Raw genomic sequence first — 57,671 nt, 5'->3', positions numbered from 1 at the left:
ACCCGGTTCGGGTGCGGCGGGCGGCACCGGATTCGGCGCATTGGCGGTGCTCGGCGCCCGGGTGCGCAGTGGTATCGAGGAAGTATTGGAACTTCTGGATTTTCGCGCTCGGCTGTCCCGGGCGGCGCTGGTGGTCACCGGTGAGGGGTCGATGGACGAGCAGACCCTGCACGGGAAAGCTCCGATGGGGGTTTGCGCGGCCGCGACCGGCGCGGATGTCCCGGTGGTCGCGGTGGCGGGCCGCCTGGCACTGTCGGAGGGCCGATTGCGGGCGGCCGGATTCCACGCGGCCTACGCGCTCACCGAGCTCGAGCCGGATCCGGGTCGCTGTATAACCGAGGCCGCGCCCCTGTTGGAGCGTGTGGGCGCGCGCATTGCCGGCGACCTGCCGAAAACGACACCGGTTCCGCGGTGAGTCGCGGCGCGTCGGTTCGTCAGGCGGTGGTCATGAGTTCATCGCGGTGTCGTTCGCCCCATTCCTCCAGCGGGCGCAGGGCCACGCGCAGCTCCTCGCCCAGTGGGGTGAGCGAATACTCCACTCGCGGCGGGACTTCCGGATAGACCGTGCGGGAGATGATCCCGGCGGCCTCCAGCTGCCGCAGGTTCTCGGTGAGTACCTTCTCGCTCACACCGTCGAGGATGCGGCGGATTTGGCCGAAACGCTGCGGTCCCTCGCCGAGTACCCACATCAGGTGGAGTTTCCACTTGCCGCCCACCACGTCGATTGCCAGCGACATACCGCAGACTTGGTGATCCATATCACTTTCGACACTCACCGCATCCTCCTGACCTCATTACGAACCTCGAGGTGAGCAACCACCCCCAAAGGTGCGTTCTTGTCGACTCTACCTGCGCCGACGAGCATCGAGCCGGCGCCGAAAAATATCCGAACCGACGACCGAAGGGCGTTTTCGATGTCGCAGCAGCATCCCCGTTCCATCAGTGTCATCGGCCTGGGGCCGATGGGGCAGGCCATGGTCAAGGAGTTCCTCGCCGCCGGAACCGAGGTCACCGTCTGGAACCGCACCGCGGCCAAGGTCGAGGCGATGGTCGAGCTGGGCGCGCGTCGAGCGTCGACCGTGGCCGAGGTGCTCGATGCCAACGAGGTGATCGTCGTCAGTCTCACCCACTACGCCGCCATGTACGACGTGCTGGGCCAGGCCGTCGACCATCTGCCCGGCAAGGTGATAGCCAACCTGTCCTCCGATTCGCCCGAGAATGCCCGCAAAGGAGCACAGTGGGTTCGCTCGCACGGAGCGGAGTTCATCTCGGGTGGTTTCATGTCGGCGGGCGACAACATCACCCATCCCGCTTCGTACATCTTCTACAGCGGGCCGCGTGCGATCTTCGACGCGCATGCCGAGCTGCTGCGTCCATTGAGCCCGCCGGAGTACCTGGGCGACGACGACGGTCTCGCGCAGGTCTACTACCAGGCGCTGTTGATCACATTCCACCCCTGGATGCTGTCCTATCAGCAGGCGCTCGCCGTCCTCGACCGATCCGGGGTCGATCTCGGCCGTTTCCTGCCGTACGCGAAACGGTTCAGCGAGGCCATCCCGTTCTTCATGGAGCAGTACGCCGAGGATGCCATGAACGGCGGCTGGGGCGATATCGCCTCGTTCGCGATGATGGACGCCGCCGCCCAGCACATCATCGACGCGAGCGAGGAGGTCGGCGTGGACGCCACTCTCTCGCGCACCGCACAGGGGTTCTGGCGTAAGGCCCGGCGGGTGAGTGAGCAGCGGGGACGGGCGGTATCGATCTTCGAGTTGATGCGTTCTCCCACCGCGTGACCGGTTTCCGAACGGCTAAGGCGAGGCCTCCATCTCGATGATGGCCCGGCCGACGATCTCCCCTCGGGCCAGCGCCCGATAGGCCTCGTCGGCCCGGTCGAGGGGATAGCGACGGGTGATGACCTCCTCGGGTCGTACGATATCCGCGGCCACCATCCGCAGCAGCGCGGGCATATCGGTGCGGGCCTTGGCGCCGTAGGAGCCGCGGATCTGGAGTTTGCGCCGCACCAGCCGGGCCAGGTCGATCGAACCGGTGGAACCGGCGGGCGCGATGCCGACGATCACCGCGCGACCGCCGTCGTCCAGGATGTCGAGCGCGGTCGCGAAGGTCGCCGCGCTGCCGAGCGCTTCGAAGGCGATATCCACGCCGTGACCGTCGGTGAGTTCGCGTACTCGCTCCACGACATCCTCGGTACGGGAGTTGATCGTATGGGTGGCGCCGAGTTCTGCTACCGCGGAGAGTTTTTCATCGGCGATATCAATGGCGATGATCTGGGCGACGCCCGCCGCGACGGCGAACTGCACGATCGACGATCCCACCCCGCCGGCGGCGATCACCGCGATTCGGTCGCCCAACGATGGCTCGGCCGTATTGATCGCGCCGAGCGCCGTGAACGAACTGCATCCCAGGATCGATACCGCTTCCAGCCCGATCTCGGGCGGCACGACGAACACATCCGAGGCGGGTACCACGCAGTATTCGGCCAGTCCGCCCATCGAGTACATCGCCAGCGGTGTCCCGTCGGCCCGGAACAGCCGGCTCGTACCGTCGTAGAGGGTGCCGCCCAGGCGGTTGTAGGCGAAGAACTTCTCGCACAGATCCTCCATGCCGCGCACGCAATGTCGGCAATCCCCGCACGGCATGATGAAACTGCATACGACCTCGTCGCCCACCTCGACACTGCGCACCCCCTCGCCGATCTGCTCGACGACCCCGGAGACCTCGTGGCCGAGTACCGCCGGCGTCGGGAATGCGACCTCGGATTCGAGCACATGCAGGTCGGTATGACAGACACCGCAGGCCGAGACCCGCAGTAACACTTCCCCCCGTCGCGGGACCGGCACCGGAATATCCTCGATCACCAGGTGGGGGCCGTTGCCCTCGAATATCGCGGCCTTCACGCGCCACTCCTCTGCGATCTCTCGGAAACCACTCGCGGGTATCGCATCGATCGTCCGGCCAGGGCCGCGACCAGCGATGCGATCGCCTGAGCTCACCGTTCCAGAAATGCCCCGCGCGGGTGCGGTATTCGCCGTAATCAGGCCGCAAGTCCCAGTCCCGAGGCGACCACCACGGGGGTCAGGTACAGCAGTGGATACGGGATGTGCGAATACGCGCGGGCCCGTAGGACGGTGAGTACCGCGCCGGCGAAGTACAGCACCAATCCGATGGTCGCTGGTGCCCCGACGATCGGGACGAACAGCCCGACGATGAGCCCAACGGCGCCGAGTGCCTTGGCTGTTCCCAGCCACGGCCACCACGATTCCGGGATTCCGTAGTCGCGCAGGGCGTCCACGACCCACCCGGCATGGGCGAACACCGCCCCGGCCGAGAATCCCACCCAGGCCGCCGCGAGCACCGTCACAACCGTATATGCGATCGACATCGCCAACTCCTCGGAACGAAATGGTTCGGATGTCGGATAGACGACCTGGCTTCCCCGAGTGTGACAGGTGCCAAAAGCGAGAGCACTGCTCTTGACAAAAGCGGGGGTAAATGCGATCGTTGTTCACAACAGAGAGCATCGCTCACAAGGAGAAGGAAATGGCTGCCGAAACCCGATACGTCGCCCCCAACCGCTTCGACCCGATCCTGAACGGCCTGTTCCGTCGGCTGTCGAAGTGGGGAATCAGTGTGGCGGGGTCGTGCCTGCTGGCCGTGCGGGGCCGCACCAGCGGGGAGTGGCGGACAACCCCGGTGAACGTGCTGACGGCCGAGGATGGGCAGCGCTATCTCGTGGCGCCGCGGGGCCACACCCAGTGGGTGCGCAACCTTCGGGTGGCCGGTACGGGTGAATTGCGCCGAGGGCGCAAGGTCGAGGCCTTCACCGCGGTGGAGGTGCCGGATGCCGACAAGGTGCCGTTACTGCGCCTGTACCTGCAGCGGTGGGGTTGGGAGGTGGGCCGGTTCTTCGAGGGGGTCACCAAGGACGCCACCGACGACGAACTCGCCGCCATCGCACCGGGTTTTCCGGTCTTTCGGATCAGCTGACCGTCGGTCCGCGAAGGCGCCCGCCGATCGGTGGCGCTCCGGTGGGTGGGGAGCGCATCAGGCCGGCGATGAGCGGCGGGTCAGGAACTCGATGGCGGCGGCATATCCGTAGATGCCCATACCGGCGACGACGGCCGTGGCGATCGGCGAGATGTAGGAGTGATGTCGAAATTCCTCGCGCGCGTGCACATTGCTGATGTGCACCTCCACAATCGGCACTTCGGGGATCACCAGTGCATCCCGGAGTGCCACCGAGGTGTGGGTGAGTCCGCCGGGGTTGATCACAATGGCCGATTCCGCGCCGCGGGCACGATGGATGCGATCGATCAGCTCGCCTTCGGAGTTCGATTGGAAGTCGGTGATCTCGCGACCGTGCGCGGCGGCGGTTCGACGACACAATTCGATTACATCGGTCAAGGTTTCCGAGCCGTACACCTGAGGTTGGCGTGTGCCGAGCATATTGAGATTGGGTCCGTTGAGCACCAGGATCGGGCCGCTCGGGATCTGCCGGCCGTCGTTTTCGGGCATGCCGGCAACCCTACCGACAACGGTGGGTCACCCGAAGGGTTCCCCACCGGCACCACGGGGTATTCCGAAAGGAGAACCGACAGCCGGGGTAACGGTATGCGTATTCGGGGCGACCGGTAGCGTAGCCTCGCCGAGCGTCGACAGGCGGCCGGGTAAATGATCATGGTCCGTGCCGGCGCCGGTTGGCGGTGGGGCACAATTGGGAAGGTTGCGTGACGCTGTGGGCTCGGGTTAGCGGGGCGTCGCAAACAGGCATTTTTCAGGTAACGTGGTCTTGTTACTGGAGTGACAAGAGTGAAGAGTGGGCGACATGGATTTGTGGGGATCCCGCCGCTTTCGCTTCCGGGGCGCACTGGCACTCGCGGGGGTGGCGGCTCTGGCAATCGCTATGGGGTCGTGCGGGACCGGCGCGGAGGAAGCCGGTCCCCGAGCTGTCGTCGAGCGCTTCACCGACCTGCTGGACGAGCATGATCACGCTGCCGCCGCCGAGCTGACCTCTTACCCTTCGGCCGCCTCCGCAACTCTCGAGCAAATGTTCGACGGTCTCGGCTCGGGCGAGGTCGACTACGAAATGTCGCAATTCATCGAACTCGGCTCCGATGCGGGACTGTTCACCCTGGATGCCGAGTGGAATTTCGGTGAGAACAAGAACTGGAGTTATAGCCTCGAGGGGACCATTCGAAAACTCGCCATCGGTTGGCGCATCTCTTGGGATCCGGGCATTGTCATGCCGAAACTCGAACACGACCGCACTGTCCAACTGGTGCGCACCACCCCCGAACCGCCGCCCAAGGTGGTGGACAATGTAGGGCAGCCATTGATGACCAGACAGGTCATCAATGTCGTCAAACTCGATCCGGCGCGGATGCCCGACCCGGTGGCCTCCACGGACGCGCTGGCCGCTGCCATCGAGCCGGTCGCCCCACTGATCACCGGCGAGACACTGCGGGAAGAACTGGCGCAATCGGGTGGTAAGCCGATTACCGCGGTGAGCCTGCGCGAGGGCGATTTCGTGATCCTGGAACCGCGGATGGCGCCCATCCCCGGGGTGGTGATGGAAAAGGAGCCGCGACTCATCGTCTCCGACCGGCGCATCTTCTCACCACTGCTGGATGCCATGCAGAACGTCTGGGAGGAAAGCCAGGAACGGCATTCCGGTTGGGGTGTGCAGCTGTTCGAGAACGGCAAGTTCCTCACCCAACTCGCCGGCGAGCAGGGGCCGGCCGGTCCCGATATCGCGGGCACCATGGACCAGAAGCTGCAGCGTGCCGCCGAGGAAGCGGTGGTCAGTGTGGGGACACCGGCTTCCATCGTGGCCATCCAGCCCTCCACGGGTGCGGTTGTGGCGGCGGCACAGAACAATTACTCCAGCGCGCAGGGGCCGGTCGCCTTCACCGGCCTCTACCCGGTGGGCGGCGGTATCGAACTGTTCCGCGCCGCCGCGGCGGCCGCCAAAGGTAAAGACCCCAAAGATATTTCGGCGCAGGAAGCTGCAGAGGCCGCGACCATGCTCGGGGTCGGCGTCGATTTCCGGGTCCCCGGACTCGATGAGGTCACCGGTCAGGCGGCGCTCGCGGGACGCAGCGCCGAACCGGTGCGTCAGGGCAGCGGACCCGATGCCATGCTGGCCAGCCCGTTCGGAATGGCCATCGCGGCCGCCGCCATCGCCCACGGCCAGGCATTGCCGCCGATGATCGAACGCGGCCGTCCCGGGACGACGGATGCCCAGTTGGAGCCCCTGCCCGCACCGGTCACCGACCGGCTGCGCACCATGCTGCGGGATACGATGAACGCCCCGCATTTCGCCCGTCTGCGCACCTACCGGGACGTCAGCGGATTCTCGGCCAGGGCCGGTGACGACGGATGGCTCATCGCCACCATGGGCGATCTGGCCTTCGCCATCCACATCGCGGACGTCGACAGCGACGATATGGTGGTGCGGATGGCGGCGAAACTGCTGCAGTCGTTGACCGATCCGGAGATCTGAGGCCCATCGCTCGAAACGGTCTCCGGCCGACGAACCGTCAGTTCTCGATCGCTCGGATGGCGCCACGCCATCCGAGTAGGAAGAAGGCCAGCACCGTGCTCGCCACCAGGATGAAGCTCGCCGCGGTGCCCTGACCGCTCACGACCCGCAGCAGCATGCCGATCACCAGCGTGCACCCCCACACCGCGATACCGGTGGGCCACACCATGGTGCCATCGAAGGGTTCGTCGCCGGTCCGTCGCCGACTCACCGCCGCGGCCAGCACCCAGCCCACCGCGAGCCCGATGCCGAATGGCCAGACGGTATGCAGCAGTCCACTGAGCACCGCCTCGTCGTGGCTGCGCCGGCCGAGCATACAGAACAGCACCACCAACAGCACATCCACAGCGATCGGCCCGAACTTCTTCACGACTGGCAGCCTAATACCCGTGGCTCGGGCGTCCGGTCACGCAACGCAGCCGTAGGGGATACCGGCGCGGCTCACGGTTCGGCACGGGTTCGGTCCACCCCTTCCGCTCGATCCGTTTCCCGCTGCCCGGTGTCCTTCCGCTCATCCGCGACCCGGCCCGTCTGCTCGGGCACCGTCCCGCCCCGGCGCGGTCCGCGCGCCGCGGAAGTATCCGAACCCAGGGACCCACGGACCCGCCGGGCCGCCAGTCGCGGCAATTCGGGTATCGCGACCTCTTTCTCGTACTCGGCATCGTCGTCATGCGGGGTGCGGAACAGGAAGAGGAACACGATCCAACCGATGACTGCGACCAGCACGAAGCTGACCAGCCGGTAGACGAACGCCGCCGCGACGGCCTGAGCCGCGGTCAGGCCCGCGGCGGCGGTCAGGCCGTAGATCAGCGTCGCGTCGACGTACACGATGCCGCCGGGGGCGAACGGAATGGAACCGACGGCCTTACCCGCCGCGAATGCGATCAACAGGCCCGCCCACCGGGGATCACCGCCGATGGCGTAGCAGGCGGCGCCCAAACAGGCCACATCGGCCATACGGTGCACCACCGCCCACCAGCCCACCCAGATACCGTCCCGGCTGCCCAGCTCAACCGATTCCAGCTGGTCCAGCAGTTCGGCGATCTTGTTCATCCCGTGCTCGGCCGGCCGTCGGCGCACCCGGTTGACCAGGGCGAGCAGCCGCAGCAGTAGGGATTCCAGGGTGCCCGGATGTCGCGACGCGTAATTGCCCGCCCAGATCAGGGCCACCATGGCGGTCACCGACAGGATCAATTCGACGGGACCCACCCGGCCTCCGGCCAACAGTGTGCCGCCCACACCGAGCAATGCCAGACCCACGGCGGAGACCACACCCGAGAACATCAGTTGCCACGACGCCACCACCGGGCTGGCCCCCCACCGCCGGGTCTGCCGGTAGGTGAACGCGGTGGAGAACACCTGGCCGGCCGGCAGGGTCACCGACATGGCCGTGGCCCCGTAGACCACCGCGACGGATTTGAGCCGGCTCACCGCCACACCACCCGCGTGCAGCAGCTGTTTCTGTATCCGGCCGAAACCGCTCATCGACACCATTTGCCATGCGATACAGCCGGCCACCCAACCCCAATGGATTTCGGTGAGCTTGCGCCACGATTCATGCAATCGCGGCCACAGATAGACACCTTCCCCCACCAGTAGCGCCAGCAGGATCGCTCCGGCGAGCCATTTGATCCACCGAAATCTTCGTCGGGGTTCGGCCGATGCGGGGAGCGTCGTGGGCTCCCCCGCCGGGACTCCGTCGGCCGTCATCCGCTCAGCCTAACGAATGGTCCTGCAGGCCTTCGGTACCGTCTTCCTCGACAACCGCCTCGCGTGGTCGAACCAGTCTGGTTTTCCGGGGACGACCGCGTAACTGCACCTCTTCGCCGGAAACCCAGCACTGCTGTTCGCTTTCCTCGGCGAAATACAGTGCCGAGCCCGAGGCGAGGACTCGACCCGGCTCCTCTTTGGCGAGTTCGGTCAGCCGGGACGCCTCGTTCACCGGGTCACCGATAACGGTGTATTCGAAGCGATTGGCCGCACCGATATTGCCTGCAACGGCCAGTCCGGCCGACACGCCGATGCCGATATCGAGACCGGGTATTTCCCGTAACTCCTCGCGTAGCTCCCGGGCCGCGGCCAGCGCGGCGGTCGGCGCGTCGGGCCGGTCCAGCGGCGCGCCGAAAATCGCGAGTGCGGCGTCGCCGACGAATTTGTTCACGAATCCGTGGTGCCGGTCGAGCACATCGACCACCACGCGGAAGAATTCGTTGAGCAGGCTGACCACCTCGGTGGGTGGGCGTTCCGCCGCGGTGGCGGTCGAGCCGACCATATCCACGAACAGCACCGCCACGAACCGTGTCTCACCACCCAGTTCGGTGCCGTAGTCGAGGGCCCGCTGGGCGACCTCGGCGCCGACGTGCTGGCCGAAGAGCTCCTGCAACCGTTGGCGGGTGACGGCCTCTTCCATCATCCGGTTGAAGCCCACCTGCAACAACCCGATCTCACTGCCGTCGAACACCTCGACCTGGACATCGCGCTCCCCGGCCTGCACCTGGTTGATCGCCTGGCTGAGCTGGCGTATCGGATCGGAGATACTGGACGCGGTGAGCATGGACAACGCCAGTGCCTGCATGATCACCAGCCCACACAGCAGCAGGATGGACACGGCCAGCGATTGCGCCGAGAACTTCACATCCGACGAGATCTGGGTGACGCACAGCAGCACGATGCCGATGGTCGGGGCGAAGGTGCCCATACCCCAGGTCATGGCCATGCGGGTGCCGACCCCTGGGGTGAGGGTGTGATCGAAGGTGCCCTCGGTCAGTGCCTGGGCGGCGACAGGCCGCAGAATGCGCTCGCCGAGCATATAGGTGAAACCGAAGACGACGGTCGCGGACATACACAGGGTGACGATCACCGTCCCGGCGAGCGCCGGGGTTCGCACAATGATCGCCGACGCCAGGACCGCGCCGCCGACGAGCCACAGCCCCAGATGCAGAATGGCCTGCCGCAGCGGGGCGTGCAGCGCGGCCATCTGCTCCTGGCGGCTCGGCGGTCCGCCGCGCACCTGCCAGCGCATCACCGGTCGCAACATCAGCGCCGAGGCCAGCACACTGAGCACGCCGCCGAAAACGAAGACCAGACCGGGTATCAGCAGACCGATCTGCCGGGTGCCGGGAACCTCGCCCTCGGGCACCGGCAGGCCGTATTGGATGTACGCCCACACCAACACTGCGCCGAAGGCGTTCGCCAACAGCATGGACGTCAGATACAACGGCCAGCGCGTGTGCATGGTCTGTTTGACCGCTTCCAGAGGCACTGACACGATCACCAATCTAGCGTTCGGCGTTTATGCGCTGTCCAACACCTGAGCCGACAATTACCGAGTACCCGTTTCAGGGAACGCCCTGATGCGGGAAATCGTGTGCTCTGGGTAATCTCGGTCGCATGGGCGGCCCCGATCCGGTTTTCGACAAATGGGGTTCCGGCGGACCAGTAGGTGACCGGGACCTGCGGGTTTCCGATGCCGAACGGGAACATGTCGGGGAACTACTGCAACGCGCGGTGGGACTGGGCATGCTGTCGCTGGGCGAGTTCACCGAACGGATGGACACCGCTTTGGCCGCCAAGACCCGAGGGGAATTGAATTCCGTGCTCGTGGACCTTCCCGGTGTGCGGCTCGTCGGCGAACCACCGGCGGCCCGGCACGGTTACGGCTTCGGACCAGGTCGATATTCCGAACCCGGCGGAACCGTCGCCGCGGCGATGGCGGCCCCCGGACCCACCGCAGTGATCCGCGGCCGGATGTCGGGTGTCACCCGGCGCGGTCCCTGGCAGGTCGCGCCCGTACTGCATCTCAACAGCTGGCTTTCCTCGGTGACCCTGGATTTCACCGAGGCCGTCATGACCACACAGGCGGTCGAACTACAGGTCGACGACTATGGCAGTTCACTCACCCTCATCGTGCCGCCGGAGGCAACCGTCGACCTCAACGGTTTGGACCTGCTCGGCGCCGGAGTCAACAACAAGGTCCGTACCGGCCCGCCCATGGGCCCGCTGCACCTGATCGTCCACGGCCGGGTCCGGTTCGGTTCCGTCACCGCCAAGCATCCGTTCATGACCCACTGGCGTCGCCTGTTCGGCCACTGAACCAACGGGATCGCACAAGCGGGTCGGACCGAGTCGCCACCCGGCCCGACCCGGCTACTCCTCTTCGCGGCGGCGCAGCAGCTCGTTGACGCTGACCGTGCGACCGTCACCGGAATGGTGTCGGCCCTCGTCGTCGACCGGGGGGTAGAGGCGACGACGCGAGGAACGCAGTTCGGCCATCCAGTCCTCGATGCTGTTGCGGTTGTTCTCGTCCGGGCCCGGTTCCGGGGGTCGGGGTGCCACCGGCTCGGACGGCTCCGGCTCCTGGAAGATCGGCTCGCTGGCCCACTCCGGGCGGACCGGTCGCGGTGCCGGCCGATCGACCGGGCGGGTCGCGGACTCCGGAGCGGGGAACTGCGGTCGTTGTGGGCCCCCGGCGCCGGGCCGGCCGGACCCTGTTTCCGCGGCGGGCCGCAGCGGGCCGGCCGATGGGTCCGAGGGCGGGATCGGCGTGGTGGCTCCGATATCTCCACCGACGGGGCGGGGCATCGGTCGCGGTGGGGCCGGATTCCGTTGCGGGGTCGGACCGGCCTCGGTATTCGGTTCGGACCGGTGTTCCGGTGCCGGTATCCGCGGAGGTGTCGGAGCGGCACCGGGTGTGGGGGCCTCCCGATCGGCGCCGGGAACCCGCTGGTGCAGCGGCCCCGCGGTCTGGGCGCGGTCGTCGGCACCGGGGGTGCGGGTGGGCAGAGGGCCCGCTCCCGGCACGCCGGGGCGACGTTCGTCCGACAGCGGGGTGCGCGGTGGCATCGGCGGCCGTGCCCCGGCCGGACGGGGGGCGGGTATCCGGGCGGGCGGCTGGTCGTTCGGGTCCGCCGGTCGGGGACGGAGCGGCGGACGGGTTCCCCGGGGGCCGGGGAACCGCTCGGGCTGCTCGGGGCCGGTCGAGCGGGGTGGTGCGGCCGGTGCGGCACCGGCACTCGGCTCCGCGGGCGGATTCGGGCGCGGGCGAGTGGGATCGGGCGAGAGCGGCATCGGCTTGGGTGGGTTCACCGTGGGCGGCCGCTGTCCGGTCGGGCCGGCCGGGGGCTTCCCGGACGGGGTGCCCGGTGTCTTCGCCGGGGTCGGACCGGGTGCCGGAGCCGATTCCGCCGGCCGCAGGGAACTCTGCGGGGCCGCCGGTGATTCCTTCGGGAGGGCGGTCATATGCGCGGTCGGCGCTTCCGCCTCGATTTCCTCGCGGGTGCGTTTGCGGTGCGGGGTCTTGCGCTGCTCCTCCGCCGGCATGGCGGGAAGCAGTGTGGTCACCGGATCGGTGACCGGAGTGGTCTTGACCAGGTCCACAACCGGTCCGCGTTGCGGGCGCTCGTCGTCGAGAATGGGTTCGCCCAGGCCGATCTTCTGCTGGATCCGCTTCATCCAGGCAGGCGCCCACCAGCAGTCGTCGCCGAGCAGTTTCATGGTCGCCGGTACCAGCAGCATGCGCAGGATGGTGGCGTCGATGAACAGCGCGGCGATCATGCCGTAGGCGATGTACTGCATCATCACCAGATCGGAGAACGCGAACGCGCCGGTCACCACCAGCAGGATCAGCGCCGCCGCGGTGATGATGCGGCCGGTGTGCGCGGTGCCCATCCGCACCGATTCGGTGGTCGACGCGCCCATGGTGCGGGCCTCGACCATACGGGACAACAGGAACACCTCGTAGTCGGTGGACAGGCCGTAGATGATCGAGATGATCAGCACCAGCACCGGCGACATGATCGGCTGCGGGGTGAAATTGAGAATTTTCGCACCGTTGCCGTCGACGAAGATCCAGGTGAGGATGCCGAGTGTGGAGCCGAGACCGAGCGCGCTCATCAGCGCTGCCTTGATCGGCAGCACCAGTGATCCGAAGGTCAGGAACATCAGCAGCGTGGTGACGAACAGCACCAACGCGATCATCAACGGCATCCGGTCCAACAGCGCATCGATGCTGTCCTTCTGAATCGCCGGCTGTCCGCCGACCAGCATCTGCACATCGTCGGGGATGTCCATGGAACGCAGATAGTCGATGGTCGGCTCGTAGTCCTCCGAATCCGCCAGGGTGGCGCTGGTTCGGAAGACATCGCGCCGCTCGGTGGACGCCGAGGGCACGGCGAAATCGCCCTGCAGACCCGGGGCCTTGTTGGCCTCACGCCACACCTTGCCGATGGACGAGGTGTTCTCGGAGATGAAGACCAGCTGGATCGGGTCGGATTTGCGCAGCGGGAAGATCTGGTCGAAGTGCTCCTGCGCGAGCCGGGTCGTATTGTCCGGGGGCAGATAGCGTTCGTTGATACCGCCGAAGGCCAGATTCTTCACCGGGATGATCAACAGCAGCAGCAGGATGCAGATCGGAATGGCGATCTTGAGCGGATGCTGCATCACCCACTTGGTGCTCCGGCCCCAGATACTGTTCTCGACCTCTTCGGCGCTCTTGGTCTGCCGGAACCGCTTGAGCCCGAGCATATCCACGCGCCGACCGAGAATGCCGAGCATGGCGGGCAGGACGGTGATCGAGGCGAGCGCCGCCAACGAGACGGTCGCGATGGTGCCGTAGGCGACCGATTTCAGGAAGCCCTGCGGGAACAGGAGCATACCGCCGAGGCTGGCGATGATCATGGTCGCGGAGAACACGACCGTGCGCCCGGCGGTCATGACCGAACGGCGCACCGCCGCCGCGGTGTCGTAGCCCTCGGCCAATTCCTCGCGGAAACGACTGACGATGAACAACCCGTAGTCGATGGCCAGACCCAGACCGATCATCGACACCACACCGGAGACGAACGAGTTCACCTCGGTGAAATTGGTCAGGAATCGGATGATGCCCCAGGCGCCGATCACGGTGAGACCACCGACGATCAACGGCAGCGCGGCCGCGACGATCCCGCCGAAGACGAAGAACAGGAGCACGCCCACCGCCGGGATGGCCAAAAGCTCCATGCGCTTCTGGTCGTCGGCCATGGTGTCGTTCAAGGTTCCCGCGACTGCCTGCAGGCCCGCGACCTGCACATCGACGCCATCGATATAGAAGGCGTCCTTGACCGTGCGGAAATTACGCACCATATCGGTGTCGTTGTCACCGACGATGGCGATCGAGGCGAAGGCGTGTTTCTTGTCAGGGGAACCGAACAGGCTCGGTTGCACCGCGCCCGTCTCGGTGGGCCAATAGGCGCCGTTGATCGTCGCGATCTGGTCGGGGTACTCGCGCGGCAGGCTGTTCAGGTTGTCGACGATCTTGCGGCCGAACTCCGGATCGTTGATCGTCTTGCCCTCGGGGGCGGTGTACAGCACGATCACGTCACTGGTGTGATCGCGACCGAACGATGCGTCGGCGATCCGGGCGGCCTGGGCCGATTCGGATCCCGGGTCGTCCCACCCGCTGGAGCTGAGGTGGTCGCCCAGGCTCAGGCCGTAGCCGCCGAGGCCGAGTAGCGCCGCGACGATCACGCCGATGACGGCGTAGCGCAGGCGGTAGACCAAATCGCCCCAGCGGGTGAACACTAAGCGACTCCTTGGGCAGGGCGAGAGGTGAGCAGTGCCGACAGCGGCCGGAACGGCTGCAGCCAGGCACCCTCTTCGGGCAGCGAGTCGAGGCTCACCCTGGGCAGCGGTTCGCGGAACACGCCCGGGATGTCCTCGAGATCGACGAACTCGAGACTATCGGATGTGACCGCCCAACTCGCATGCTCACGGAAACCCAGTACCTGAACGGGGATTCCATCGGCCGCCAACTGTTCGAGTGGTTCCCGGAACGCCTGTCCGTCCGCAGAGGCGACCATGATGCCCGCCAGTCCCGCACCGCGCCTGCGCAGGGCGATATGGGCGAGCATATCGGCGTCCACATCGGAGTCCTCGTCGATCTTGGGTTTGGCGAAAACGGCGTAACCGACATTGCGCAGGGCCTCCACCCACGGTCGGACCACATCCGCGGTACCGGGGGCGATGTTGGTGAACACCGTCGCCTCGGGTTCGATTCGCTGTTTCTCTCCCACCGACAGCTCGGCCGTGCGGGCCAGTAACCAGCGTCCCAGTGCATCGAACCGGGGACGGTAGGCCGCGGTGGGCCGTCCGCCGAGGATCGCGCCGAGGCCCATGTCCAGATTCGGGGCGTCCCAGACCAGCAGTACCCGTCGCGATTCGGCAGAACTCCCGCCGACATCCGCGCCCTCGGGTACGGGCAGCCCCCCGGCAACATCGTCGGTGGCCGCAGCCATCTCACTGACGCTCATCATTCGATCTTGCCCCATATGAACTCGTGGATGGCGCTACCGGCGCGATGTGCCTTGTTCTCGAATTTGGTCACGGGGCGCTCGAAGCCTATCGGTGCGGTCTCACGATAGCGGTCGCTATCGCCGCCGGTTGTCTCGTTGAGGCCGATGAGCAGGGGTTCCGCCGCGCCGACCTCGGCGATGTGCTCCGCGTAACCGGCATGGTCGGTGGCGACGTGCAAAACGCCGCCGGGGCGCAACCGGTCGGCGATCAGCGCGACGGTCGCCGGTTGTAGTAACCGACGCTTGTGATGCCGGGCCTTGGGCCAGGGATCGGGGAAGAAGACCCGAACCCCGGTCAGCGATCCGGGAGCAATCATATTCTCCAGCACATCCACGGCATCCCCGCGCAGCAGGCGAATGTTACCGATCTGCTCGCGTTCGATCAGCTGTACCAATTGGGCGAGGCCGGGCTGATACACCTCGATGCCGATGAGGTTCAGATGCGGTTCGGCCTGGGCCATGGCCGCGGTGGCGGTTCCGGTACCGCAGCCGATCTCGATGACCAGCGGGGCCTCGCGGCCGAACCAGGCCGCGGCGTCGAGTGGTTCGTCGGCCACCTCGCGGCCGACCGACGGCCAGGTCCGGTCCCAGGATTTCTGCTGGTTGGGGGTGAGTGCGCCGCGCCGGGAGCGGAAGCTGGTGACCCGGGGATACAGACGAGAGCCGGTGCGCAGTCGCCGAGCGCCGTGGTCGCCGACCGCCCCACGGTTTCGCGTGGGCCGGGCGCCGTCCGTGTCGGTCGCCGAGGCCATCGACACCGATGGGGTATCGGCGTCGGGTGTCGCGGTATCGCTCAGCGCTGACGCGGTGGAAGGCGATACCGGACGTGACTCGGAGGTTGGGTTCACGGCGGCGTTCACGTCTCCATTGTCCAGCATTGCCGACATCACACCGCACGGGACCGTCCACAGCGAATGGGCCCGCGTGGGCCCGGACCACAGCCGATGGGTATGCCTAGACTCTCGGTATGGGAAGGCCGACGGTGTTCATCACGGGTGCGGCGGCCGGTATCGGCCGGGCCACGGCGCTGCTCTTCGCCGCCCAGGGCTATGCCGTCGGCGCATACGATATCGACGAGGTGGGGCTGAGCAGGCTCTCCGCCGAGATCACCCGCAACGGCGGTGCGGTGAGCACCGGGGTGCTCGATGTGAGCAACGACACCCATTGGACCGAACGGCTGCGCGAGTTCCACACCGATTACGCCCGACTCGACATCCTGGTGAACAATGCCGGGATTCTGCGCGCGGGCCCGTTCGAGTCCCTGGAACTCGCGGAGCACCGGGCCATGATCGACATCAACCTGGGTGGGGTCGTCACCGGCTGCCATGCCGCGTTTCCCTATCTGCGGGACACCCCCGGCGCTCAGCTGGTGAACCTGTGTTCGGCCTCGGCGATCTACGGTCAACCCGAGCTCGCCACCTACGCCGCAACCAAATCGGCGGTCAAAAGCCTCACCGAGGCGTTGGATCTGGAATGGCGGCGCCATGACATCCGGGTGATCGCCATCTGGCCGCTGTTCGTCGCGACGGCGATGGTGCGCGGTCTGGAAACGGGATCGACCCGCTCCCTGGGGGTGCGGTTGACCGCCGAGGACGTGGCGTCCGGTATCTGGCGGGCGACTCGCAAACCGGGACGGTTGCCCAGGGTGCACTACGAGATCGGCACCCAGGCCAAACTATTGGCCACGGTGGCGAAGTATTCACCGAATTGGGCGGTGCGCACCGTCAACAAATACGTCACCGGGGCGTGAACCGCGCCTATATCCGGGGCAGACGATCGAAGTGCGTCCGGGAGTGAGGTGTACGGCCCGATCCGTTGCGATCTCGTCGCTCGACCGTCGCCGCCCTTTCCGAGGTGCCTTCTGAAAGAATGCGCACCGGAAACAGGGGGTGAGTACCCACGGTGACAGTCAGTGGATCGGATGTGAACATGCTCGACCGGCAGGCCCCGGATCAGGGCCGTGATCAACTGGAAGAGCTGGTGGAGGTGCTGAGCCGGGGTGGGGGGTCCGATCCGATGATCGGCCGGCAGGTCGCCGAGGCCATTCGACGCCTGCGTACGCCGCCGCGGATCCAGGTGGCGGGCCGGGCCCGCTCCGGTCGGACCACGGTGCGTCAGGCGCTGACATTGCTGTCGGCGGTGGAAACCGAGCCGGTCGACGAGCCCGGAACACCCGCCCCGCGACTCGACGGGGATCTCGTCGTCTATGTCCTGGCCGGTGCGCCGACCCCGGCGGATCGGCAGGCGCTCGAATCGGTGCCGTCGGATCGCGCGCTCGTCGTGCTGAACAAGGCCGATGCCCTCGGCGCAGGATGGGCCGATGCCGTCGCTGCGGCCGAACGGTACGGCCGGGAACTGCGTTTACCGGTGTTTCCGCTGGTGGCATCGCTGGCGGTGCGCACCAAGGCAGGCACGGTGAGCGATGCCGACCTGGCCGTTCTGCGCCGTCATATCGACGCCGGTCCGGGATTGGCCATCTCACCCGAGGTGTTCACCGCTCCCTCGGTGGGACCGGATACCGCCGAACGGGAAGAACTGTTGCACAGATGGGATCTGTACGGGGTGAGTTGTGCCCTCACCGCCCTACGCCACCAGCCCGATCTCTCCGATCGGGCACTGCTGCAGATCATGCACGCGGCCAGCGCGGTCGACCCGCTGAACCGACTGCTGCACGCCCGCTACGAACAGGTGTCGTCCCGGCGTGCCGGTGAACTGCTCGACGAGTTGGCGCGGCTGGCGGCGCGGTCCGTTCCCGGCTCCGGTGGTCGGGCCCGGGAGTTGTTGAGCGACTATCTGGCCGGTGACGAGGCGCATTGGTTGGGTCTGTGCGCCGGATTGGTCCATCCCGAGGTTGCCCATCTGGCTGCCGGTTACGCCGGGCCCGCGCCCGCGGACGCGGATGAGGCCTTGGCCCGGGCCACCCGCTGGCGCGCCGTTGTCGCGGGGGATATGTCACCCGCGGCCCGACGCGCCGCACTGCGGGTGCACAACGGGTATATGCGCATGTGGGAGCGGATGAGCAGTGTCGGACTCTGACCCGGCCGACCATGGGTCGGCTCCCACCGACCCGGTCGCACCGGCGCTGGTGCCGGAGGCCGTGGCGGCTGTGGTGCAGCGCTGGAATCCGCAGGGTATGGCTCTGTTACAGGCCCTGAAGGGGCCGGGTGTCGCTTCGACGGTGCAGGTGATCGGACCCGATGATGCGAACACCACCCTGTTGCGCACCGAGTTGGCGCGATTCGAACCGCGGGTCGATCTGAGCGTGGCGGTCATCGAACCGGGCGCCATCGAGCCGGCCGCGGGTGCTGCGGTGGTATTGCTGCTGCTCGACGCGGGCGCCGTGCTCGGCGAGGGTGAGCTGGCCATATTACGGCGATTGCGCGCCGATGGGGTGCGGGCGGTGGTTGCCATGAACGGTATCCACGCCCATCAGGATTGGCGGGCGGTGCTGGACCGGGATCGGGCGCTGCTCGCCGCCGCCGGATGCGACCACGACATCGTCCCGGTATCCGCCCGGCTGGCGTCCGTGGCCCGAACGTCGGGTGATTCGGCACTGCTCGACCGTTCCGGGCTGGGACTGTTGCACGCCCGGTTGGTTGCGCTGACCGCCGAGACTCCCGTTCCGAACGAGGATCGCGCGGCCGCGGTGGTCGCCCGGGTCGTCGCGGACACCAGACAGCGGATTCTGGAGCAGCAGGCCGAGCTGGGTTCGGATACTCGGGTGAATCGGCTGCGCGAGGAGCGGATGCGGTTGTTGGCCGAACGGGACGGCGGTCGGGCGGCGGCCATGTCCACCCTGCGCGCCCAACTGAACCTGGCGCGGGTGGATCTGCTGACCGATGTCGGCGCCCGGGTCCGCGCATTGCATACGGCGGCCCGAGCGGAACTCGACCGATTGGGCCGTGCCGAACAACGCGGCTATCCGGCGTGGCTACAGCGGGCAGTGAACGAGCTGACCGTCGAGGTCGACGACGATATCGAGCAACGGCTGGTCGAATTGGCCGTCCGGGTGGACCCGGCGGCGGAGGATTCCGTCGGTGTACGTCGGGATCCCGCCCCGACCGTCGGCCCGGACCCGGAGCCGCGCCGGCGAGGGGTCGAAGATCACTTGATGATCGCTCTCGGCGCCTCGGCGGGCGTCGGTCTGGGTCGGCTGGTGGTGTCGCCGTTGGCGCTGGTGCCCGCCCTGGATGTGGCGAGTGTCCCGGTCGCGTTGTTGTTGGGGGCCGGTGCGGCCGCCTGGGTGGTGCGGGCGCGCAGCCGGCTGGCCGATCGCAACCATCTGCGGCAATGGGTGACCGATGTCATTGCCGGTATCAAGGCCCAGCTCGAGCAGCGGGCGGCGACGGCCCTGGTGGAGGCGGAGACGGCCCTGGCCGATCGGGTGGTGCGCAATGCCGCCGAGCGTATGGTCGATGTCGATCGGCGGGTAGCGGAACTGGAGACCCAGGTGCGTCGGCTGGCGGCCGATCAACCGGGTCGTCTGGCGGCCTGCACCCGCGATCTCACCGCACTCGACCACTGGTCGACCCCGTAACCGGACTGGACTGTCCACCCCTATTGATTGGCCTGTTACCGCTATTGATGAGGATTGATAAGGAACCCGACTCCATACGGGCCGTCATATCGCGTTAACCTCTAAACAGGAACCTGGGCGTCCGCTTCGCCCTCGGTACGGCCCTCGGTACGTCACCTATACCGTGGGACGTACTCGACGGACCGCGGCGGATGCCTTACCGCCAACGGTGGCGCTCGGTGTGTTCGCGCTGGTCATGGGCCCATGGGCCAAGGCGGAGGCACCGCAGAACCGCCCGTCTCAGGAGAGTTTTCATGACCTCAGCCACCATTCCCGGTCTTCGTGGATCCGACGGCAGCGTGCCGACCGAACACAGTGAACTGCTCGCCTGGGTACAGCAGGTGGCCGAACTCACTCAGCCGGACCGGGTGGTCTGGGCGGATGGTTCCGACGAGGAGTGGAACCGGCTGACCGAGCAGCTGGTGGCGGCGGGCACCTTCAAGAAGCTCGACGAGAAGAAGAAACCGAACTCCTTCCTCGCCCTGTCCGACCCCTCCGATGTGGCCCGGGTGGAGTCGCGCACCTTCATATGCTCGAAGTCACCCGAGGACGCCGGGCCCACCAACAACTGGGTCGATCCCGCCGAGATGCGCGCCACCATGACCGAGCTGTACCGCGGCTCGATGAAGGGGCGCACCATGTACGTGGTGCCGTTCTGCATGGGCCCCCTGGGCGCCGAGGACCCCAAGTTGGGTGTGGAGATCACCGACTCCGAGTACGTCGTGGTCTCCATGCGGGTGATGACCCGGATGGGTAAGGCCGCCCTGGAGAAGTTGGGCAAGGACAAGCCCTTCGTGAAGGCGCTGCATTCGGTGGGCGCGCCGTTGGCCGAGGGGCAGGCCGATGTTCCCTGGCCGTGCAACGAGACCAAGTACATCACCCATTTTCCCGAGGACCGCGAGATCTGGAGCTACGGCTCCGGCTATGGCGGCAATGCCCTGCTCGGCAAGAAGTGCTACTCGCTGCGGATCGCCTCGGCCATGGCCCGCGACGAGGGCTGGCTGGCCGAGCACATGCTCATCCTGAAGCTGATCTCGCCGGAGAACAAGGCGTACTACATCGCGGCGGCCTTCCCGAGCGCCTGCGGTAAGACCAATCTCGCCATGATCCAGCCCACGGTTCCGGGGTGGCGTGCGGAAACCCTCGGCGACGATATCGCCTGGATGCGGTTCGGCAAGGATGGTCGCCTCTACGCCGTGAACCCGGAGTACGGCTTCTTCGGCGTGGCGCCGGGCACCAACCGCTCCTCCAACCCCAATGCCATGGCGACCATGGACGCCGGTAACACCGTCTACACCAATGTCGCGCTCACCGACGACAACGACGTCTGGTGGGAGGGCCTGGAGGGCGAACCCGAGCATCTGATCGATTGGCGGGGCAACGACTGGCGCGCGGGGGAGACCGAAACGCCGGCCGCCCACCCGAATTCGCGTTACTGCACCCCGATGTCGCAGTGCCCGATCCTGGCCCCCGAATGGGACGACCCGCAGGGTGTGCCGATTTCGGCGATTCTGTTCGGTGGTCGGCGCAAGACCACGGTTCCGCTGGTCACCGAGTCGTTCGACTGGCAGCACGGCGTGTTCATGGGCGCCACGCTGTCGTCGGAGCAGACCGCCGCGGCCGAGGGCAAGGTGGGTACGGTGCGTCGCGACCCGATGGCCATGCTGCCGTTCATGGGCTACCACGTGGGCGACTACCTCGGCCACTGGATCAATGTCGGCAAGAACGCCGATGCGGCCAAGCTGCCGAAGATCTTCTACGTGAACTGGTTCCGCCGTGGTGAGGACGGCCGGTTCCTGTGGCCGGGCTTCGGCGAGAACTCTCGGGTGCTGGAGTGGATCATCGGTCGGATCGAGGGTACGGCCGAGGCCGAGCGCACCCCCATCGGGAATGTTCCCACCGCCGCCCAGTTGGATCTGGAGGGTCTGGACGTCGATCCCGCCGATGTCGACGAGGCGCTGAAGGTCGACGTGGAGGATTGGCGCGCGGAAATCCCGCTGATCGAGGAGTGGTTCGAGTTCGTCGGCGACAAACTGCCGTCCGGCGTGCGCGACGAGTTCGAGGCCCTCAAGCAGCGGCTGGCCTGATAGCCGGTCCTCGGTGCCGGCCCGCCATGGTGTGATGGCGGGCCGGCACCGACGTAGTCTCCGATCGGGTGGTTTGAACTGAAACATCATTGGGTAACCCATCTGCAGCGATGGTCGAGCCCAGGGGTGAGCGTATGTGGCCCGTGTTCTGCTCCACTCGACCGTGAGATCCGTTACCGACCGACTTGACCTGTTTCCCTGATTCATCTCGGGGGCAGTGCGACCCGCCGAGCTGATCACCACACGAGAGGTGGTTGGAACATGGCCGATGGGTATATCCGGGCGAAGCGGGGTGCGGTGCCGCCGGTGGTGGCGGCCGATGCGGACCTGCCGGTGAGTTCGCCGTTGCATCGGATGGCCGGGCGATTGCAGACGGCGCTACCGCCCGGATGGTCGGTGCGAGTGGTGGATGAGGTGAATTCGGGGAGCGGGTCGCACTCGATTCTGCGGGTGATGGTTCCGGCCGAATAGCCCTGTTTCGGTAAGGGGGCTTTCACATACCTGCCGTTATCCGGTGGCGGTGAGCCGGCCGTCGCCGATGTCCGGCGGTGTGTTCTGTGTGCGCTCGTCGGTTTTCCGTACGGGCGTGTCCGTCTGCGGAATTCTCGGCGAATTACCCTGTGCGCCAAGGTTTGCCGATGGCGATCGCATTCGTGTCCGGTCTCCCGGTGTGGTATGAGGATATTTGCGGGCACCCGCATGCATACGCTCGGCAAACCCCGATGTTTGCTGGATTCGAGGCCCGCTCGCCCCGAAACCCAACCTCTCGGTTCGCTTTTCGCAGAACGCACTATTGCGTTTTGTTGCTGGCGGAGGGATGCTGTTGGCCACATATCAGCTCGCTCCATCCACCGAACCGATTTCCGTGTTGGGAGAGGCGTTCATGGCGGTGCACGTGATCGACCGGTCGTTGATGACCAGTGACCAGACCGAGCATCAGGCGAAAAGCGTTGGCAGCGGCGGTTGGGTCGTGTCCTTCCTACCCGGTCGGACACTGACCACGGAACAGGCCATGGCCGCTATGCAGGCGGCCGAGGCGGTCGTGGTCGTCGGGCACCTGGCGGATCGAGTGGGGTTGACCACCCTCGAGACGGTTGGTCTCGCCATCCAGGAATCACCGTGGACCCGGCCGGACGGCGTCGTTCGGGGCGGGTGGCGCGCCCGGTTCGCCCGCTAATCGGAACGCGGGTCCGCGGCATCCCGTGGTGGTTTGCCGGCGATTACCACAAGATTGCTCACGAGTAGCTCGCGGAGCGGTGGGATACGGACCAACCACCACGCCCAGCGCGGGTGGTATCGGGGAAACGTGAGATGGACCCGGGCCGAGCTGCGCGCGGCCCAGCGCAGACCATCCACGGCCCGAACCGCGAACATGGAGACACCGAAGCGGTTCTTGGGTTCGTGTCCGTGCTTGCGCCGATATCTCCGCGCCGCGTATTCCCCGCCGAAATAGTGCCAGGGGCCGGTTTCATGGCCCCCGAAGGGGCCCAGCCACACCGTATAGGACAGTACGATCAGTCCACCGGGGCGCGTCACCCGGACCATCTCATCGGCCATCAGCCAAGGGTCCGGGACATGTTCGGCCACATTCGACGAGAAGCAGATGTCCACCGCGTCGTCGCGGAACGGCAGCGCCATCCCGGAGCCGCGGACCGTGCCGGGGATCGACAGGCCCGCGGCGTGCATTTCGGACGGGTCCGGTTCGACCGGGATATAACGGGCACCGGCCCGCGTGAACTCGTCGGCGAAATAGCCCGGTCCGCCGCCGACATCGAGAACCGTCGCCCCCGCCAGCTCGCGGCCGGTGATATCGGTATAGAAATCGCCGATCATGGCCGCGCTGTCCGCGGCGAGCCCGCCGTAGAACCGCGCGGGGTCGGTCTGTTCGAAACGGAAACTGTTCAGCAGACGCAGCGACCGGCCCAGGGTGGCGCGGCGCGCGAACCGGAAGTGTTTCGCGCGGCCGGCCGGTCGCGCGGACGAAACCGGTCGTACTGCTGATTCGTCGGCTCTGAGCACGGCGCAGAGTCTTGCACACCCGCGCGACCCGTCGGCGGACGCGTGGATCGTAACGCACCGCTGACCACCGGCCGGCCGGGCGCCGGGTTACTGTGTACCGCGATGTCCACGTCCCGAAGCGGACCCGAAACCGACCGGAGAAATCCCACCGTGCGCGAAGTCCTACTGCTCTGCTGGCGCGATACCGGACACCCGCAGGGCGGCGGCAGCGAACGGTACTTGGAACAGGTCGGCGCCCAGTTGGCGGCGCGCGGTGTGAAGGTGACCTTGCGGACCGCGCGTTATCCCGGCGCGGCCAAACGCGAGCGGGTCGACGGAATCGATATCAGCCGGGGCGGTGGCCGCTTCTCGGTCTATCCGCGAGCCCTGGCAGCGCTGGTACTGAGCAGGTTCGGGCTGGGTCCCCTGCGCGGTATCCGCCCGGACGCGGTAATCGACACTCAAAACGGCATACCGTTCTTCGCGCGGATCGCGACCGCCGCGCCGTCCGTAGTGCTGGTGCATCACGGCCATCGCGAGCAGTGGCCGGTGGCGGGCCGGTTGGTCGGTCGCATCGGCTGGTGGATCGAATCGCGGCTGTCGCCCCGTGTGCACCGGAACAACCAGTACCTGACGGTGTCCCTGCCCTCCGCGGAAGAACTGGCGACACTGGGGGTGGACCGTTCCCGGATCGCCGTGGTCCGCAACGGCGCCGAACCCATCCCCACAGACGCCCCCACCGGCGCGGTCGAGACCCGAACCGCCGAACCCACCATAGTGGTGCTGTCCCGACTGGTCCCGCACAAACAGATCGAGGACGCCCTGACCGCCGTGGCCCGGTTGCGCGACCGGATACCCGGTGTTCGGCTGGACGTGATCGGCGACGGGTGGTGGGCCGACAACCTGAAGGCCGAGGCCGCTGCCCTCGGCATCGCCGATGCGGTGACCTTCCACGGTCATGTCGACGAGCGACGCAAACACGAATTGCTCGCCCGCTCCTGGGTGCATGTCATGCCCTCCCGTAAAGAGGGGTGGGGGTTGGCGGTTATCGAAGCCGCCCAGCACGGGGTGCCGACCGTGGGTTACCGGTCCTCCCGGGGACTCACCGACTCCATCGTCGATGGTGTCACCGGCATCCTGGTGGACGATGTCGAGCAACTCGCCGCCGCGGTCGGTGATCTGCTCGCGGATTCGACCGGGCGGGTGATCATGGGGGAGAAGGCGCGGTCGCGGGCGCGGGAATTCTCCTGGGAGCACACCACCACCGGGGTGCAGCGGGTGCTTACCGCCGCCATGGCGGGCCGGTATGTCAGCGGCCTGATCGCACCGTCGCAGTAGGGGCGGTGATCCGGTCCTCGGTTCACCGTTTCCGTACGCGAATGCGGACCCGAGGACGCAGGGCGAGCAACGGGGCGAACAACAGCACCGCCCACCCGATATGGGCGGCCACGACGAGTCCGCGGTGCGTGGCCCCCGGCTCCGCCCGAACGCCGGGCACCCGATAGAGGTCCAGATCGGCGGTGGTGTGGACCGGTTCCAGCGCCGCGAGGGTGGCGCGGGAATCACCGAGCGGTCCCGGGCTGGTGTTCTCCACCAGAACCCAGCCGACACCGAGCCGGGCCAGTTCCTCGGGGGGACCGCCACGCAACAGCAGATCCTCCACCATTCGGGCGCGGGCCCCCTCGCCGGCCACCGTGCGCCCGTGCACTGGAAGCTCTCCGGTCTGTAGGACATCACGCGGAAGCATTCTGGGCGCCGGATCCAGGACCGGGGCGGAACCGGAGTAGGGGAATCGGCGAAACATCCCGGCCGGTAGTACCGCCACATCTCCCGGGCCGTCGAGCCGCTGGGCGACCTCCCGCCATGCGTTCGGATACCGTATCGCCCGCACCTGGCCGGCCACCCCCCAGCCGAGATCCGCCAGGGGAAGGATCAGCAATGCGATGAACACCATCGCCGTACCCCGGACGACAGCGGGGGCGGAATCGCCCCGGAACAGCCGGGCGAGCGGTACCCGACAGGTGGCGGCCGCGCACAACGCGTAGGCGGGCACCGCCAAAGCGACGTATTTCTGGGTATCGCGCAGCAGTCCCGCGCCGGGGACCTGCCCGACGAGCCATTCCAAGGCGGATATTCCGGGAGGTGTGGCGGCCAGGGCCGGGAGGATGATCGCGGCAGCGGCCAGAAGCAGCAAGGTTCGGCGGGCTCGGGTGCGGACGCGATCGTCGTCGTCGGCGGCCACCGCGCGAACTCCGAGTGCCACGACGAGCAGCAGTAATGCGGTTCCCACCGCTGCAAGCGGAGTGGTTCGGGAATTCGGGACCGCTTCGGCGTTCCAGATACCGGCGAGACCGGCCAAGCTGCCGAGGGTGCCCAGACCTGGTTCGGCGCGGGCGGCGAACGCCGATACCCCCGCGGGATCGGACGGTTCGGCGGCCACCCCGGAGACCGCGGCCGCCACCAGCCAGGGCAGACAGACCGCCGCGACCACCGATGTCATGGGGAGGATCCGTCGCCTGCCGACCAGGCTCACGGCGAGCACCCCTGCCAATAGCCCACCGGTGGGGGTGAGTCCCGCCGCCGCGAGACATCCGGTCACCGCCGCCCAGGAACCGGGGCGGCCATTGCGCAACCGAACCACCGCCGCGGCGGTCCACGGCAGTGCTGCGTAACCGGTGAGCAGACTCCAATGCCCCTGGAGCAGTCGTTCGGCGATGTAGGGGTTCCAGATGGTGAGTGTGCTCGCCACCAGCTGGGTGGCGACCGGGGCATCTATCAGTTGCCGGGACAGTACCGCCGCGCCGAATCCCGCCGCCCAGAGCGCGACGACCAGGATTGCCTTGACCACCAGAGCACCGTCGACGAAGGAGGACAGCGCGGCGAGCAGGGCGTCCTGCGGTACAGCGCGTGGTGCGGCATCGCCCAGGCCGAGGGCGGAGTCGGTGAGATAGGAACGTGGTGTGCTCACCGCGTCGCGCAGCAGCAGATGGCCGGGACCCAGGAGCGGGGCGGTGACGAACAGGGCCAATAGTGCGCTGTAGCCGGCGGGAATCCACCGGGTCCACCGGTGCTTCGCGCCTCTGTCGTCCACGCCTGTGCACCCTAGAGGACGACGGCCGGCAGGGGGTCGGCGGCGGGTCCGCCCGGCTCGGGTCCGTGCCGGGTGGCGTCCGATGAGCCCGGGGAGATCCCGGTGCGTGGCGAGATGGAACACTTGCGGGCGTGCCTGTTGTTCGCCGTATACCCGCCGTGGCGGACATGACCTTGGTGACCGCAGGGGCGATGACCGCGAATATTGCGGGCTACCTGTTGCAGTTACTGGCCGGACGATGGCTCGGGGTCGACGGTTACAGCGAGTTCGCCGGTCTGCTCGCCGTCCAGCTGTTGTGCGCGGTGCCCGCCCTTGCCCTGCAGAATGTCGTGGCCCGGCAGCTGGCGCGGGGAGCCGATGCGGCGGCGCTGCGGGCCCTGGGGTGGCGTTGCGCCGTGCTCGTGGCCGGGGTGGTGGTTGTACTGGTTCCGGTGGTGACCCTGGTGCTGGATGTCGGGGCCGCGGCCTGCGCCGCCGCGCTCGGCGCCGCCCCCGCGCTCGTGTTGTTGTCCGGGGAGCAGGGGGTGTTGCAGGGACTGCGGAGGTTTCGCGGCCTGGCCGTGGTTCTCGGGCTCGCCGGTATCACCCGGGTGGTGCCGGCCCTGATCGTGCTCGCATTCGGCGGCGGTGCGACGCCTGCCCTGTGGGCCGCCGCGTGCGGTATCGCCTGTGCCGCCCTGATCGCCCGATCGATTGCCGCTTCGCCCCGTTTCGCCGGGCGGGTTTCCCCGTCGACCGCCGCCGCCACGGCGGAGGGGCCCGGTGCCGTGGGCATCGAACCGAGCGCCGGTGATGCGACGCCCGGTGGGTTCGCCGGGGTGCTCGCGGTAGTGTCGGCGGCCCAGGTCCAGGCGGTATTGATGGCACTGTCCTCGACGGATCTGATCGTGGTCCGGATCGTTCTGGACGAAACCGATGCGGGCCGTTACGCCCTGGGGACCATTGCCACGAAGATTGCCTTCTGGTTGCCGCAGGCGGTGGGGGTGGTGCTGTATCCGCGGATGGCGCAGCCTGCGTCGTCGGCCGGGGCGGTGCGCGCCGCGCTGGCGGTGCTGTCCGGTATCGGCGCGGTGGCGGTGCTCGGCGCCGTGGTCGCCGCGCCGCTGGCCCCGCTGCTCGCCGGGCAGGATTACGCACCGATCCAGAGTGTGCTGTGGATGTTCGCGCTGCACGGCGCCGTGCTGGCGGTTCTGCAGGGTGCGTTGTTGTCGGCGATCGCGGTGGAGCGCACTGCGATCGCCGGGCCTGCCTGGACCGGTCTGGTGGTCGAGGTGGTACTCATGCTCACGGTCGCCGATAGTGTGGTGGGGTTGATCGGCACCGCCGTGGCGGTGGCGGTGACGACCACCGTCACGGTGTCCGTAATCGTCATCCGAACCGCCGTGCGGCGGCCCGAGACCACCGATGCCCATGTCCGGGGCCCGCTCACCTGATCTGTAGGAGGAAATCGCGATGCTCGTCGCCTTCTCCGTCACCCCGTTGGGCACCGGCGAAAGCGTCGGCGCTGCGGTGGCCGAAGCCGTGCGGGTGGTTCGGGCCAGTGGACTTCCGAATCGAACCGATGCCATGTTCACGACGGTCGAAGGCGAATGGGACGAGGTCATGGCGGTGGTCCGGCAGGCCACCGAGGCCGTGATGGCGGTCGCGCCGCGGTGCAGCCTCGTCCTGAAGGCCGATATCCGTGCGGGAACAACCGACGCGATGACCACCAAGGTGGAGTCGGTGGAGCGGCATCTGCGCGACTCGTAGCGGGCCCCCGCCCGGGCGGCCGGAGATATTCATCGCGGACCGAGGTTCAGCGGCGTCGCGGTAGCGCCATGACCCCGACCACTATTACGGCGATGAGCGCCGGGACCTGCACCCACAGCGAATCACCCATATAACCGTCCCCCGACCGCCATGGACCGGTGGCCAGGGCCGTCGCGGACAGCGCGGTGCCGAACCCGGCGACGGCCACCGGCGCCATTGGCGGTATACGGGCGGCGAATCGGGTGAGGGCCACTCCGGCCACGGCGAGTCCCGCACCGATCGGGCCCGTGATCAGGCCGATGGCGCCTACGAGGCCGACGGCGGCCGGCCATCGCCTGCCCCAGGTTCGCGGGGCCGGTTCCGGCGCGACGGTGGCCGTCCCGCGCGGTATGGCCAGGGCGAGGAGTGGAAGTAGCAGTAGTAGGCCGCCGAAGATGGCCAGGCGATACCAGCGATCCGCCGGGAAGGAGACGGTGACCGGTCCGGTGCTGTCGGCCGGTAGCAGCCAGCCCTGTTGCCATCCGTTCACCACGACCGGGTCCAGGGTCCGTCCATCCGCGGATCGCGCGGTCCACCCGATATTGGTGCTGAGCGGCAGGACGAGCAGGCGGGTTCCGGTGTCCCGGTCGGACGCGGCGGGTAGCGGCGGGTAGGCGGTGTTCTGCAGCCGCAGCCGATCCACGGTGAACAGCTGGGTCGGCGCCACCAGCACATCGACCTGCCCGGGGGGCAACTGGATCGGCGCGACGGCGTCGGAAGTGTCGGGTGCTTCGATGTCTCCGCAGACCCGGGCGGAGACCGGCGCCCCGGTGCGCAGTTCCTCGGCGGTAGCGGTGATGCTCGTGCGTAGTGTTCGGCCGCCCACCGCGATGGTGGGCCCGCTGTCGCAGCCCACGGTGATCGGCCGGTCGGCCGGGGCGGGGGTGGGTTGATCCGGTCCCAGGACGACCACCTCGGCGAGGCCGGTGGGTTGGGGTTGGGAATAGCCGAGGGCGGTGCGGTCCAGGACCGTGGTCCAGCTCTGGACCGAGAGCTCGATCCGATCGGTTACCGTGGGGTGCAGTTCGATTCGGGAAACCTCGTCCGGTTCGTCGAGCTCACGCACCTGGGGGCCATTGCCCAGGTTCACCGCCACCGCGGTCGGGGCGGCCGGTAGCGGACCCGGTGACGGGGTCAGCTCCAGCCCGGTGACCAGGGTCGGTTCGGGCAGTTCGATGGTGAGGGTCGGTTTTGCGCCGGTGGTTTTGCGAACCGAGTCCTCCGGAGCGGTCCAACCGGTTCGCGGGTCGCCGTCCGTGGCGGCCAGGGCCGAACCGCGCAGATCACCGACATCCGATTCACCGCGCGCCACCGGCCGGAGCGGGTCGGTGAGCAGCGCCTCCAGCGCCGGTCCCGGTCGGGCGCGCACGGTCAGCTCCGGTGTCACCGTGACGGGTTCGGGCACCGACAGGGTTCGTTGGAAGGCTCCTTGCTCTTCCGGTGCCAAGGCCAGCCCCTTACCACAGCGCACCCGGTCGGGCGCGTCGTAACAGGCGCTTCGGCCGGGGAATTCCTGGCCGAGATCCCAGGCGCGCACCGGCACACCGGAGGGAGTCGGCGGCAGGACGGTGCGGTGGCGGATATCGACGCGGGTGGGGGCATCGCGAACGGTGTAGTCGTCGAGGCCCACTTCGCTGATCCCGAACTGGCCGCCGGCGCTACCGCCTTCGGTGCGGATGGCGGTGATGGTGACCCAATCGGTGGAGCCGGCGGGCAGCGACACCGCCATTGGTTCCCCGGGTTTGCCGATCCGGGCGGAGACACTGCCCCGGGCGGTCCGCACCTCCACCCATTTCACCGGGTCGCCGATGGCGGCGGGACTGGTGGTCAACCGGAGGAGCCCGGAGCCGAGCGGGCGGTCCAGATCCAGGCGCAGCCACTGGCCCAGCGCGGGTTGGCCGCCATTGCTGATCCAGGCGGTCGCCGGATCACCGTCCACTGCCGCGGCGGTGGAATTGCCGGGGGCGGTGCCACCGAGCTGGGTGGCGTCGGCGGCGGAACTGGAGGCGGTGACTGTGGCGCCGACCCAGTCGCCACGCACCGGCTCGGCGCCGGGCACGGCATAGTCGGCCACCAGGTTGTGGGTGCGGCGGGCGTCGTCCGGGGCGCGGAGCGCGGAATTGTGATTGTCCACCTCACCGAAGTCGGTTTCCCGGTTCATCGGGGTGTCGGTGACCGTCAGCGGCCCCAGCGGTATCCCCGCCCGGGCGGCGTCGGGGGCCAACAGGGTGGGTTGGTGCGAGGTATGCGGGGTGCGGTGCAAGCGTTCCAGGACTTCCGGAGCGCCCTGCACCACGGGCACCGAGGCCAGATCGACGGTGTGGGCGCCAGGGAACTCCGCGGGCGCGCCGAGACCGCCGACCACCTGGGCCGGTTCTCCGGGCACGGATGCTTCGACCCGATAGATCTCCACCGCCGGGTAGGCCGGACGCAGATCACCGTCGGCCACAAGTCCTTCGCCGATGATCGCCGGTTCGATCGGATCCCCGAATTCGGCGACCTTGTGGATACCGGGGGAACCCTCCAACGCCTGATGCGCCAGGATCGGCCGGGTCGAGCGCGAGGTGTCCGGATCCAGGTCGTTGCGCAGCACCACCACCCCGATGCCCTGGCCGATCAAAGTCTGCGCCAGCCCGGCCGAGGGCCGGCCGTCGGCGATCAGCCGCTGTACCGAATCCATGGCTCGGATGGCGCCCGGCGGATTCAGCGGTACCGCATCGCGCACCGCCCACGGGGTCTCGGCCAGCGCCTGAAGAGGCTCGTCCCGGGTCAGGCCCCATATCTGGCTGCCGAAGGGGGCGCCGGGCACCACCAGGGCGCGGGTATCGGCGGCGTTCGCCCGCAACCAGTCGGCGGTCTGCTTCCAGTAGACGGGCACCCGGTCGTAGGCGCCGCGCGGGGCGAGATTGCCCGTCCAGGCCGGTGAACCGGCCAGCGCCAATGCGGCGAGTACCAGCGCCGCCACGGCGACCCGGCGATCCCGATCCGGGTGCGCGAACGCGCGGCGCCACACCGGCAGCGGCACCGAGGCGGGCAACGGAACCCGAGACAGCAGCTGTGCCAGTCCGAGTACCAGCGGCAGCCGGATGAGCGGTTCCAGTTTGTGCACATTGCGCAGGGGCGCGCCGCCGGCGTCCAAAAAGACCCGGAGGGGCTCGGCGAACGGCCCACCCAACTGTCCGACATAGCCGGCGCAGATACCGACCAGCCCGACGCACAGGATCAGCACCAATCGCCCCCGGGCCGGCATCGACCGCATGGCCAGTCCCGCCATACCCGCGGCCGCGATCAGCCCGGTGGCCAGTACCGCGGCGGGCTGGGTCACCAACACCGCCCCGGCGATCCGCTCCGGCGAGACGAACGGTGTCCAACTGTTGGTGCCGCGCAGGACTTCCCCGAGCGAGGCCCACTGGGTGGTGACACCGGACGATTCGATGTAGTCCAGGAACGGCGGACTCACCCGCCCGAGCAGTAGCAGCGGCACCGCCCACCAAAAGGTCGCCAGGGCCAACAGCGGAACCCAGGCGAGGGTGAACCGCCACCAGGCGCGGTTGGGTCGGTAGGACGCCCACCACAGCAGGGCGGGCAGGAACGCGGCCACCGTCGCCACCGCGTTCACCGCGCCCATCAGGGCCAATGCCAGCGCGCTGCCCGCCGGGGAACGCGCGCCACCGTGGCGGCGCCGCCGATATGCGGTGCCCAGGGCCGCCGGTGCCAACAGCACCCACGGCGCCAGCATCATGGGCAGGGTTTCCGAGGAGATCGACCCGAGTGTGGTGAGCACTCGCGGCGACAGCGCATAGGCGAGGGCCGCGACGACCCGGGATCCGCGACTGCCGATACCGAGCGTTTCGCCCAGTTTCACCACGCCCCAGAACCCGGCGAGCAACAACAGCGCCCACCAGACCCGTTGGCTCACCCAGCCGGGTACACCGAGCAGATCACCCAGGAAGAAGAAGGTCCCGTGGGGGAAGAAGTAGCCGTATGCCTGGTTCTGTACCTGCCCCATAGGGGCCTGGCTGCTCCACAGATGAGCCGCCCGTGCCAGGAAACCCAGGGGGTTCTCGGTCAGATCGTATTTGGTGTCGGCGACGGTCAGCCCGGGGGACTGCAGAAAGGTCAGGAGAAAAGCGACGACCACCGAGCCGAGCAACCAGCGTCGGCCCAACGGTGCGGTCGCGCGGGTATCCGGTCCGGAGCTCGACGCCGGAGAGGTATCCGCGTGGGCCTGCTCGGCGGATTCGGACTGCTCGGGCACCGGGGGTCAGACGGTCGGCGTCCACGCCGTGAGGGGTCGGCGTGGACGGTACGGAAGGGTCTGGGGATTGATCAGCGGCTACCGTATTCGACGTTGTTCAGCAGCGAGGATTCGGCCTTACCACTGCGATCGATCTCCGGGCGCGTGTTCTGCTGCAGCGCCGCGGTGACCGCGAATACCGCGACCGCGCCCAGGACGGCGCCGACGACCGCACTCGCAACACCAGGGACAGCAAACTTCATCGCGGCACTCCAAACTTCGAGGCAGGCAGAGATAACTTCGTCAACCTAGCAGCCGGCATATCGATCGGACAGTTCAGGGCGCTGAGCAGAGTTCGGAGTTTCGCGGTCGTCTCGTCCAGTTCCGCTCGCGGTTCGGAGGCCGCGACGATCCCTCCACCCGCGAAGGCGCGCAGAGTTCGGCGGTCGGCGGCGAGTTCGGCGCTGCGGATGGCCACCACCCACACCCCGTCGCCCTGTTGATCGCACCAGCCGACCGCGCCGCCGTAGAAGCCGCGATCCTCCTCCAGTTCGAGGATGGTCTCGAGTGCCGCCGCGGTGGGGGTGCCGCAGACCGCCGGGGTGGGATGCAACAACAGGGCGAGTTCGAGTGCGCTCGGCGCGGGATCGCGCAGGACGCCGCGGATCGGTGTGCCCAGATGCCATACCTCGTGGGTGTGCACCAGTTCCGGGCGGTCGGGGATGGACAGCTCGGTGCATACCGGGTCCAGTCGCTGCCGGATCCATTCGATGACGAACGCGTGTTCGTCCCGGTTCTTGGTGCTGGCGAGCAATTCCGTGGCTCGGGCCGCGTCGGCGTCCGGGTCGGGCAGCCGGGGCAGCGTCCCGGCGAGCGGGTGCAGGGTGACGGTGGGGCCGCGACGGGTGACGAGCACCTCGGGGCTGGCGCCGACCAGGGTTTGTCCGGTGCGTCCCGCCGGGCTCAGGTCGACCGCGAAGACATTGGCGCGCGGTTGCCGACTCAACAGATGGGCCGCGACGATCTGCGCGTCCAGTTCGTCGTCGGCCTCGGCCAGTACGGAACGAGCCGCGACCACCTTGCGCAACGGGAGGCTCGGATCGTTTATGCGCTCGATGAGGCCGGCCACCCGCACCATGTGTTCGTCGGGTTCCGGTTGTTCGCACACCACGCGGACGGGTGGTAGTTCGGGCAGCGCCGCGGGCCGCCAGGGACCGGCGGTGAACAGTGTCCGCTCGGGTTCGGTGAGCGCGGCGGGCCGGCGTGGATCGAACGGAAGCGCCCCCACCACCGTTGCGGCACGGCCGTCCCGCAACGCCGCCACGGCCTGCCGCGCATCGTCGAAACTCGCCCGGACCCCCTGACCGCGGACCACGCCGTCCGCCTGTGCCAGTAAGAACCCAGTCATGGTCCCGACCGTATCCGGCCGAACGGTTCCGCAGGGGGCAACGGGGGCAAGATCACGTCGACACGGAGCTGTTGTGTGCAGACGGTCGTCGTAACCGAACCGATGTTTCGATGCCGGGCCGGGCGGGCTACCGTCGGACTCATGCGCAAGACGATCTTCGTCCTGGTCGCCGTGCTCGCCGCGTTCGCCACCGCGTGCTCGAGCGGTGATACCCGTGAATCGACCGGAACCGTTTCCGCTACACCGGGTACCTCGGGCGCGGTGGGACCCGTCGGTACCGAGGCTCCCCCGCCCGGAGGTGACTGCGCCGCGGGCTACCTGGCGCAATTCACCACTCGGGAAAAGCTGGCCCAGTTGTTGACGGTCGGTGTCACAGGAACCGACGATGCCCTCACAGTGGTGCGGGAGCATCGGGTCGGCGGGATCTTCATCGGCGGCTGGACGGATATGTCGCTGCTGTCCTCGGGGGAGATCGACCAGGTGAAGTCGGCGGCCAACGTTCCGCTCATGGTCACCATCGATGAGGAAGGTGGCCGGGTCTCCCGGGTGGCGGATCTGATCGGCGCGGCCCCGTCGGCGCGGGTGACCGCGCAGACCATGACCCCCGAACAGTTCTACGACGCGAGCCTGGAGCGTAGCCGCGCGCTGTTGGATCTCGGGGTCACGGTCGATTTCGCTCCCGATGTGGATGTGAGCTCCCAACCCGACGACACGGTTATCGGCGACCGCTCGTTCTCCGCCGATCCGCAGGTGGTGACCGATTTCGCCGACGCTTACATTCGGGCCGCGCACGAGGCCGGGCTCGGGACGGTACTCAAACATTTCCCCGGTCACGGCGAGGCGTCCGGGGACTCGCATCTGGGCGCGGTGCGCACCCCGCCGCTGGACCAGTTGCAGCAGCGCGATCTGGTGCCGTTCCGTGAGTTGATCGATTCCGGTTCCGGGGTGATGGTCGGCCATCTGGACGTACCCGGTCTGACCGAACCGGATGTGCCCGCCAGTATCAGCCCGCAGGCCATGTCCCTGCTGCGCGACGGCGTCGGCTACGGCGCTCGGCCGTTCGACGGGCCGATCTTCACCGATGATCTGAGCGGTATGGCGGCCATAACCAACCGGATGTCCATCGAGGAGGCGGTCGAGGCGGCTCTGGTCGCGGGCGCCGACAATGCGCTGTGGATCAGCACGGACGCGGTGGGCTCGGTGCTCGATCGGCTGGAGCAGGCGGTGGCAGCCGGTCGGTTGCCGATGGAGCAGGTGGACGCCTCGGTCATTCGGATGGCGAAGTTCAAGGGTGCGCCGCTAACCTGCTGACACCGCATCGGCCTCGACGACCGACGCCTCCGGTATCGGTCGTCGTCTTCGGGATGGTTGTCCGAGGTCGGTCCGGGTGTCCGGTTCACGAGACGCCGTACGCGTTGCCGCCGGTGGGACGACGGCCGCAACGGTACGGCCGGGAAATGCGACCCCGCGGAACTTACCTTCGAGTAATATAAAAGGTTCACTGCGGTAGGAGAGTGGATGGCGGGCGGAACCAAGCGACTTCCGAGAGCGGTTCGTGAGCAGCAGATGCTCGACGCCGCTGTCGAGGTTTTCGCACGCAAGGGCTTCCACGAAACCTCGATGGACGCCATTGCCGCCGAGGCCGAGATCTCCAAGCCGATGCTCTACCTCTACTACGGTTCCAAGGACGAACTGTTCCGCGCCTGTATCCGACGTGAGGGTATGCGCTTTCTCGAGTCGGTCACTCCGGCGGGTAACCCGCTGCTCACCCCGCACGAACAGTTGCGCACGGCTCTGGAGGGTTTCCTCGGTTTCGTCGACGCCAACCGCAACTCCTGGCAGGTCCTCTATCGGCAGGCCATCAGCCAGCAGGCCTTTGCGTCGGAGATCGAGAACGCCCGGGAGCGGGTTATCGAGCTCACCGCCAAGTTGCTCGAGTCCAACGCCAAGCACGCCGAACCCGGAACCAACTTCGATATCGTCGCCGTCGCGGTGATCGGTGCGGGCGAGGCCATCGCCGATCATGTCGCCGGTGGCCGGATCAAGGTCTCCGAGGCCGTCGACCTGCTCGACGATCTGGCCTGGCGGGGCCTGTCCGGCCGGAAGAAGACCGACCAGGCGGAGAAATCCGAATCGGACGCGGTGCCGGCGGAACGGCTCGACGAGCAGTCGTAGGTCCGCGGCCCCGGGTTGCGGGGACCGCCGGTCGTGCGTAGCTTTCTGGTTTCGGTACCGACGAGGAGGAGTCGGCCGAAAACCGGAGGGAAACAACAATGTTCGGGATGCTGCGGCCGTGCGCGCACAAGGCCGTCGACCATGGAATCGATCCGGGCCTGTGGCAGTCGCATATGTGCGGTCTGTGTCTCGGTCTGCGGGACGGACATGGTCAATCGGCCCGTATCGCGACCAATACCGACGCCATCGTGCTCGCCGTGCTCACCGAGGCACAGACACCCGAACCGGCCCGCCGCCGCACCGCCGGTCCGTGCCTGTTGCGTGGTATGCGCACCGCGTCGGTGCCCGTCTCGGATTCGGCCCCGATCCAACTCGCCGCCACGGCCTCGCTCCTGCTCGGCTCCGCCCGAATGCGCGACCACATCCAGGACGGGGACACCCCGGCGCGCCTGCATCGCCCGCTGGCCGGGGTCGCCGCCCGCTGGGCCGCGAGCGCCCGGACGCAGGCCGAACGCATCGGCCTGGATATCGAGCCGCTCGTCGCCGCCATCGACGCTCAGGTCGAAACCGAGCGCCGGGTACTCGCCGCGACCCGGTCGGATACCGGCACCGCGGTGATATCGCGGGAAACAGCCCTCGACGAGTTGACCGTGGCCAGCCGTCGTTGCGCCGCCGAACTCTTCGCGCACACCGCCGTCCTGGCCGGGCAGCCCGACAATGTCGAGCCGCTGCGCGCGGCGGGTGACGAGTTCGGTCGTATCGCCCACCTGGTGGACGCCATCGAGGACCACGCCGCCGATACCGCTGCCGGACTGTTCAATCCGCTCACGGTGACCGATACGTCCACCTCACACGCATACGATCTGGTCCGCGTATCCGATGAGCGGCTCCGCACGGCGATCGATGCGGCCCGGATAGGACGGATATCCGTTGTCCGCTGGGTTCTGCTCGACCCGTTGGCGGGCGTGCTGCACCGCCTCGGTCGTGCCATTGCCGGATCACCGGCCCGGTCGTGTGGTGTCCCCGCGTCCGTTGTGAGCCATGGGGGTCCCTATAACCCTTCCTATCCGGGCCCGTACCACGAGCCGGATCCCCACCACGAATCCCGTCGCCGGTCGAATCAGCGCCGGAATGCCGAACCGTTGGACGACTTCGAGCCGCCGCCGGATGGTTGCGGGTGTAGGCCGTTGGGGCGGTTGTGCGGCTACTACTGCACCGGTTGCGCCTGCTGTGTGGACCACAACCGACCGTGCAGCGGCCGCCGGAAGAAGGCCTGGTACAAGCGTATGGACGGCGATTGCTGCGAATGCTGCAACTGCTGCAACTGCTGTGACTGACCGGGCGGTCACCGCGTGGTGGGGGCGTCGACCGGTGATACCGAGCGGTGCGGTCGATCGAAGCGGCGCGCCAGCCGCCGGCACGGTTCCTCCACCAGCGCGTGGCTCGCGGCGGCGAGCGGCAGGGTGAACGCGACGGTGAGCACCAGGACCTGGCCGAAGTGGCCGTGGAACGGCAGAATTCCGAAAATCGGGAACATCATTGCCAGTACCGCCAGGTGCCAGATGAAGATGCCGTAGGACCAGCGGCCGATGGTGGCCGCGGTCGGCGATTCCAGCCAGTGGTGCCGTTTTCCCGGCGGACTCAGTACCAGCGGTGCCAGCAGTGTGAAACCGATGATCGCGCCGAGTCCCATTTTCGCGGCGTACTGCCAGGGTTCGGCCCGGGTCAGTCCGGCAACACCGCCCAGCTCGGTGGCCGATGCCACGAACGCCGCCGTCGCCATGGTCCACATCAGCCGCTGATTGCCGAGCAGACGCCGCCACCGGGTCGAATCGTCATCCGTGTATACGAGTTCGGCCAGCAACATGCCACCGGCAAACCACGGCAGATAGCCCGGTAGCCAGTTGTCGGCGTGGATGGCCTCGGGGGTGGGGACCGGCAGGAAATTCCACGTCAGAGCGAGCGACCCGAATACGAGCAGGGTCGGTATCCGCGCCCGGGCCGAGCGCCCCCGCAGCCGGTGCATCGCGAAGGCGATGATCGGCAATACGAGATAGAACGCCACCTCCACCGACAGGCTCCACATCTGGGTGAGGCCATCGGTGAGCGTCAGCGGAACGAACACCTGCAGTAGGGCCAGATTCGACAACCACACCCGCACCCCCGCGGTCCCGGAAGCGGCCGGCAGCAGAATCAGCACCGCGCACACCACCACCCAATAGGCGGGCAGAATGCGGGCGATCCGATGTCGCAGGTAGTACCCCACCGTCGGCGCGGTGCCGAGGTCGCGGGCCGCGGCCGCATGCGGCCGCCACAGCAGAAATCCCGACAGCGCGAAGAACACCGCGACCGCCATATCGAACCGTTCCAACAATCGGCCCACCACCGGCCACGAGGTAGCGGCGGTCTGGAACGCCACATGGGTGACCAGTACCCCGAGCGCCGCCATACCGCGCATACCTTCCAACGCGGGCAGAAAGGCGCGCGAGCCGGGCTCGCCGGCGGCGGTCCCGACGGATACGGTGCTCACTGCGGTGCTCATCGGCTCCAGTCTGCCCTGACCAGGTCTCGGAACCGATCCGGTGGGGGTTTTCGCGTTAGACTCGAGCGATTTCGGTCCGATCCAGGCCTGCGCACCTCTTCGGAGGTTACCGGCTGTTAGGGTCGGGACGCACGAGTGCCGCGGCGCGCCCGCAGTACCCGCGGAACGACCTGTGTTCTACGACGAGGAGACTTTGCATGGCACGGAGTGCCGGAACCAGAAGGACGGTTGCCTGCTTGCTGGTGGGTCTCGGTACGCTGCTGATCGTTGCGGCGTTGATGATCCCCACCTACACCGTGGGCAAGATGGCAAAAACTCCTCTCGACCTCGAGATCACCACGATCGCGGTCAGCCAACAGGACGAGGAAAGCCTGGTGCTCGACGCCAAATCGCTCACCTCGCCCGAGGGCTCGGCCAAGATCGATGAGAACGTTCCGCTGGTCTCGCAGCGTTTCGTCACGGTCGAGGAGCCCTCGGACGCGAACGAGATGACCGTCCAAGCGGGTAACACCCTGCGTCGCATCGACAAGCAGGGCGATTCGGGTCTGCTCACCGCCTACATCGACCGGGTGACCATCGACCGCAAGACCGGCGAACCGGTTGCGTCCGACCCCAACGGTTCTATCGCGGTGACGGTGAACAAGAACATGGAAAGCGTCGCCGAACCGGTGAACCGCACCGGTCTGCAGTACCGCTTCCCCATCGGCACCGAGAAGAAGACCTACCCCTACTTCGACGTCAACGCTCGGGTCACCACCGATATGGAGTTCGTCGAGGAGACCGAGATCAACGGCACCACGGTCTACCACTTCAAACAGCAGGTGCCGGTGACGAATCTGTGGGAGGCCGCCCAGGCCCCGACCAACCGGCTGAGCCTGCCCGCCGCCAAGTGGGGTGCCGAGGGCGGCGACGAGCCCGTCACCATGTACCGCTGGTACACCAACGAGCGTGATGTCTGGGTGGAGCCGGAGACCGGCACTATCGTCAAGGGTGGCGAGAAGCTGCACATCTTCTACGCCCGTAGCGGGGACAAGCCCGAGGTGACCGCCCTGAAGTCGCATCTGGTCTTCGACGCCGACACCGTGGAATCGCAGCTCGCGGTGGCGAAGGAGAACATCGACAAGCTGGCGCTGTTCGGCCGGATCCTGCCGATCGTGCTCGGTGTGCTGGGTGTGATCGCGCTGATCGCCGGTATCTTCCTCGGCATTCGGGATGGCGGGGAGCCCGCTGCCGCGACCGGCGGTGGGTCGCGGCCCCGCTCCGGCGGATCCGGTACCTCTGCCCCGAGCTCGCGGGCCGCGGTCGACGCCGACGCGCCCACGGAGCAGATCAAATTGCCGAAGAACCCGTAGACCGACAGGTCTCACGACCACAGAACCCGACGGCGGCTCCCCGGTACCCCCGGGGAGCCGCCGTCGTTTCCGGCATTCGTCCATTCACCGCGCGGCCTGTGGTGTCGAACCTCGCTCCGGAAATGATCGTGTTTCCAGGCCGGACAAAGGCGAAATCCCGCCCCGGACAGGTGTGTCGGGACGGGATTCGTCGGGGCGTGATCAGCGCAGTGTCGCGGTGAGGTGGGGGTAGCCCTTCTTCGGATGGAGCAGCGACAGCTCCCAGCCCTCGTCGGTCTGATCCGCGTACACGTTCACCGTGGCGGGCAGCAGGATCGGTTTACCGAATTTCACCGCATAGGTGGCCGCGTCCGGGATTCGTCCCTCGACGACACCGAGAATCGCCGCCGCCGACCACATTCCGTGGGCGATCGGCCGGGGGAAGCCGAAGGCCTTGGCGCCCAGTGCCGAGGTGTGGATGGGGTTGCGATCGCCGGATGCCGCCGCGTACCGGTTGATCATCTGCTGATCCACCCGGAAGGTGCGCAGTGGTGGTGGCGGGACCTCTTCCGGTTTGGGTTCCGGTTTCGGCTCATCCGACAGGGAGGTGCGCTGCTGGTGCAGCAGGGTGCTGACCTGCCGCCACACCTGTTCCCGGCCCACGCTGACCTCGCTGATCGCATCGACCAGCAGTCCTTTGCGGTGTTCCCGCAGATTCTCCACGTGCACGCGGATATCCAGGGGTTCGCTCACCGAGATGGGGCGGGTGCGTTCGATGTGGTTCTCCGCGTGCACCGCGCCCACCGCGACGAACGGGAAGTCGCGTTGCACGATCAGTTTCATCACCAAAGGGAAGGTGATGATGAACGGATAGGTCAACGGCAGTTCGTCACCGAAGCGCAGACCCGTCGCCCGGCAGTAGGCGGCCAGGTGATCCGGGTCCACCCGAAAACCGTCGAGCCGTACCTGCCGGTCGGGGATGGTGGATTTACGCGACGGCACCAGCGGCAGCGGAACGGCGCCGAGCGCCGCCTGCGCGTAGAGGTTGCCGTTCTTCGGTGGTTCGGTGAGAACGAAGGTGTCGGTCATCATGCTCCCAGCATGGCCTGGCCGCAGACGCGGAGGGTGTTGCCGGTGATCGCGTTCGAGGCCGGGCTCGCGAAGTAGGCGATGGCCTCGGCGACGTCCACCGTCTCACCACCCTGGTTCAGCGACGACATCAACCGTCCGCCCTCGCGGGTGGCCAGGGGGATGGCGGCGGTCATGGCGGTTTCGATGAATCCGGGCGCCACGGCGTTGATGGTGATGCCCTTCTCGGCCAGCTTCGGCGCCTCGGCGTTCACCATGCCGATCACACCCGCCTTGGACGTGCTGTAGTTGGTCTGGCCGCGGTTACCGGCGATACCGGCGATCGAGGACACGTCGATGACCCGGCCGCCTTCGCGCAGCGCACCCGCGGCCACCAGACCTTCGGTGATCCGGTGCGGTGCGGCCAGATTGACGCCGATCACCGCGTTCCACCGGGCCGCGTCCATATTGGCCAGCAGCTTGTCGCGGGTGATACCGGCGTTGTGCACGATGATGTCGATTCCGCCGAATCGTTCGGTGGCGAATTCGGCCAGTTTCTGCGCTGCGTCGGGCGAGGTGACGTCCAGGGCCAGGGCGGTGGCGCCCACTTTGTTCGCGGTCTCGGTCAGTGCATCGCTCGCGGCCGGGATATCGGCCACGATCACCTGGGCGCCGTCCCGGGCGAATACCTCGGCGATGGTTGCGCCGATACCGCGCGCCGCACCGGTGACCACCGCGACCTTGCCGTCGAGCGGGCGCTGCCAGTTCGCCGGGGCGGTGGAGTCCTCCTTGCCCACCCGGATGACCTGGCCGTCCACGAAGGCGGATTTGGCCGAGAGCAGGAAACGCAGGGTGGATTCCAGGCCGGTGGCCGCCGGAGCCGCCTCCGGGTGCAGGTACACCAGTTGGGCGGTGGCACCGCGCAGCAGCTCCTTACCGACGCTGCGGGTGAAGCCCTCCAACGCGCGCTGGGCGATCTGCTCTTCCACACTGTCGGTCAGTTCCGGTGTGGTGCCGATCACCAGCACCCGCCCGCAGGGCGCGATACTGCGCATGGCGGGCTGGAAGAACTCGAACAGCTGGGACAGGTCATCGATACCGCCGATCCCGGTGGCGTCGAAGACCAGTGCGCCGTATTTGGTGCCCGGGGTCAGGGCATCGGCGAAGGTGTGGTCCGACAGCAGGGTGCGCACCGGTTCCGCGACCCGGCCCTTGCCGCCGAGCAGCACCGGCCCGGGCAGCGGTGCTTCGCCGGGAACGTAGCGCCGCAGTTTCTCCGGCTTGGGCAGTCCCAGTTTGCTCGCGAGGAACCCGCCGGGGGCGGAGTTGACGAACGATCCGTAGAGGTTGGGTGCACCCTTGGTCTTGGCTGCCACTGATCGTCACCTTTTCTGTGCTGTGGATAGCGGACAGGGATGTCGGTAATCGCCCCTGCGCTGCGTTTCTGGCTTCCGACGGGCGATGACCTGCGGGAGTGATCGCTGTCGCGGTGGGCCGGCACACAATCGCAGGCTGCGTGTCGACATTAAACTTACTCCAGAGTAAGTTTAATGTAAACCGAGTGCTCCCGGGCGCCGGGCGACGCGGCACGAGCCCGCGCACCGAGGTGCCGGACCGCCGGAGACCACACTGTCGACACCATGGGAGATCCGAGTGACAAGCACAGCCCGTACACCGAGACAACTGCGCCCCGTCGCGATCGTGGGTGGTAACCGCATTCCGTTCGCGCGCTCCGACCGGGCCTATGCGCACGCCTCCAACCAGGACATGTTCACCGCGGCGCTGGACGGTCTCGTCGGCCGGTTCGGCCTGCAGGGCGAACGACTGGGCATGGTGGTCGGCGGCGCCGTGCTCAAGCGGGTCGGTGAGCACGGCATGATCCGCGAGAGCGTGCTCGGCAGCAAACTCAGCCCCTACACCCCCGCGCACGATCTGCAGTTGGCCTGCGGCACCGGCCTGCAGGCCATCGTCACCGTCGGTGACGCCATCGCCGCGGGACGGATCGAGGCCGGTATCGGCGGTGGTACCGACACCACCTCCGACGCGCCGATCGGGGTCAGCGAGAGCATGCGCGAATGGATGCTGCAGGCCAATCGCGCCAAGACCAATAAAGACCGCCTCAAACTGGTGGGTCAACTCCGTCCGAGCATGCTCGGCATCGAGATCCCCCGCAATGCCGAACCGCGCACCGGTCTGTCCATGGGCGAGCACGCGGCCATCACCGCCAAGGAGTTCGGCATCTCCCGCGAGGCGCAGGACGAACTGGCCTATCTGTCGCACAAGAACATGGCCGCCGCCTACGACCGTGGTTTCTTCGACGACCTGGTCACCCCGTTCCTCGGGCTGACCCGCGACGACAACCTGCGTCCGGACACCTCGGTCGAGAAACTGGCCAAGCTGAAGCCGGTCTTCGGTGTGAAGGCGGGCGATGCCACCATGACCGCGGGCAACTCCACTCCGCTCACCGACGGCGCCTCGGCGGTACTGCTGTCGAGTGAGGAATGGGCGGCCGAACGCGGGCTGCCGGTGCTCGCGCATCTGGTGGACAGCGAGGTCGCCGCGGTGGACTACATCCATGGCCCCGACGGTCTGCTCATGGCCCCCACTTATGCGGTGCCCCGGCTGTTGGCCCGTAACGGGCTGTCGCTGCAGGATTTCGACTTCTACGAGATTCACGAGGCCTTCGCATCGGTCGTCCTGGCGACCCTGCAGGCCTGGGAGTCGGATCAGTACTGCAAGGAGCGATTGGGGCTGGACGGGGCGCTCGGCTCCATCGACCGCGCCAAGCTCAATGTCAATGGGTCCTCGCTGGCCGCGGGTCACCCATTCGCCGCGACCGGCGGTCGGATCGTGGCCTCGGCAGCGAAGATGTTGGCGGAGAAGGGTTCCGGGCGAGCGCTGATCTCGATCTGCGCTGCCGGTGGTCAGGGCGTCGTCGCGATTCTGGAGCGCTGACCACCCGATCCGCGGGGTCACGCTCTGCCGTCTTTCCATGGCGCCGCCCGTCGGGGATATCCCCGACGGGCGGCGCCGGATGCGGGTGGTGACGGATTCACGATTGCAGCGGTCGCGGTAGTTCCCGGTGCCCGCCGAAGGCCTGGCGCATGGCCGAGAGCACCCGGTCGGCGTAGTCCGACTCACCGCGGGACGAGAACCGCTGAAACAGGGCCGCCGACAGCACCGGGACCGGCACTCCGATATCGATGGCGGCCTCGATCGTCCAGCGGCCTTCCCCGGAGTCCGAGACCCGGCCGTCGAAGGAATCCAGACTCGGATCGGCGTGCAGTTCGGCAGCGGTCAGGTCCAATAGCCAGGAGGCGATCACCGAGCCGCGTCGCCATACTTCGGCCACCGCGGGGATATCGATGTCGTAGCGGTAGTGCTCCGGATGGTCCAGCGGGGTTTCCTCGGCGGAGGCCTCGCCGCCGTGTCGCGCTCCGTAATCGGCCCGGCGCAGGATATTGAGCCCTTCGGCATAGGCGGCCATCAGCCCGTACTCGATGCCGTTGTGCACCATTTTCACGAAATGACCGGCTCCGACGGGCCCGCAGTGCAGATAGCCGTGCTCGGCCGGGCTCGGTTCTCCGGTGCGGCCGGGAGTGCGCGGGGCGCTGTCGACACCGGGCGCGATGGAGCGCAGCAGCGGTTCCAGATAGCGCACCTGTTCGGCCTCGCCGCCGATCATCAGACAGAATCCGCGGGTTCGACCGAATATCCCGCCCGAGGTGCCGATATCGAGGTAGTGGATCCCCCTGGGGGCCAGCCGGGCGGCCCGCTCGATATCGTCGTGGTACCGGCTGTTGCCCCCATCGATGACGATATCGCCAGGTTCCAGCAATTCGGCCACCTGATCGATAACCGCCCCTGCCGTTCCCGCCGGGATCATGACCCAGACCACCCGAGGGGTGTCCAGGGCCGCGACGAATTCCGCGAGGTCGGTGCCGCCACGAAAACTCGGTCCCAGTTCGGAGCGCAGTTCGGCGATCCCGGCTGCGTATCGGTCGTAGCCGACCACGGTATGCCCATCGGCCACGACCCGGCGCACGATATTGGCGCCCATCCGGCCCAGCCCGATCATCCCAAGCTGCATCTCGCCTCACCTCGTTCGGCTGTCGAGCGAATGTGTAACGCCGGCTTGCGTCCCCCGATATAGCTGATGGCTCCGTGTAGTTGCCCGACCCCCGACCCGGCAGCTGCGCGGAGCCTCATCATGTCCGTCAGGGGCGCGTTCGGCTTTCGCCGCGCGGTCGGTTGTGACAGATGCTGCACTGACGATATCGGTTCGTGACGTTATCGTGGGCAGGGGCTCGTAGCGCGCGAGCCCGGCAACTCGAACGGGGAAGGACGGTTCGTGATCGGCGAATCGAGCAGCGGCCGGAGATCCGGTCACGATCCGCAGGCGAACGACGCCGACATGCGTCGACTGCTCGAATCCACCCGGTCTCGGCAGGCCCCCCGGCCCTCGTCCGCCTCATCCGAGGCACCGCATCCGACCCCTCGACGGCCGGTTTCGGAGGTCGGGCCCACCGACACCTCGTCTTCAGTTGTCTCCCGACCTTCTGTACCCCCCGGACTCTCCCCGGAAACATCCGGTTGGATGACGGAGACGTTAGGGCAGCTGTCCGAGCACCCCCGCCCGGGCGGTGCCCGCCATACCACCCCCTCGGGTTCCGAATATTCGGACGCCCCGTCCGACCTCTCCTCCGCGTCCGAGGACTATGTGCCCGGCGACGACGAGGTCACCACACAGCTGCCCCAACTCGCGCTCGATTCGATGAGCACCGAGGTCTTGCCGGTGGCGGGCGGCCGAGCCGATGGCACGACCGACGCGCAAACCACGCGGGGGGCCGACCGGGCGGAGCGCGATCCCGCGGAAGACCCGACGGCCGACGAACGCGGCCCGATCGATGAGACCGGCGGTCGTGGCCGCCCTGCCGGCGCCCGCCGCTCGGTTCCCCCGGCCGCCCCCCGCCCCCTGGCCGCGGCATTGCTGCGCTCACCCGGTGTGCTGCTGCAAACTCCCCGGGCCCGTCGTATCGCCGTTGTGGCCGCCGTGGTGTTCGGGGTCGCGCTTCTCGGTTATCTCGCCGATCTGGCCGTCTCCGCCGGTAAGGTGCCGCGCGGTGTGGTCGTCGCCGGGGTCGATATCGGTGGGATGGACACCGCCGAGGCCGATGCCGAACTACGGTCGGCGCTCGACGCGCGGGTCGGTCGGGAACTGCCGATACGGATCGACGAGACGCAGACCGCCCTGATCCCCGCGCAGTCGGGGCTGAGTGTGGATTGGGACGCCACCTGGGATCGGATCGGTGGTCAGCCGCTCAATCCGGCCGCGCGGTTGCTCTCCCTGTTCGGCACCCGCACGGTGCCGGTCGCCAGCGCCGTGGACGATGCCGTCCTGAACGCGAAACTCGAGGAGCTGCGCGTCTACGACGAACCGGCGGTCGAGGGCGGCATCCGTTTCGAGGGCGTCACGCCGATCGCGGTCGCTCCGGTGCCCGGTCGGGTGCTCGATCTCGCGGCCGCCCGCGAGCTGCTGATCGAGCGCTGGGCCACCGCGGGCACCCTGGAACTCCCGGTCGTTCCCGCGCCGATGAACGTGCGCCCCGAGTCCATCGAACAGGCACTGCACCAGATCGCCGAGCCCGCGGTGTCCGCCCCCGTCGCGGTGACGGGTAAGGGCGCCGCCGCGACCCTGCTGCCGGAACAGATCGCCACCGTCATCAGGTTCGTCCCCGACGGCAACGGCGGTTTGAAAGCCGGATACGACCCCCAACTGGCCACCGATCTGCTGACTCCCCAGCTGGTGGACACCGAGGTCGAGCCGAAAGACGCCACCTTCACCCTGACCGGTGGCACGCCGAGCGTGGTTCCGTCGGTGACGGGCGACAAGATCAACTGGCCGAAAACGCTGGAGAAGCTTCCAGCGCTGTTCACCGCCGCCGGCCCGCAGCGCAGCGCCGAGGCGGTCTACGACCGGATCGAGCCCGAGTTCACCACCAAGGCCGCCGAGGACCTCGGTATCACCGAACCTATGGGCGAGTTCACCACCAGCGGTTTCACCGGACCCTCAGGGGTGAATATCCGCCTCGTGGCGCAGGAGGTCAACGGTGCCGTGGTGAAACCGGGCGAGGTCTTCTCCCTCAACAATCACACCGGCCCGCGCACCGCGGCCGAAGGCTATGTCGAATCCGGCATCATCAACCACGGTCGGCCGGACAAGGCGGTCGGTGGTGGTATCAGCCAGTTCGCGACCACCCTCTACAACGCCGCCTATTTCGCGGGTCTGGAAGATGTCGCGCACACCGAGCACAGCTACTACATCTCCCGTTACCCGGCGGCACGGGAAGCGACCGTTTTCGACGGTGTCATCGATCTGCAGTTCCGCAACAACACCCCGAAGGGGATCTATATCCAGGCCTTCGCCGACAGCTCTCAGGTAACCGTCCGGATCTGGGGTACGAAGACCGTCGAGGTGGAATCCATTACCGGTGAGCGCACCAAGCCCACCGAACCACAGACCGTCCGAGTGCCCGCCGGTGAGGACTGCATCGCCAGCGACGGCGCCCCCGGCTTCACGATCAGCGACACCCGGGTCATCACCGATATCGCCACCGGACGCGAGATCTCACGCACCACACGCACGGTGAAATACGACCCGGTGCCGATCGTCAAGTGCGGCGTCGACGAAGAAGAGGAAGAGAAGAAAGAAGACCGGTCGCAGGCCACCGGGGCGTCACATGAGCCGCCGCCGGGACGCCCCCGGTAGATCGCGGTACGGCGATGAAATCGGGACGGGCACACGCCTGTCCCGATTTTCGTTCGGCTGCCTCGATGACCCGGTCCCGGAGCACCGGAATACGGGGTCTGCGAACGCGGAGAACGAGTCCGCGTCGGCAGGCCGGTTCGAGCGCGCGATGCCGGCGGTGGAGAAAGCGCCGGCCACGAGTTCGTCCGGTCGGCCGCGATACACCGGACGACCCGCGTCGGGGGTATCGCGGACCCGTCCGCCGCGATCACTTTTCCGCTAGCTGCCGAGGCATTCCTTGACGATCTTCTGGGTCGCCGAGCGCACCTTGTCGGCGTCCTCCTTGCTCATACCGAGGGTTTCCGGATCGGCCTCCCTGGTGTCGAATTCATCGCTGATCAGGGTGTGCAGACCGTCTTGCGAAATGCCCTCCTGCATGTAGAGCTTCGCCGCGCAGTCGGCGAACCCCGGATCTTTCAAGCCCTTCTCCTGCAGAGATTGGGACAGATCCGTTTCGGTCAGCGCGTCGGAGTCGCTGCCGCAGGCCGCCAGCAGCGGCAGGGCGATAAGGGTCGCGGCGATAAGCGTGATCCGCACCAGGTTCCTCTCTCACTGTGGTTTCCCGGGCAGCGCCGTATCGGCCAAGGGGTTCTACCCGACCTGGGCGGCTGTCCACGGTCGTGTGTAGTCGCAATCACAACCGGATCGCAACTCGAGTGCGGGAATTACCGCGAGATTCACAGCGCGGCGGGTGTTACGTATGGGAGGTCTGGTGAACAACTGAGGGCTGTCGCCCACTGTTCGGCATGGGCGTCCATTAGGGTGATCGGGACGTGTCCTGATCACCGGAGTCGCAGATGACGATCTTGAACCACCATCGCGAGGGCAGCGGCGAGCCGCTGGTCCTGGTGCACGGAGTCGGCAGTCGGTGGCAGGTGTGGGAGCCGATCATCGCAACCCTGGCCGAGTCCTTCGAGGTGATCGCGGTCGACCTGCCCGGTTTCGGTGATTCTGCGCCACTGCCGCGCACCACGGTCGGCACCCTCACCGACGCACTGGCCGATTTTCTCGCCGAACAGGGAATCGAGCGCCCCCACCTGGCCGGCAACTCGATGGGTGGTCTCATCACCCTGAACCTGGGCGCGCGCGGTCTGGCCCGTTCGGTCACCGCCTTCTCGCCGATAGGTTTCTGGGATACCGCCGGCCGGGTGTGGTGCCAGCAGTCGTTGGGTCGGTCCAAGACACTGGGGCGGATACTGCGTCCGAAACTGCCCGCCATCCTCGGCACCGCGGCCGGTCGCACCGCCTTCCTCGGGCTGGTCTTCGGCAAACCGTGGGCGGTGGATCCGCAGGTCGCCCTGGCCACCGCCGAGGGGGCCATCACCTCGCTCGGCTTCGGTCCGGCGCTGGACTCCTTCACCGAGGTGAAAGCGCCCGACCCGGCCGCGCTCGCCGATATTCCGGTGACCATCGCCTGGGGCAACCGTGACATCCTGCTCACCTACGCCACCCAACACCGCCGGGCACAAGCGGTGCTACCCGCCGCCCGGCACGTCACCCTGCCCGGCAGCGGTCACACGCCGTTCTACGACGATCCGGACCGCTGCGCGCGACTGTTGTTGGATCGGCGGTAGCTCAGCGCCCCTGCCAGCGGGGTTCGCGTTTTTCCGCGAACGCCAGCGCGCCCTCGGCCGCGTCCTTGGAAATCAATGCCGGAAGCGCGATCTCGCCCTGTTTGGCGAATGCCTCCTCCGTGGACCAGTCCGGGGATTCGTCGATGATCCGCTTGCTCGCGGCCACCGCGAGCGGCGCCGCCGCGGCGATCTCACCGGCCAGTTCGAGTGCGACCTCGAGCGCGCCACCCGGTTCGGTGAGTCGGTTCACCAGGCCCAGCTGATACAGCCGTTCGGCGCCGATCCGACCACCGGTCAGCGCGAGTTCGGCGGCGGTGCTGCGCGGCAGTCGTTGGCTCAGCCGTAATACTCCGCCGCCCACTGCGACCAGTCCTCGTTTGACCTCGGGAATGCCGAACTGGGCATTACGGGCCGCGACGATCAGATCGCCTGCCAAGGCCAGTTCGAATCCACCCGCGAGTGCGAACCCCTCGACTGCCGAGATCATCGGTTTCACCGGTGGTTTCGCGGTGATCCCGAGCGGGCCGCGCCGCTGTGTCATCGGCATTTCACCGCGTGCGGCGGCGACCAGGTCCATACCGGCGCTGAAGGTGTCGCCCGCGCCGGTCAGCACGAGCACCCGGGCGGTATCGTCGGCCTCGAACTCGTCGACGGCGGCCTCGAGCGCCCGAGCGGTGGGCAGGTCGATGGCGTTTCGCGCCCGGGGACGCGACACCGTCAATACGGTGATGGCCTCGCGTCGTTCCGTCAGTACCGTGTTCTGCTCGCTCATCGGGAGCTCCTCTCGGGGTGGTGCATACGGCCGGTCCGGGTGATCACGCCACGCCACCGGACCGGAAAACGATGCGGTCGGCGGCGGTGATCTCGACGGCGGCGCCGAGTGGGTCGCCCTCGACGAAGGCGGCAACGGTTTCGGGGTCCGTGGCCCGAACCAGTATGCGGGCGCCGGCGCGGTTCAGGGCGCTGATCACCACGGCTTCGGCCTCGTCCCCGTCGTGGCCCTTGCGATAGGGGACGGTGTAGGCCTCGACGGTCGCCGGGCCGGTGTAGCCGAATGCGGTGTCGCGACGGGCGGGCGGAACATCGGCCTCGACGGCGCGGAAAGGTCGGGCCGGCGGCCGTGTCGAGTAGACGCCGACACCGTGTTTGGTGATGTACCAGCCGAGCGCCGTGGTGAGACCGTACTGTCCCGGATCGGTGCGCAGTCGCTCGGCCATGGTCGCGATGGAGTGGGTGGTGTAGTTGTTGCCGGGGCCGCCGGCGAAGGTCAGTCCACCGGTCACGGTGAGTGATCGGGTCGGATCGTCGATCGGCAGTCCCAGTGCCGCGGCACCCACCTGCACCGCCACCGGGAAACAGGAGTACAGGTCGATATGGGCCACATCGTCGATCCCGATATCCGCGCCGGCCAATGCGGCCCGCCCCGCCGCGGCGATGGCAGGGGAGGCGGCCATATCGGCGCGTTCGGAGACGAACCAGGTATCGGTGGCGGTGGCGCCGCTGTGCGGGAATACCCATTTCTCGCGCGGCACCCCGGCGGCATCCGCAGCGGCCGCGCTGCACAGGATCAACCCCGCGCCCTGATCCACCGTCAGGTTCGCCACCAACAGTTTCGGGTACGGACTCGACACCATCCGGTTGTCGGGGGCAGGGGTGAGAAGTTCGGTGGCGGCGCGTTCGGTGGGCAACCAGGCGTGCGGGTTGTGCGCGGCCACCGCCGAGAATCGCGACCACAGTTCACCGATTCGCTGCCGATGGGTGGTCACGTCGAGACCGAGTCGGCCCCGCATCGCGGTTTCCATCAGTGCGTACATGTAGATCGGACCCCAGAGCCCGGCCGCGGTCTCCATCTCCGTATTGGGCGCGTCATCGGCACCGATGATCTCGTCCGGTCGGATTCCGGCGTCCTGCTCGGTCCAGTCGAGTGTGATACCGCTGCGGGAGGCGGTATTCCAGGAGGCCACCGCCTCGGCGCCGGTGAGGAGGGCGATATCGGATTTCCCGTCCGCGATGGCCTGGGCCAGGGCGTTGAGCAGCCGCTGTGGTCCGTCGCCGCCGAACGGCGCGGACTGCAGGGTGCGTTTCGGCGAGGCGCCCAGTTCGGTTGCCACCAGGGCGGCCAGATTCGGGTACGGGCGGCTCACCGGGGCCACCGAGGCCAGCAGATCCGCCGAGCGCAACAGGGTGTCCCCGGTCCCGCTGTCCGAACCCGCCCGACGTAGGGCCTCGGTGGCGAGTTCCACGGGTCCGGGCAGGCCCGTTTCGCCGGTGCGATGCACGATCTGGCCGACCCCCACCAGTACAGGGGTTCGTGGATCCAATCCGGCAGGCAGCATGGTTCCTCCGCTTCGTTGCGCCGTTACCCACTGGAACGACCGGTAACTGGCCTCTGATTAGAACAGAGTGGAACGAGGCATGTTCAGGCGAATGTCGGTTAACCGAAAAGTATTCGGCCAGCTATCGATGTGGTTTGGCTTCGAGCCCCTCGAATTGGACACCTTGCGCAGGTAGTGGCTCAGATATCCGGTATTCGCGGATTGCGCTGCTAGCATTTCCGACGGTTTGCCAGACAGTCCTCCATGTGATGCGAGCCGCGACATCCGACTCGCGTTCTGTGTTTCCGCCTTTTCGACAATCACCCGAAGGGCCGATGGACTTGAACAAGACCGGATCCATCCTCTCGGCCGCGCTGGCGGGCGTATCGGCAGCGCTGCTGGTCGCCGCCACTCCGGCGACGGCCAACCCCAACGCCATCAATCCGATTCCGGTGCTCAACGGCACCCATGGTCTGCCCGATCTGCGCGGTGCCACCAAGGCCGTATTCCAGGTGACCGGTATGGCCAGTCCCAACAACACCCAGACCTATAACGTGATCGGCACCGACCTGGGCATCATGTGGGACAACGGTCGGGGGGAGATGCTCACCGCCTTCGGCGATACCGCGGGTTTCGGATTCCCCAACCTGCTCGCCGGCAGCACCTGGGCCTGGCGCAGCAATATCCTGCTCCGTAGCCGGACCAAGGATCCCGCCAACGGTATCTATTTCGACAGTGTCGTCCGCGATGTCTTCGGCCAGGCCCGTGATCTGATCCCCAGCCCCAAGATTCCGTTCCTGGAGATCAGTCGTATCCCCACCGCGGGTATCGAGGTGGACGGTGTGCAATACCTGAGTCTGATGTCGGTGAAGAGTTGGGACACCGTCGGCCAGTGGACCACCAACTTCTCCGGTCTGGCGGCGTCCGCCGACAATGGTGAGACCTGGGCGGATCTGGCCCACACCCGACGCCCCAACGAGGGCGGGCACGCCAATTTCCAGATGAACGCCTTCCTGAAGGACGGCGACTACGTCTACGAGTACGGCACGCGGTCGGGACGGAACAATCCCGCCTATATCTCCCGGGTGCGCGGGCGCGATATCCAGAATCTGGACGCCTACGAATACTGGGACGGGAAGGGTTGGCGGCGCGGCGATATCGATGCCGCGGCGCCGATCATGCACGGTGTCGCGGAATTGTCGGTGATGTACAACGAATATCTCGGCCGGTTCGTCTCGCTCACCACCGATCCGTGGAACTCCGTGGTGATGCGCACCGCCCCGGCTCCGGAAGGGCCGTGGAGCCCACCGCGGGTGCTGATCGATACCCGAGAGCTGCCCACCGCCTACGCCCCGTCGATCTTCCCGTATCAAACCGGCTCCGACCTGTACTTTCTCACCACGGTACACAGTCAGTACAACGTGATCCTGATGCGAACGCGGTTGTGACCGTGATCTCCCGGTGCTCGCCGCTCTCTTGACCTGAACTATTGTTCAGGTATGAGACTGGCCCGGTGAACGCCGAGATCCGGGAGGATTCAGTGACAATTTCATCGACTGCTGCCGTCACAGGTGACGGCGCCGCGGTGCGCGCATGGCTGCGTACCGCGGCACATCCCCTCACCGGCACCGATGCCGAGCACACCGACACCGATCTGGAACCGCTGATCGAACGTTTGTCCGGTGCGACCGTGGTGGGCCTGGGGGAATCCACCCGCTTTTCCCGGCAGACCTACGGTGTGCGGGAGCGTATCTTCCGCACCCTGGTGGAAGAACACGGTTTCCGTGCCCTGGCCATCCAGGACGGCGCCCGCTCCGGGGAACGCCTCGACGCCTATGTTCGGCACGGCACGGGCGATCCGTGCACCGCTCTCGCCGGTGCCTGGCGGCCGTGGCGCACCGCGGAAGCCGTCGCCACCCTCGAATGGGTTCGTGCTCACAACGAGCGATATCCCGACGATCGGGTGAGCGTATTCGGTGTGGAGCCACCGACCGTGGAACCGGCCGACTATGACGTGGTGCTCGACCATGTTCGCGATATCGCTCCCGAGCGGCTCGCTGAACTACGAGAACATCTGGACCCCATTCGCACCGCGCACCGGATCGACGAACATGTGCAACGCCACCGGGGCATCCACCCCGGACGTCCCTTCGTCGAGCACGCGCGGCAGGCCCTGGCGCTGGTGGAATCATTGTCCGAGCGGTGGGTTGCGGCGGCGTCCGCCGAGGAGGCGGACCGTCGCCGTGCCACGGTATTGGACCGGGCCCGGCGCATCGTGGCCTTCCACGAGAACAGCGTCGCCGGTCAGGGTGGTTTCGCTCGGGACGAGAAACCATCGGCGGATACCGTCATCTCTTGGCACGAACGCACGGGGGAGCGGATCGTCTACTGGGACGGGATCGCGCACACCAGTGCCCTCCCGGTGCGTATGGGTGGTTCCGATCCCGCCGTATTCCGGGGAGTGGGCAGCCACCTGCGCGCGTATTTCGGTTCGCGCTATCTATCGGTGGCGATCGGTTTCCATCACGGCGACCTCGGTGTGGTCGTCGCGCCCGATCCGGCGCCGGATCTGCTCGAGGCTGCCCTGGCCACGGTCGATCTGCCCGCTTTCTACTTGAACCTGCACGGGGAGGCTCCTGCCGCGGTGCGACGGTGGCGGGACGGGCCGGTGCCGCTTCGGGTGATCAGCGGCGTCTACGACCCGGGCGAGGATGATCGGGCCCGCCTCGCACCGGATTCGTTGACGGGTGCCTTCGACGCATTGATCCATATTCGGCAGGCCACGCCCGTGCGGTGGTTGCCGGAGTTCCATCCCGCCTGAACGGATTCGAGCGACCATCTCCGAGTCCGAGAACCGGGCACGTCCATAGACTCGACGTCATGGACGCAGCCGGTTGGGACGAGCGGTACGCACAAAGCGAATTGGTATGGGGCGCACCGCCCAACAGCACCGTCGTGGAGCACGTGCACGGCCTGGACCGACATATCCCCTTGTTCCCGGGGCCCGACGGAACTATTCCCGATCTACCGCGTGCCCTCGACCTGGCCTGTGGGGAGGGACGCAACGCCTTGTGGTTGGCCACGCACGGGTGGCGGGTACGGGCGGTCGACTTCTCTCAGGTGGGTATCGATAAGGCGCGGACCGTGGCGTCCCGCCTGTCGCGTTCGGTCCGGGCCCGCCTCGACTGGCAGTGCGCCGACCTCACCGACCCCGAGACCGACCTCGGCGGCCCTTACGAACTGGTGCTGATGGTTTTCCTGCATCTGCCCGCGCCGCAACGTCGAGCCCTACTGCATCGCGTGGCGCGGTTGCTCTCGCCGGGCGGTACCCTGCTGGTGCTCGGCCACGACACCATCAATCTCACCGAGGGGCACGGCGGCCCGCAGGACCCGGCGATCCTGTTCACACCCGAGGACATCACCGCCGACCTCGCGCCGGAATCGGATCTGGACGTCCATATCGCGCATCGCGTCACCCGTCCGACGGAAGCCGGGAACGCCATCGATGCGCTGGTCGTCGCCACCAAACATGCCGGCCCGAAACCTCCGCCGCACGACTGAAACCGTGCCGCGGTCCGGTCCTCATCCCGAAGGCGTGTGGCTCACCCGCGCCAGCGGTCGAGCCACGGGGTGATCGTCTCCTCGATGATGTCGAACCCTTTCCGGAACGAGTGCCCCTGTCCCGGGATCACCCGGACCTCGGCCGCGTCGTCGAAGGCGGGGATGCCGAACGGATCGCTGCCGCCGTTGATCACCACGACATCGATATCTCCGGTGGCGAGGAGTTCCTCGCGTCGGGATCGTTCCGGCTTACCGGGCGGATGTAGCGGGAAGGACAGCGCGATCACGCCGCGAGCTCCCGCCGCCACGGCGGTCCGGCAGGCCACGCGGGCGCCGTTGCTGCGTCCGCCCTGGATGAGCGGCAGATTCGCGCCGATCTCGGCCCGCAGGGCGGTGACGATTTCCAGCCAGGCCGCGTCTTGGGGACCCGATGAGCCGGGAGCGCGTCGGCCCGCCACCCGATAGGGCTGAAGGACCAGGGCTGCCGCCCCACCCGCGTCGAGGGCGATATCGCGAATGGTCAGAATGTCTCGCGAGTCCACACCGCCGCCCGCGCCGTGCGTGAACACCAGGAGGAACGCGGGGTCGGTGGGAATTTTCAGATCTATTTCGGCGGGGCCGGTGCTCGTCTCGATCCGCATGCCTCACCGTATCCGTCCGCCGCGGTCTCGAATCATCGTGTTCGTCGGGTCACAATGCGTGATCTCCCCTTTGCCTACTTCTTTACTCGCCGGTAATATCAACAATAAGTTACCCGCGAGTAGTCTGCTTTTGTTCGGCACGGCTACCCGTATGGCAAGACGGGCGGGAACGGCAACCACCGACCGCACCACCTCAACGGAGAGTGAGTACTGAAATGGGTCACTACAAGAGCAACGTCCGCGACCTGGAATTCAACCTCTTCGAGGTACTCGGCCTGGGCAAAGTCCTGGAAACCGGCGCATACGGGGATCTGGACGTCGACACCATCAAGGAGATGCTCAACGAGGTGCGTCGTCTGGCCGAGGGCCCGCTGGGCGAGTCCTTCGCCGACGCCGACCGCAACCCGCCGGTCTTCGACCCCGAAACTCACTCGGTCACCCTGCCCGAGTCCTTCAAGAAGAGCTACCGCACCCTCCAGGAAGGTGGGTGGGACACCTACTCGGTCGATCCCGAACTGGGCGGTATTCCCGTCCCGCGCGCCGCGTACTGGGCCATTGCCGAACTGATCCTGGGCGCGCAGCCAGCGGCCTTCATGTATGCCGCCGGCCCCGGCTTCGCGAACATCTTCTTCAACAACGCCACCGAAGAGCAGAAGAAGTGGGCCAAGATCGCGGTCGAGCAGGGCTGGGGCGCCACCATGGTGCTCACCGAACCCGACGCCGGATCCGATGTGGGCGCCGGCCGCACCAAGGCCATCAAGCAGGAGGACGGCTCCTGGCACATCGAGGGCGTGAAGCGCTTCATCACCTCGGCCGACTCCGACGATCTGTTCCCGAACATCATGCACCTGGTGCTGGCCCGCCCCGAGGGCGCCGGCCCCGGCACCAAGGGGCTGTCGCTGTTCTTCGTGCCGAAGTTCCACTTCGACCCCGAGACCGGGGAGCTGGGTGAGCGCAACGGTGTCTTCGTCACCAATGTCGAGCACAAGATGGGTCTGAAGGTCTCGGCCACCTGTGAGGTCATCTTCGGCGGTCACGGCATCCCGGCCAAGGGCTGGCTCGTCGGCGAGGTGCACAACGGTATCGCGCAGATGTTCGAGGTCATCGAGCACGCGCGCATGATGGTCGGCACCAAGGCCATCGCCACCCTGTCCACCGGCTACCTGAACGCACTCGATTACGCCAAACAGCGTGTCCAGGGCGCGGATATGACCCGGATGACGGACAAGACCGCGCCGCGCGTCACCATCACCCACCACCCGGACGTGCGCCGCAGCCTGGCCCTGCAGAAGGCCTACGCCGAGGGTCTGCGCGCGGTGTATCTGTACACCGCCGCCCACCAGAACGCCGATGTCGCCGAGCTGGTCTCCGGCGCCGACGCCGAGACCGCGGCCCGCGTCAACGATTTGCTGCTGCCGATCGTCAAGGGTGTCGGTTCCGAGCGGGCCTACCAGTACCTCACCGAGTCGCTGCAGACCCTGGGTGGCTCCGGCTTCCTCCAGGACTACCCGATCGAGCAGTACATCCGCGACGCCAAGATCGACTCGCTGTACGAGGGCACCACCGCCATCCAGGCGCAGGACTT

At 67.4% G+C, this 57,671-nt stretch carries 48 protein-coding genes (1 of these 48 running past the window's edge); 25 read left to right on the top strand and 23 right to left on the bottom strand.

Annotated features, from left to right (window positions below):
• Positions 1–415: the 3' portion of a glycerate kinase gene (locus ON32_RS22670; RefSeq protein ID WP_040793113.1), read on the top strand. 722 nt of this gene lie to the left of the window's left edge; the window shows 415 of its 1,137 coding nt (coding positions 723–1,137); the start codon falls outside the window, past its left edge; its stop codon occupies positions 413–415.
• A gap of 19 nt (positions 416–434) precedes the next feature.
• Here ON32_RS22670 and ON32_RS22665 read toward each other — a convergent pair whose 3' ends face one another.
• On the bottom strand, positions 435–758 hold the full coding sequence (locus tag ON32_RS22665) for a winged helix-turn-helix transcriptional regulator (RefSeq protein ID WP_157224298.1): 324 nt from the start codon (positions 756–758) through the stop codon (positions 435–437).
• A gap of 126 nt (positions 759–884) precedes the next feature.
• Here ON32_RS22665 and ON32_RS22660 point away from each other — a divergent pair, with 126 nt between their 5' ends.
• Positions 885–1,793, top strand: a complete 909-nt coding sequence (locus ON32_RS22660; protein ID WP_281032249.1) for an NAD(P)-dependent oxidoreductase — start codon at positions 885–887, stop codon at positions 1,791–1,793.
• Positions 1,794–1,808: 15 nt separating this feature from the next.
• On the opposite strand, the gene ON32_RS22655 is transcribed toward ON32_RS22660, so the two are convergent.
• Together ON32_RS22655 and ON32_RS22650 are read right to left on the bottom strand one after the other, a co-directional pair.
• Positions 1,809–2,915 (bottom strand): zinc-binding dehydrogenase, encoded by a 1,107-nt coding sequence (locus ON32_RS22655; RefSeq protein ID WP_040793016.1) that lies wholly within the window; start codon positions 2,913–2,915, stop codon positions 1,809–1,811.
• 137 nt (positions 2,916–3,052) lie between these two features.
• Positions 3,053–3,400 (bottom strand): DoxX family protein, encoded by a 348-nt coding sequence (locus tag ON32_RS22650; protein ID WP_040793015.1) that lies wholly within the window; start codon positions 3,398–3,400, stop codon positions 3,053–3,055.
• 158 nt (positions 3,401–3,558) lie between these two features.
• Here ON32_RS22650 and ON32_RS22645 point away from each other — a divergent pair, with 158 nt between their 5' ends.
• Complete coding sequence (locus tag ON32_RS22645) at positions 3,559–4,005, top strand: nitroreductase family deazaflavin-dependent oxidoreductase (protein ID WP_040793014.1); 447 nt, start codon at positions 3,559–3,561, stop codon at positions 4,003–4,005.
• Positions 4,006–4,062: 57 nt separating this feature from the next.
• Here the strand turns inward: ON32_RS22645 and aroQ are convergent, their stop codons facing one another.
• Positions 4,063–4,533: a type II 3-dehydroquinate dehydratase gene (gene aroQ / locus ON32_RS22640; protein ID WP_040793013.1), complete on the bottom strand. Its 471-nt coding sequence runs from the start codon at positions 4,531–4,533 to the stop codon at positions 4,063–4,065.
• A 310-nt stretch (positions 4,534–4,843) separates the two neighbouring features.
• On the opposite strand from aroQ, the gene ON32_RS22635 reads away from it, so the two are divergent.
• The gene (locus tag ON32_RS22635) at positions 4,844–6,520 is read left to right on the top strand and encodes an NTF2-like N-terminal transpeptidase domain-containing protein (RefSeq protein ID WP_051133601.1); all 1,677 of its coding nucleotides are present in this window, start codon (positions 4,844–4,846) and stop codon (positions 6,518–6,520) included.
• A 37-nt stretch (positions 6,521–6,557) separates the two neighbouring features.
• Here ON32_RS22635 and ON32_RS22630 read toward each other — a convergent pair whose 3' ends face one another.
• The 3 genes from ON32_RS22630 to ON32_RS22620 form a co-directional block, all read right to left on the bottom strand.
• Positions 6,558–6,929, bottom strand: a complete 372-nt coding sequence (locus tag ON32_RS22630) for a DUF3054 domain-containing protein (protein ID WP_040793012.1) — start codon at positions 6,927–6,929, stop codon at positions 6,558–6,560.
• A gap of 71 nt (positions 6,930–7,000) precedes the next feature.
• Complete coding sequence (locus ON32_RS22625) at positions 7,001–8,269, bottom strand: lysylphosphatidylglycerol synthase transmembrane domain-containing protein (RefSeq protein WP_083874723.1); 1,269 nt, start codon at positions 8,267–8,269, stop codon at positions 7,001–7,003.
• 4 nt (positions 8,270–8,273) lie between these two features.
• Positions 8,274–9,794 carry an adenylate/guanylate cyclase domain-containing protein gene (locus ON32_RS22620; protein WP_085995252.1) on the bottom strand — a complete coding sequence of 507 codons (1,521 nt, stop codon included), beginning with the start codon at positions 9,792–9,794 and terminating at the stop codon, positions 8,274–8,276.
• Between the two features lie 155 nt (positions 9,795–9,949).
• Here ON32_RS22620 and ON32_RS22615 point away from each other — a divergent pair, with 155 nt between their 5' ends.
• Positions 9,950–10,651 (top strand): DUF1707 SHOCT-like domain-containing protein, encoded by a 702-nt coding sequence (locus ON32_RS22615; protein WP_051133577.1) that lies wholly within the window; start codon positions 9,950–9,952, stop codon positions 10,649–10,651.
• Between the two features lie 54 nt (positions 10,652–10,705).
• Here the strand turns inward: ON32_RS22615 and ON32_RS22610 are convergent, their stop codons facing one another.
• From ON32_RS22610 to trmB, 3 genes are read right to left on the bottom strand one after another with little or no spacing between them, the layout of a single operon-like run.
• Positions 10,706–14,116 (bottom strand): MMPL family transporter, encoded by a 3,411-nt coding sequence (locus ON32_RS22610; RefSeq protein ID WP_040793011.1) that lies wholly within the window; start codon positions 14,114–14,116, stop codon positions 10,706–10,708.
• On the bottom strand, positions 14,116–14,844 hold the full coding sequence (locus ON32_RS22605; RefSeq protein ID WP_040793010.1) for an NYN domain-containing protein: 729 nt from the start codon (positions 14,842–14,844) through the stop codon (positions 14,116–14,118). Before ON32_RS22605 ends, ON32_RS22610 begins: the two co-directional genes overlap by 1 nt.
• The gene (gene trmB / locus ON32_RS22600) at positions 14,844–15,638 is read right to left on the bottom strand and encodes a tRNA (guanosine(46)-N7)-methyltransferase TrmB (RefSeq protein ID WP_051133599.1); all 795 of its coding nucleotides are present in this window, start codon (positions 15,636–15,638) and stop codon (positions 14,844–14,846) included. The genes ON32_RS22605 and trmB overlap by 1 nt, the downstream gene beginning before the upstream one ends.
• Positions 15,639–15,853: 215 nt before the next feature.
• Here trmB and ON32_RS22595 point away from each other — a divergent pair, with 215 nt between their 5' ends.
• The 6 genes from ON32_RS22595 (at position 15,854) to ON32_RS22570 (ending at position 22,726) form a co-directional block, all read left to right on the top strand.
• Positions 15,854–16,636, top strand: a complete 783-nt coding sequence (locus tag ON32_RS22595) for an SDR family oxidoreductase (RefSeq protein WP_040793009.1) — start codon at positions 15,854–15,856, stop codon at positions 16,634–16,636.
• Positions 16,637–16,788: 152 nt separating this feature from the next.
• Complete coding sequence (locus ON32_RS22590; RefSeq protein ID WP_245551237.1) at positions 16,789–17,922, top strand: hypothetical protein; 1,134 nt, start codon at positions 16,789–16,791, stop codon at positions 17,920–17,922.
• Positions 17,909–19,423 (top strand): ERA-like protein 1, encoded by a 1,515-nt coding sequence (locus ON32_RS22585; RefSeq protein ID WP_040793007.1) that lies wholly within the window; start codon positions 17,909–17,911, stop codon positions 19,421–19,423. Before ON32_RS22590 ends, ON32_RS22585 begins: the two co-directional genes overlap by 14 nt.
• A gap of 293 nt (positions 19,424–19,716) precedes the next feature.
• Complete coding sequence (locus tag ON32_RS22580; RefSeq protein WP_040793006.1) at positions 19,717–21,549, top strand: phosphoenolpyruvate carboxykinase (GTP); 1,833 nt, start codon at positions 19,717–19,719, stop codon at positions 21,547–21,549.
• 261 nt (positions 21,550–21,810) lie between these two features.
• Positions 21,811–22,020, top strand: a complete 210-nt coding sequence (locus tag ON32_RS22575; protein WP_040793005.1) for a hypothetical protein — start codon at positions 21,811–21,813, stop codon at positions 22,018–22,020.
• Between the two features lie 346 nt (positions 22,021–22,366).
• Complete coding sequence (locus tag ON32_RS22570) at positions 22,367–22,726, top strand: hypothetical protein (protein ID WP_306307667.1); 360 nt, start codon at positions 22,367–22,369, stop codon at positions 22,724–22,726.
• On the opposite strand, the gene ON32_RS22565 is transcribed toward ON32_RS22570, so the two are convergent.
• Positions 22,723–23,475 carry a class I SAM-dependent methyltransferase gene (locus ON32_RS22565; RefSeq protein ID WP_051133597.1) on the bottom strand — a complete coding sequence of 251 codons (753 nt, stop codon included), beginning with the start codon at positions 23,473–23,475 and terminating at the stop codon, positions 22,723–22,725. The genes ON32_RS22570 and ON32_RS22565 overlap by 4 nt on opposite strands.
• Before the next feature lie 243 nt (positions 23,476–23,718).
• Here ON32_RS22565 and ON32_RS22560 point away from each other — a divergent pair, with 243 nt between their 5' ends.
• Entirely contained in the window at positions 23,719–24,885 is a 1,167-nt protein-coding gene (locus tag ON32_RS22560; RefSeq protein WP_040793105.1) for a glycosyltransferase family 4 protein, read from the top strand.
• A gap of 22 nt (positions 24,886–24,907) precedes the next feature.
• Here ON32_RS22560 and ON32_RS22555 read toward each other — a convergent pair whose 3' ends face one another.
• On the bottom strand, positions 24,908–26,638 hold the full coding sequence (locus ON32_RS22555; RefSeq protein WP_051133576.1) for an MmpA family trehalose lipid delivery protein: 1,731 nt from the start codon (positions 26,636–26,638) through the stop codon (positions 24,908–24,910).
• Positions 26,639–26,805: 167 nt separating this feature from the next.
• On the opposite strand from ON32_RS22555, the gene ON32_RS22550 reads away from it, so the two are divergent.
• Both ON32_RS22550 and ON32_RS22545 read left to right on the top strand, forming a co-directional pair.
• Complete coding sequence (locus ON32_RS22550) at positions 26,806–28,071, top strand: polysaccharide biosynthesis protein (RefSeq protein ID WP_051133596.1); 1,266 nt, start codon at positions 26,806–26,808, stop codon at positions 28,069–28,071.
• A gap of 13 nt (positions 28,072–28,084) precedes the next feature.
• On the top strand, positions 28,085–28,387 hold the full coding sequence (locus tag ON32_RS22545; protein ID WP_217998096.1) for an MTH1187 family thiamine-binding protein: 303 nt from the start codon (positions 28,085–28,087) through the stop codon (positions 28,385–28,387).
• Between the two features lie 46 nt (positions 28,388–28,433).
• Here ON32_RS22545 and ON32_RS22540 read toward each other — a convergent pair whose 3' ends face one another.
• From ON32_RS22540 to ON32_RS22535, 3 genes are all read right to left on the bottom strand, one after another.
• The gene (locus tag ON32_RS22540; RefSeq protein ID WP_083874721.1) at positions 28,434–32,684 is read right to left on the bottom strand and encodes an alpha-(1->3)-arabinofuranosyltransferase; all 4,251 of its coding nucleotides are present in this window, start codon (positions 32,682–32,684) and stop codon (positions 28,434–28,436) included.
• A gap of 71 nt (positions 32,685–32,755) precedes the next feature.
• Positions 32,756–32,926 carry a DUF2613 domain-containing protein gene (locus tag ON32_RS28180; RefSeq protein ID WP_083865183.1) on the bottom strand — a complete coding sequence of 57 codons (171 nt, stop codon included), beginning with the start codon at positions 32,924–32,926 and terminating at the stop codon, positions 32,756–32,758.
• Positions 32,923–34,071 (bottom strand): isochorismate synthase, encoded by a 1,149-nt coding sequence (locus tag ON32_RS22535; RefSeq protein ID WP_051133575.1) that lies wholly within the window; start codon positions 34,069–34,071, stop codon positions 32,923–32,925. The genes ON32_RS28180 and ON32_RS22535 overlap by 4 nt, the downstream gene beginning before the upstream one ends.
• 141 nt (positions 34,072–34,212) lie before the next feature.
• Between ON32_RS22535 and ON32_RS22530 the strand changes: the two genes are divergently transcribed.
• The 3 genes from ON32_RS22530 (at position 34,213) to ON32_RS22520 (ending at position 37,583) form a co-directional block, all read left to right on the top strand.
• Positions 34,213–35,382, top strand: a complete 1,170-nt coding sequence (locus ON32_RS22530; RefSeq protein ID WP_040793003.1) for a glycoside hydrolase family 3 N-terminal domain-containing protein — start codon at positions 34,213–34,215, stop codon at positions 35,380–35,382.
• 207 nt (positions 35,383–35,589) lie between these two features.
• Entirely contained in the window at positions 35,590–36,246 is a 657-nt protein-coding gene (locus ON32_RS22525; RefSeq protein WP_051133574.1) for a TetR/AcrR family transcriptional regulator, read from the top strand.
• A gap of 98 nt (positions 36,247–36,344) precedes the next feature.
• Positions 36,345–37,583, top strand: a complete 1,239-nt coding sequence (locus ON32_RS22520) for a DUF5685 family protein (protein WP_040793002.1) — start codon at positions 36,345–36,347, stop codon at positions 37,581–37,583.
• A gap of 8 nt (positions 37,584–37,591) precedes the next feature.
• Here the strand turns inward: ON32_RS22520 and ON32_RS22515 are convergent, their stop codons facing one another.
• Positions 37,592–38,788, bottom strand: coding sequence for an acyltransferase family protein (locus ON32_RS22515; protein WP_083874720.1), 1,197 nt, complete (start codon positions 38,786–38,788; stop codon positions 37,592–37,594).
• 197 nt (positions 38,789–38,985) lie between these two features.
• Between ON32_RS22515 and pgfA the strand changes: the two genes are divergently transcribed.
• Positions 38,986–40,140 (top strand): cell envelope lipid trafficking protein PgfA, encoded by a 1,155-nt coding sequence (gene pgfA, locus ON32_RS22510; RefSeq protein ID WP_040793001.1) that lies wholly within the window; start codon positions 38,986–38,988, stop codon positions 40,138–40,140.
• A gap of 201 nt (positions 40,141–40,341) precedes the next feature.
• Here pgfA and ON32_RS22505 read toward each other — a convergent pair whose 3' ends face one another.
• Both ON32_RS22505 and ON32_RS22500 read right to left on the bottom strand, forming a co-directional pair.
• Positions 40,342–41,211 (bottom strand): MaoC family dehydratase, encoded by an 870-nt coding sequence (locus ON32_RS22505; RefSeq protein ID WP_040793000.1) that lies wholly within the window; start codon positions 41,209–41,211, stop codon positions 40,342–40,344.
• On the bottom strand, positions 41,208–42,563 hold the full coding sequence (locus ON32_RS22500; protein ID WP_040792999.1) for a 3-oxoacyl-ACP reductase: 1,356 nt from the start codon (positions 42,561–42,563) through the stop codon (positions 41,208–41,210). Before ON32_RS22500 ends, ON32_RS22505 begins: the two co-directional genes overlap by 4 nt.
• 277 nt (positions 42,564–42,840) lie before the next feature.
• Between ON32_RS22500 and ON32_RS22495 the strand changes: the two genes are divergently transcribed.
• Entirely contained in the window at positions 42,841–44,142 is a 1,302-nt protein-coding gene (locus tag ON32_RS22495) for an acetyl-CoA C-acetyltransferase (protein ID WP_245551235.1), read from the top strand.
• A gap of 97 nt (positions 44,143–44,239) precedes the next feature.
• Here ON32_RS22495 and gnd read toward each other — a convergent pair whose 3' ends face one another.
• Positions 44,240–45,277 carry a phosphogluconate dehydrogenase (NAD(+)-dependent, decarboxylating) gene (gene gnd, locus ON32_RS22490; protein WP_040792997.1) on the bottom strand — a complete coding sequence of 346 codons (1,038 nt, stop codon included), beginning with the start codon at positions 45,275–45,277 and terminating at the stop codon, positions 44,240–44,242.
• A gap of 507 nt (positions 45,278–45,784) precedes the next feature.
• On the opposite strand from gnd, the gene ON32_RS22485 reads away from it, so the two are divergent.
• Entirely contained in the window at positions 45,785–47,956 is a 2,172-nt protein-coding gene (locus ON32_RS22485) for a VanW family protein (protein ID WP_245551233.1), read from the top strand.
• A 258-nt stretch (positions 47,957–48,214) separates the two neighbouring features.
• Here ON32_RS22485 and ON32_RS22475 read toward each other — a convergent pair whose 3' ends face one another.
• The gene (locus tag ON32_RS22475; RefSeq protein WP_040792995.1) at positions 48,215–48,532 is read right to left on the bottom strand and encodes a hypothetical protein; all 318 of its coding nucleotides are present in this window, start codon (positions 48,530–48,532) and stop codon (positions 48,215–48,217) included.
• A 260-nt stretch (positions 48,533–48,792) separates the two neighbouring features.
• Between ON32_RS22475 and ON32_RS22470 the strand changes: the two genes are divergently transcribed.
• A complete protein-coding gene (locus tag ON32_RS22470; protein WP_040792994.1) occupies positions 48,793–49,569 on the top strand; it encodes an alpha/beta fold hydrolase in 777 nt (258 codons plus the stop codon).
• 1 nt (position 49,570) lies between these two features.
• On the opposite strand, the gene ON32_RS22465 is transcribed toward ON32_RS22470, so the two are convergent.
• Together ON32_RS22465 and ON32_RS22460 are read right to left on the bottom strand one after the other, a co-directional pair.
• Positions 49,571–50,341 (bottom strand): crotonase/enoyl-CoA hydratase family protein, encoded by a 771-nt coding sequence (locus tag ON32_RS22465; RefSeq protein ID WP_040792993.1) that lies wholly within the window; start codon positions 50,339–50,341, stop codon positions 49,571–49,573.
• Positions 50,342–50,384: 43 nt separating this feature from the next.
• Complete coding sequence (locus ON32_RS22460) at positions 50,385–51,905, bottom strand: acetyl-CoA acetyltransferase (RefSeq protein ID WP_040792992.1); 1,521 nt, start codon at positions 51,903–51,905, stop codon at positions 50,385–50,387.
• Positions 51,906–52,219: 314 nt separating this feature from the next.
• On the opposite strand from ON32_RS22460, the gene ON32_RS22455 reads away from it, so the two are divergent.
• The 3 genes from ON32_RS22455 (at position 52,220) to ON32_RS22445 (ending at position 55,445) form a co-directional block, all read left to right on the top strand.
• Positions 52,220–53,332, top strand: coding sequence for a glycoside hydrolase family 183 protein (locus ON32_RS22455; protein WP_083874719.1), 1,113 nt, complete (start codon positions 52,220–52,222; stop codon positions 53,330–53,332).
• 92 nt (positions 53,333–53,424) lie between these two features.
• Positions 53,425–54,705 carry an erythromycin esterase family protein gene (locus tag ON32_RS22450; RefSeq protein WP_245551232.1) on the top strand — a complete coding sequence of 427 codons (1,281 nt, stop codon included), beginning with the start codon at positions 53,425–53,427 and terminating at the stop codon, positions 54,703–54,705.
• 59 nt (positions 54,706–54,764) lie between these two features.
• Positions 54,765–55,445 carry a class I SAM-dependent methyltransferase gene (locus ON32_RS22445; protein ID WP_040792991.1) on the top strand — a complete coding sequence of 227 codons (681 nt, stop codon included), beginning with the start codon at positions 54,765–54,767 and terminating at the stop codon, positions 55,443–55,445.
• Between the two features lie 41 nt (positions 55,446–55,486).
• Here the strand turns inward: ON32_RS22445 and ON32_RS22440 are convergent, their stop codons facing one another.
• Positions 55,487–56,086, bottom strand: coding sequence for an alpha/beta hydrolase family protein (locus tag ON32_RS22440; protein WP_040792990.1), 600 nt, complete (start codon positions 56,084–56,086; stop codon positions 55,487–55,489).
• A gap of 215 nt (positions 56,087–56,301) precedes the next feature.
• Between ON32_RS22440 and ON32_RS22435 the strand changes: the two genes are divergently transcribed.
• Positions 56,302–57,671 (top strand): acyl-CoA dehydrogenase family protein (locus tag ON32_RS22435; protein ID WP_040792989.1); only part of this gene is annotated, 1,370 nt, incomplete at its 3' end.

The organism is Nocardia paucivorans NBRC 100373 (assembly GCF_000308675.1).
In the GTDB taxonomy this organism is placed as follows: domain Bacteria; phylum Actinomycetota; class Actinomycetes; order Mycobacteriales; family Mycobacteriaceae; genus Nocardia; species Nocardia paucivorans.
This window is presented reverse-complemented; position numbering and strand designations above follow the sequence as displayed.

Bases quoted from the DNA above. Each gene is read 5' to 3' on its own strand.
- ON32_RS22650 (WP_040793015.1), bottom strand. From the start codon at position 3,400: ATGTCGATCGCATATACGGTTGTGACGGTGCTCGCGGCGGCCTGGGTG.
- ON32_RS22455 (WP_083874719.1), top strand. From the start codon at position 52,220: ATGGACTTGAACAAGACCGGATCCATCCTCTCGGCCGCGCTGGCGGGC.
- ON32_RS22570 (WP_306307667.1), top strand. From the start codon at position 22,367: ATGCTGTTGGCCACATATCAGCTCGCTCCATCCACCGAACCGATTTCC.
- ON32_RS22580 (WP_040793006.1), top strand. From the start codon at position 19,717: ATGACCTCAGCCACCATTCCCGGTCTTCGTGGATCCGACGGCAGCGTG.
- ON32_RS22530 (WP_040793003.1), top strand. From the start codon at position 34,213: ATGCGCAAGACGATCTTCGTCCTGGTCGCCGTGCTCGCCGCGTTCGCC.
- ON32_RS28180 (WP_083865183.1), bottom strand. From the start codon at position 32,926: ATGAAGTTTGCTGTCCCTGGTGTTGCGAGTGCGGTCGTCGGCGCCGTC.
- ON32_RS22595 (WP_040793009.1), top strand. From the start codon at position 15,854: ATGGGAAGGCCGACGGTGTTCATCACGGGTGCGGCGGCCGGTATCGGC.
- ON32_RS22520 (WP_040793002.1), top strand. From the start codon at position 36,345: ATGTTCGGGATGCTGCGGCCGTGCGCGCACAAGGCCGTCGACCATGGA.
- ON32_RS22635 (WP_051133601.1), top strand. From the start codon at position 4,844: ATGGATTTGTGGGGATCCCGCCGCTTTCGCTTCCGGGGCGCACTGGCA.
- gnd (WP_040792997.1), bottom strand. From the start codon at position 45,277: ATGCAGCTTGGGATGATCGGGCTGGGCCGGATGGGCGCCAATATCGTG.
- ON32_RS22470 (WP_040792994.1), top strand. From the start codon at position 48,793: ATGACGATCTTGAACCACCATCGCGAGGGCAGCGGCGAGCCGCTGGTC.
- aroQ (WP_040793013.1), bottom strand. From the start codon at position 4,533: ATGCCCGAAAACGACGGCCGGCAGATCCCGAGCGGCCCGATCCTGGTG.
- pgfA (WP_040793001.1), top strand. From the start codon at position 38,986: ATGGCACGGAGTGCCGGAACCAGAAGGACGGTTGCCTGCTTGCTGGTG.
- ON32_RS22515 (WP_083874720.1), bottom strand. From the start codon at position 38,788: ATGAGCACCGCAGTGAGCACCGTATCCGTCGGGACCGCCGCCGGCGAG.
- ON32_RS22535 (WP_051133575.1), bottom strand. From the start codon at position 34,071: ATGACTGGGTTCTTACTGGCACAGGCGGACGGCGTGGTCCGCGGTCAG.
- ON32_RS22615 (WP_051133577.1), top strand. From the start codon at position 9,950: ATGGGCGGCCCCGATCCGGTTTTCGACAAATGGGGTTCCGGCGGACCA.
- ON32_RS22665 (WP_157224298.1), bottom strand. From the start codon at position 758: ATGGATCACCAAGTCTGCGGTATGTCGCTGGCAATCGACGTGGTGGGC.
- ON32_RS22620 (WP_085995252.1), bottom strand. From the start codon at position 9,794: ATGCACACGCGCTGGCCGTTGTATCTGACGTCCATGCTGTTGGCGAAC.
- ON32_RS22465 (WP_040792993.1), bottom strand. From the start codon at position 50,341: ATGAGCGAGCAGAACACGGTACTGACGGAACGACGCGAGGCCATCACC.
- ON32_RS22525 (WP_051133574.1), top strand. From the start codon at position 35,590: ATGGCGGGCGGAACCAAGCGACTTCCGAGAGCGGTTCGTGAGCAGCAG.
- ON32_RS22460 (WP_040792992.1), bottom strand. From the start codon at position 51,905: ATGCTGCCTGCCGGATTGGATCCACGAACCCCTGTACTGGTGGGGGTC.
- ON32_RS22485 (WP_245551233.1), top strand. From the start codon at position 45,785: ATGACGGAGACGTTAGGGCAGCTGTCCGAGCACCCCCGCCCGGGCGGT.
- trmB (WP_051133599.1), bottom strand. From the start codon at position 15,638: ATGGCCTCGGCGACCGACACGGACGGCGCCCGGCCCACGCGAAACCGT.
- ON32_RS22605 (WP_040793010.1), bottom strand. From the start codon at position 14,844: ATGAGCGTCAGTGAGATGGCTGCGGCCACCGACGATGTTGCCGGGGGG.
- ON32_RS22505 (WP_040793000.1), bottom strand. From the start codon at position 41,211: ATGATGACCGACACCTTCGTTCTCACCGAACCACCGAAGAACGGCAAC.
- ON32_RS22625 (WP_083874723.1), bottom strand. From the start codon at position 8,269: ATGACGGCCGACGGAGTCCCGGCGGGGGAGCCCACGACGCTCCCCGCA.
- ON32_RS22550 (WP_051133596.1), top strand. From the start codon at position 26,806: ATGACCTTGGTGACCGCAGGGGCGATGACCGCGAATATTGCGGGCTAC.
- ON32_RS22445 (WP_040792991.1), top strand. From the start codon at position 54,765: ATGGACGCAGCCGGTTGGGACGAGCGGTACGCACAAAGCGAATTGGTA.
- ON32_RS22440 (WP_040792990.1), bottom strand. From the start codon at position 56,086: ATGCGGATCGAGACGAGCACCGGCCCCGCCGAAATAGATCTGAAAATT.
- ON32_RS22575 (WP_040793005.1), top strand. From the start codon at position 21,811: ATGGCCGATGGGTATATCCGGGCGAAGCGGGGTGCGGTGCCGCCGGTG.
- ON32_RS22645 (WP_040793014.1), top strand. From the start codon at position 3,559: ATGGCTGCCGAAACCCGATACGTCGCCCCCAACCGCTTCGACCCGATC.